The 56,275-nt window shown below is 62.2% G+C and carries 52 protein-coding genes, 1 other RNA gene and 2 pseudogenes (2 of these 55 running past the window's edge); 26 read left to right on the top strand and 29 right to left on the bottom strand.

Annotated elements, in window-relative coordinates; translation table 11 throughout:
• On the top strand, positions 1 to 1,490 hold the 3' portion of the coding sequence (locus tag GCM43_RS18515; protein WP_152247003.1) for a sensor histidine kinase. Its footprint begins 1,501 nt before the window's first position; 1,490 of the gene's 2,991 nt are visible here — the last part of the coding sequence; its start codon lies off the left edge, out of view; it ends in the stop codon at positions 1,488 to 1,490.
• A gap of 61 nt (positions 1,491 to 1,551) precedes the next feature.
• Entirely contained in the window at positions 1,552 to 1,923 is a 372-nt protein-coding gene (locus tag GCM43_RS18510; protein ID WP_152247001.1) for a lysozyme inhibitor LprI family protein, read from the top strand.
• A 13-nt stretch (positions 1,924 to 1,936) separates the two neighbouring features.
• Here the strand turns inward: GCM43_RS18510 and GCM43_RS18505 are convergent, their stop codons facing one another.
• Positions 1,937 to 3,475, bottom strand: a complete 1,539-nt coding sequence (locus GCM43_RS18505) for a CYTH and CHAD domain-containing protein (protein WP_193315676.1) — start codon at positions 3,473 to 3,475, stop codon at positions 1,937 to 1,939.
• A 108-nt stretch (positions 3,476 to 3,583) separates the two neighbouring features.
• On the opposite strand from GCM43_RS18505, the gene mgrA reads away from it, so the two are divergent.
• Positions 3,584 to 4,624, top strand: coding sequence for an L-glyceraldehyde 3-phosphate reductase (mgrA, locus tag GCM43_RS18500; RefSeq protein WP_152246997.1), 1,041 nt, complete (start codon positions 3,584 to 3,586; stop codon positions 4,622 to 4,624).
• Between the two features lie 135 nt (positions 4,625 to 4,759).
• Here mgrA and GCM43_RS18495 read toward each other — a convergent pair whose 3' ends face one another.
• Both GCM43_RS18495 and GCM43_RS18490 read right to left on the bottom strand, forming a co-directional pair.
• A complete protein-coding gene (locus tag GCM43_RS18495) occupies positions 4,760 to 5,086 on the bottom strand; it encodes a hypothetical protein (protein WP_152246995.1) in 327 nt (108 codons plus the stop codon).
• A gap of 112 nt (positions 5,087 to 5,198) precedes the next feature.
• A complete protein-coding gene (locus GCM43_RS18490) occupies positions 5,199 to 5,522 on the bottom strand; it encodes a hypothetical protein (RefSeq protein WP_152246993.1) in 324 nt (107 codons plus the stop codon).
• A gap of 294 nt (positions 5,523 to 5,816) precedes the next feature.
• Here GCM43_RS18490 and GCM43_RS18485 point away from each other — a divergent pair, with 294 nt between their 5' ends.
• The 6 genes from GCM43_RS18485 to GCM43_RS18460 all read left to right on the top strand — a co-directional run bounded on the left by GCM43_RS18485 (position 5,817) and on the right by GCM43_RS18460 (position 11,506).
• Positions 5,817 to 6,068, top strand: coding sequence for a DUF4148 domain-containing protein (locus GCM43_RS18485; protein ID WP_152246991.1), 252 nt, complete (start codon positions 5,817 to 5,819; stop codon positions 6,066 to 6,068).
• 116 nt (positions 6,069 to 6,184) lie between these two features.
• Positions 6,185 to 7,597, top strand: coding sequence for an efflux transporter outer membrane subunit (locus GCM43_RS18480; protein ID WP_152246989.1), 1,413 nt, complete (start codon positions 6,185 to 6,187; stop codon positions 7,595 to 7,597).
• Between the two features lie 64 nt (positions 7,598 to 7,661).
• Positions 7,662 to 8,168 (top strand): MarR family winged helix-turn-helix transcriptional regulator, encoded by a 507-nt coding sequence (locus GCM43_RS18475; protein WP_152246987.1) that lies wholly within the window; start codon positions 7,662 to 7,664, stop codon positions 8,166 to 8,168.
• Between the two features lie 8 nt (positions 8,169 to 8,176).
• Complete coding sequence (locus tag GCM43_RS18470) at positions 8,177 to 10,345, top strand: FUSC family protein (protein ID WP_152246985.1); 2,169 nt, start codon at positions 8,177 to 8,179, stop codon at positions 10,343 to 10,345.
• On the top strand, positions 10,335 to 10,535 hold the full coding sequence (locus GCM43_RS18465; protein WP_152246983.1) for a DUF1656 domain-containing protein: 201 nt from the start codon (positions 10,335 to 10,337) through the stop codon (positions 10,533 to 10,535). Before GCM43_RS18470 ends, GCM43_RS18465 begins: the two co-directional genes overlap by 11 nt.
• Positions 10,536 to 10,570: 35 nt before the next feature.
• Positions 10,571 to 11,506 (top strand): efflux RND transporter periplasmic adaptor subunit, encoded by a 936-nt coding sequence (locus GCM43_RS18460; RefSeq protein ID WP_152246981.1) that lies wholly within the window; start codon positions 10,571 to 10,573, stop codon positions 11,504 to 11,506.
• Here GCM43_RS18460 and GCM43_RS18455 read toward each other — a convergent pair.
• From GCM43_RS18455 to GCM43_RS18435, 5 genes are all read right to left on the bottom strand, one after another.
• On the bottom strand, positions 11,503 to 12,249 hold the full coding sequence (locus GCM43_RS18455) for an SDR family oxidoreductase (protein WP_152246979.1): 747 nt from the start codon (positions 12,247 to 12,249) through the stop codon (positions 11,503 to 11,505). The genes GCM43_RS18460 and GCM43_RS18455 overlap by 4 nt on opposite strands.
• A 206-nt stretch (positions 12,250 to 12,455) precedes the next feature.
• Positions 12,456 to 12,665, bottom strand: coding sequence for a hypothetical protein (locus GCM43_RS18450; protein WP_152246977.1), 210 nt, complete (start codon positions 12,663 to 12,665; stop codon positions 12,456 to 12,458).
• Between the two features lie 6 nt (positions 12,666 to 12,671).
• On the bottom strand, positions 12,672 to 13,343 hold the full coding sequence (locus GCM43_RS18445; protein WP_152246975.1) for a thiol:disulfide interchange protein DsbA/DsbL: 672 nt from the start codon (positions 13,341 to 13,343) through the stop codon (positions 12,672 to 12,674).
• A gap of 146 nt (positions 13,344 to 13,489) precedes the next feature.
• Positions 13,490 to 15,007: a TonB-dependent receptor gene (locus GCM43_RS18440; protein ID WP_152246973.1), complete on the bottom strand. Its 1,518-nt coding sequence runs from the start codon at positions 15,005 to 15,007 to the stop codon at positions 13,490 to 13,492.
• A 139-nt stretch (positions 15,008 to 15,146) separates the two neighbouring features.
• Positions 15,147 to 16,049, bottom strand: a complete 903-nt coding sequence (locus GCM43_RS18435; protein WP_152246971.1) for a LysR family transcriptional regulator — start codon at positions 16,047 to 16,049, stop codon at positions 15,147 to 15,149.
• A gap of 108 nt (positions 16,050 to 16,157) precedes the next feature.
• On the opposite strand from GCM43_RS18435, the gene GCM43_RS18430 reads away from it, so the two are divergent.
• Complete coding sequence (locus tag GCM43_RS18430) at positions 16,158 to 16,961, top strand: DODA-type extradiol aromatic ring-opening family dioxygenase (RefSeq protein WP_152246969.1); 804 nt, start codon at positions 16,158 to 16,160, stop codon at positions 16,959 to 16,961.
• 316 nt (positions 16,962 to 17,277) lie between these two features.
• Here GCM43_RS18430 and ylqF read toward each other — a convergent pair whose 3' ends face one another.
• The gene (gene ylqF, locus GCM43_RS18425; protein WP_152246967.1) at positions 17,278 to 18,225 is read right to left on the bottom strand and encodes a ribosome biogenesis GTPase YlqF; all 948 of its coding nucleotides are present in this window, start codon (positions 18,223 to 18,225) and stop codon (positions 17,278 to 17,280) included.
• A 219-nt stretch (positions 18,226 to 18,444) separates the two neighbouring features.
• On the opposite strand from ylqF, the gene GCM43_RS18420 reads away from it, so the two are divergent.
• On the top strand, positions 18,445 to 18,861 hold the full coding sequence (locus GCM43_RS18420; RefSeq protein WP_152246965.1) for a hypothetical protein: 417 nt from the start codon (positions 18,445 to 18,447) through the stop codon (positions 18,859 to 18,861).
• Between the two features lie 21 nt (positions 18,862 to 18,882).
• Here the strand turns inward: GCM43_RS18420 and GCM43_RS18415 are convergent, their stop codons facing one another.
• Positions 18,883 to 19,809, bottom strand: coding sequence for a histone deacetylase family protein (locus tag GCM43_RS18415; protein WP_152246963.1), 927 nt, complete (start codon positions 19,807 to 19,809; stop codon positions 18,883 to 18,885).
• Positions 19,810 to 19,981: 172 nt separating this feature from the next.
• Here GCM43_RS18415 and GCM43_RS18410 point away from each other — a divergent pair, with 172 nt between their 5' ends.
• The 5 genes from GCM43_RS18410 (at position 19,982) to GCM43_RS18390 (ending at position 25,866) form a co-directional block, all read left to right on the top strand.
• Positions 19,982 to 20,899, top strand: a complete 918-nt coding sequence (locus GCM43_RS18410; RefSeq protein WP_152246961.1) for an AAA family ATPase — start codon at positions 19,982 to 19,984, stop codon at positions 20,897 to 20,899.
• A gap of 3 nt (positions 20,900 to 20,902) precedes the next feature.
• Positions 20,903 to 21,874, top strand: coding sequence for a DUF58 domain-containing protein (locus tag GCM43_RS18405; RefSeq protein WP_152246959.1), 972 nt, complete (start codon positions 20,903 to 20,905; stop codon positions 21,872 to 21,874).
• Complete coding sequence (locus GCM43_RS18400; protein ID WP_152247179.1) at positions 21,874 to 23,901, top strand: transglutaminase TgpA family protein; 2,028 nt, start codon at positions 21,874 to 21,876, stop codon at positions 23,899 to 23,901. Before GCM43_RS18405 ends, GCM43_RS18400 begins: the two co-directional genes overlap by 1 nt.
• A gap of 17 nt (positions 23,902 to 23,918) precedes the next feature.
• Complete coding sequence (mltB, locus tag GCM43_RS18395) at positions 23,919 to 25,082, top strand: lytic murein transglycosylase B (RefSeq protein WP_413770967.1); 1,164 nt, start codon at positions 23,919 to 23,921, stop codon at positions 25,080 to 25,082.
• 451 nt (positions 25,083 to 25,533) lie between these two features.
• Positions 25,534 to 25,866 carry a hypothetical protein gene (locus GCM43_RS18390; protein ID WP_193315675.1) on the top strand — a complete coding sequence of 111 codons (333 nt, stop codon included), beginning with the start codon at positions 25,534 to 25,536 and terminating at the stop codon, positions 25,864 to 25,866.
• 95 nt (positions 25,867 to 25,961) lie between these two features.
• Here GCM43_RS18390 and cysM read toward each other — a convergent pair whose 3' ends face one another.
• A complete protein-coding gene (cysM, locus tag GCM43_RS18385) occupies positions 25,962 to 26,864 on the bottom strand; it encodes a cysteine synthase CysM (protein ID WP_152246955.1) in 903 nt (300 codons plus the stop codon).
• A gap of 248 nt (positions 26,865 to 27,112) precedes the next feature.
• Between cysM and GCM43_RS18380 the strand changes: the two genes are divergently transcribed.
• Positions 27,113 to 28,891 (top strand): FAD-dependent oxidoreductase, encoded by a 1,779-nt coding sequence (locus tag GCM43_RS18380; protein ID WP_152246953.1) that lies wholly within the window; start codon positions 27,113 to 27,115, stop codon positions 28,889 to 28,891.
• On the opposite strand, the gene GCM43_RS18375 is transcribed toward GCM43_RS18380, so the two are convergent.
• Positions 28,888 to 30,246, bottom strand: coding sequence for a M28 family peptidase (locus tag GCM43_RS18375; RefSeq protein WP_152246951.1), 1,359 nt, complete (start codon positions 30,244 to 30,246; stop codon positions 28,888 to 28,890). The genes GCM43_RS18380 and GCM43_RS18375 overlap by 4 nt on opposite strands.
• Positions 30,247 to 30,552: 306 nt before the next feature.
• On the opposite strand from GCM43_RS18375, the gene GCM43_RS18370 reads away from it, so the two are divergent.
• Positions 30,553 to 31,314: a PEP-CTERM sorting domain-containing protein gene (locus tag GCM43_RS18370; RefSeq protein WP_152246949.1), complete on the top strand. Its 762-nt coding sequence runs from the start codon at positions 30,553 to 30,555 to the stop codon at positions 31,312 to 31,314.
• A 77-nt stretch (positions 31,315 to 31,391) separates the two neighbouring features.
• Entirely contained in the window at positions 31,392 to 32,264 is an 873-nt protein-coding gene (locus GCM43_RS18365; protein WP_152246947.1) for a sterol desaturase family protein, read from the top strand.
• Between the two features lie 40 nt (positions 32,265 to 32,304).
• On the opposite strand, the gene GCM43_RS18360 is transcribed toward GCM43_RS18365, so the two are convergent.
• The 15 genes from GCM43_RS18360 to gyrA form a co-directional block, all read right to left on the bottom strand.
• Entirely contained in the window at positions 32,305 to 32,625 is a 321-nt protein-coding gene (locus tag GCM43_RS18360) for a ComEA family DNA-binding protein (protein WP_152246945.1), read from the bottom strand.
• A gap of 168 nt (positions 32,626 to 32,793) precedes the next feature.
• Positions 32,794 to 33,744, bottom strand: coding sequence for a D-glycero-beta-D-manno-heptose-7-phosphate kinase (gene rfaE1, locus GCM43_RS18355; protein ID WP_152246943.1), 951 nt, complete (start codon positions 33,742 to 33,744; stop codon positions 32,794 to 32,796).
• On the bottom strand, positions 33,741 to 35,108 hold the full coding sequence (locus GCM43_RS18350) for a UDP-glucose dehydrogenase family protein (RefSeq protein ID WP_152246941.1): 1,368 nt from the start codon (positions 35,106 to 35,108) through the stop codon (positions 33,741 to 33,743). Before GCM43_RS18350 ends, rfaE1 begins: the two co-directional genes overlap by 4 nt.
• 78 nt (positions 35,109 to 35,186) lie before the next feature.
• Positions 35,187 to 36,362: a lipopolysaccharide assembly protein LapB gene (lapB, locus tag GCM43_RS18345; protein ID WP_152246929.1), complete on the bottom strand. Its 1,176-nt coding sequence runs from the start codon at positions 36,360 to 36,362 to the stop codon at positions 35,187 to 35,189.
• Positions 36,363 to 36,409: 47 nt separating this feature from the next.
• Positions 36,410 to 36,712 (bottom strand): LapA family protein, encoded by a 303-nt coding sequence (locus tag GCM43_RS18340; protein WP_152246927.1) that lies wholly within the window; start codon positions 36,710 to 36,712, stop codon positions 36,410 to 36,412.
• 121 nt (positions 36,713 to 36,833) lie between these two features.
• Positions 36,834 to 37,139, bottom strand: coding sequence for an integration host factor subunit beta (locus GCM43_RS18335; RefSeq protein ID WP_152246925.1), 306 nt, complete (start codon positions 37,137 to 37,139; stop codon positions 36,834 to 36,836).
• A 20-nt stretch (positions 37,140 to 37,159) separates the two neighbouring features.
• Positions 37,160 to 38,872: a 30S ribosomal protein S1 gene (rpsA, locus tag GCM43_RS18330; protein ID WP_152246923.1), complete on the bottom strand. Its 1,713-nt coding sequence runs from the start codon at positions 38,870 to 38,872 to the stop codon at positions 37,160 to 37,162.
• A 114-nt stretch (positions 38,873 to 38,986) separates the two neighbouring features.
• Positions 38,987 to 39,655: a (d)CMP kinase gene (gene cmk, locus GCM43_RS18325; protein WP_152246921.1), complete on the bottom strand. Its 669-nt coding sequence runs from the start codon at positions 39,653 to 39,655 to the stop codon at positions 38,987 to 38,989.
• 83 nt (positions 39,656 to 39,738) lie between these two features.
• Positions 39,739 to 41,100 (bottom strand): 3-phosphoshikimate 1-carboxyvinyltransferase, encoded by a 1,362-nt coding sequence (gene aroA, locus GCM43_RS18320; RefSeq protein ID WP_152246919.1) that lies wholly within the window; start codon positions 41,098 to 41,100, stop codon positions 39,739 to 39,741.
• Positions 41,101 to 41,124: 24 nt separating this feature from the next.
• Positions 41,125 to 42,039 (bottom strand): prephenate dehydrogenase, encoded by a 915-nt coding sequence (locus GCM43_RS18315; RefSeq protein WP_193315674.1) that lies wholly within the window; start codon positions 42,037 to 42,039, stop codon positions 41,125 to 41,127.
• Between the two features lie 4 nt (positions 42,040 to 42,043).
• A complete protein-coding gene (gene hisC, locus GCM43_RS18310; protein ID WP_152246917.1) occupies positions 42,044 to 43,150 on the bottom strand; it encodes a histidinol-phosphate transaminase in 1,107 nt (368 codons plus the stop codon).
• A gap of 165 nt (positions 43,151 to 43,315) precedes the next feature.
• A complete protein-coding gene (gene pheA / locus GCM43_RS18305) occupies positions 43,316 to 44,386 on the bottom strand; it encodes a prephenate dehydratase (protein ID WP_152246915.1) in 1,071 nt (356 codons plus the stop codon).
• Between the two features lie 81 nt (positions 44,387 to 44,467).
• Positions 44,468 to 45,589 carry a 3-phosphoserine/phosphohydroxythreonine transaminase gene (gene serC / locus GCM43_RS18300; protein WP_152246913.1) on the bottom strand — a complete coding sequence of 374 codons (1,122 nt, stop codon included), beginning with the start codon at positions 45,587 to 45,589 and terminating at the stop codon, positions 44,468 to 44,470.
• Entirely contained in the window at positions 45,586 to 46,137 is a 552-nt protein-coding gene (locus GCM43_RS18295; RefSeq protein ID WP_193315673.1) for a DUF2059 domain-containing protein, read from the bottom strand. The genes serC and GCM43_RS18295 overlap by 4 nt, the downstream gene beginning before the upstream one ends.
• 62 nt (positions 46,138 to 46,199) lie before the next feature.
• Positions 46,200 to 48,887 (bottom strand): DNA gyrase subunit A, encoded by a 2,688-nt coding sequence (gene gyrA, locus GCM43_RS18290; protein WP_152246909.1) that lies wholly within the window; start codon positions 48,885 to 48,887, stop codon positions 46,200 to 46,202.
• Between the two features lie 638 nt (positions 48,888 to 49,525).
• Here gyrA and ompA point away from each other — a divergent pair.
• The 4 genes from ompA (at position 49,526) to ssrA (ending at position 52,279) form a co-directional block, all read left to right on the top strand.
• A complete protein-coding gene (ompA, locus tag GCM43_RS18285) occupies positions 49,526 to 50,239 on the top strand; it encodes an outer membrane protein OmpA (RefSeq protein WP_152246907.1) in 714 nt (237 codons plus the stop codon).
• Positions 50,240 to 50,362: 123 nt separating this feature from the next.
• Positions 50,363 to 51,058, top strand: coding sequence for a bifunctional 2-polyprenyl-6-hydroxyphenol methylase/3-demethylubiquinol 3-O-methyltransferase UbiG (gene ubiG, locus GCM43_RS18280; RefSeq protein WP_152246905.1), 696 nt, complete (start codon positions 50,363 to 50,365; stop codon positions 51,056 to 51,058).
• Between the two features lie 63 nt (positions 51,059 to 51,121).
• A complete protein-coding gene (locus GCM43_RS18275; protein WP_152246903.1) occupies positions 51,122 to 51,817 on the top strand; it encodes an HAD family hydrolase in 696 nt (231 codons plus the stop codon).
• A 101-nt stretch (positions 51,818 to 51,918) separates the two neighbouring features.
• Positions 51,919 to 52,279: a transfer-messenger RNA gene (gene ssrA, locus GCM43_RS18270) on the top strand.
• Positions 52,280 to 52,797: 518 nt separating this feature from the next.
• Here the strand turns inward: ssrA and GCM43_RS18265 are convergent.
• On the bottom strand, positions 52,798 to 53,616 hold the full coding sequence (locus tag GCM43_RS18265; protein WP_152246901.1) for a hypothetical protein: 819 nt from the start codon (positions 53,614 to 53,616) through the stop codon (positions 52,798 to 52,800).
• Between the two features lie 163 nt (positions 53,617 to 53,779).
• Between GCM43_RS18265 and GCM43_RS26405 the strand changes: the two genes are divergently transcribed.
• Positions 53,780 to 53,908: a hypothetical protein gene (locus GCM43_RS26405; protein ID WP_264372661.1), complete on the top strand. Its 129-nt coding sequence runs from the start codon at positions 53,780 to 53,782 to the stop codon at positions 53,906 to 53,908.
• Positions 53,909 to 54,263: 355 nt separating this feature from the next.
• Positions 54,264 to 54,473 (top strand): annotated as a pseudogene (locus tag GCM43_RS26625) (site-specific integrase); the annotation flags it as partial.
• A gap of 150 nt (positions 54,474 to 54,623) precedes the next feature.
• Here GCM43_RS26625 and GCM43_RS26580 read toward each other — a convergent pair.
• Positions 54,624 to 55,091: pseudogene (locus tag GCM43_RS26580) on the bottom strand (restriction endonuclease).
• A gap of 894 nt (positions 55,092 to 55,985) precedes the next feature.
• Between GCM43_RS26580 and GCM43_RS18245 the strand changes: the two are divergent.
• Positions 55,986 to 56,275 carry the 5' portion of an HNH endonuclease gene (locus GCM43_RS18245; RefSeq protein WP_152246897.1) on the top strand. 13 nt of this gene lie beyond the right edge of the window, so the window shows 290 of its 303 coding nt (coding positions 1-290); it begins with the start codon at positions 55,986 to 55,988; its stop codon lies beyond the right edge, outside the window.

Below are 56,275 nucleotides of genomic sequence, written 5' to 3'. Positions count from 1 at the left end.
ATGGACTGCAGATCGGTACCGTGCTGCAGCTGTACCGCGACGGTGAGCATATCTGGGCCGGCGGCGAACATGGCGTCGCGCTGTACCAGGCAGGCCGCTTTGCCGCCTTGCACGGCGTGCAGGGTGAAACCTTTCGCGGCATATCGGGCATCGTGCGCCTGCCGGCCGGTGACCTGTGGCTGCATGGTGCCGACGGGCTCTATCATATTGACGCACCGAGCATGGCCGCCTGGCTGGCCGAGCCTGCCCTGCCCGTGCCTTTTGAACGCTTCGACGCGCTCGATGGCCTGCAGGGACACGCCGCGCAGTTACGCCCGGTGCCCACGCTGATGCAAGGCGCCGATGGCCTGCTGTGGCTCTCTACCGGCAGCACCATCGCCACGCTCGATCCGCACCATATCCGGCGCAATGCGCTGGCGCCGCCGGTGCAGATCGAGTCGCTGACGTCTGACGGCGTACGCCATGTCATCGCTGGCCGCCCGCTGCTGCAACTGCCCGAAGGCAGCCGCAATCTGCAGATCGCCTTTACGGCGCTCAGCCTGTCCATGCCCGAGCGCGTGCGCCTGCGCTACCGCCTTTCCGGCGTCGACCGGCAGTGGCAGGAAACCGGCCTGCACCGCGACGCCAGCTATACCAATCTGGCGCCGGGCAACTACCGTTTCGAGGTCGTGGCGGCCAATGAGGACCAGGTCTGGAACCACCAGGGCGCCACGCTGGAGTTTCGCATCGCGCCAACCTTTATGGAAACGCCGTGGTTTGTGGTGCTGCTGGCGCTGGGCGGCGCGCTGCTGCTGTATGGCGCCTGGGCGCTGCGCATGCGCCATCTGACGCGGCGCCTGCACGAACGGCTGCAGGAGCGATTGCAGGAGCGGCTCGACGAGCGCTCGCGCATCGCCCGCTCGCTGCACGACACGCTGCTGCAAAGCGTGCAGGCGCTGATCCTGTCGTTCCATGCGCATGTCGATGTGCTGCCTAAGGGCACGCGCGAACGGGCGCGCCTGGACGGCACGCTGAACCTGGCCGATCAGTTGCTGATCGAAGGGCGCGACCGGATCATGGACCTGCGCGCCTCGGCGTCGGCCGATGAACTGAGCCTGGCGCTGCAGCAATTCGGCAAAGGCCTGGCTGAACACCGTGCGCACGCCTTCAGCACGGAGATACGCGGACGCCAGCGCCGGCTGCAGCCGCGCGTGCACGATGAAATCTATGCCATTGCGCGCGAAGCGCTGTTCAACGCTTCACGCTATGCCGAAGCGCAGCAGCTCACGCTGGAACTGTATTACGGGGAGGATGACTTTACGCTGCGCGTGCGCGACGACGGTTGCGGCCTGGACGAGACGGTCACGCAAACGGGCCACCGCGCCGGCCACTGGGGCCTGCCCGGCATGCGCGAGCGCGCCGCCGCCATCGGCGCCAGCCTGGAGATAGTCAGCCAGCCAGGCGTGGGCACGCAGATCGAAGTGGTGGTGCCAGCGCCGCTTGCGTACTGAACGCAGCCATGGTTGGCGATCTTGTAATATTGACCTACCCGCCCATTTTTGAAAGCCCACCATGAAAAAACTGCTGCTCGCCCTGCTCGTCTGCTGCGCCGGTCCCGCCATGGCCAATTCGGCCTGCGACAAGCCGCGCAACGATTTCGACGGTCTGTATTGCCTTAACAAGGTCTACCAGGAAGCGGACAAGGAACTCAACGAGAACTTCAAAAAGCTCAATGGCAAGCTCAATGCCGAAGGCAAGCAGTCGCTCAAGTCCGGCCAGCTGGCGTGGATCAAGCAGCGCAACGAATCGTGCTCGAAGCGCGAAGGTTCGGCCTTTTATGTCAATCTCGATTGCGCCACCAGCACCACCATCGAGCGCTCGCAGTTCCTGCAGAACCGCCTGCGCGAATGCACCAGCACCGGCTGCCAGAACAGCCAGCTGTAAGCAGGCAGCCCGGCTAATACGGCAGGCGCGCGCCGTTGATGCGGCGCCAGGCCTTGTCGATGCGCGCCGCACCAGCCTGTGCGCGCGCGGCCAGGTAGCCGCGCACATAGCCGGCCTGCGGCGCCAGCGCCGGCTCCCCGCCGGCCAGCGTTTGCAGCAGACCGTCAGCCACTTCCAGGTCGTTCAGGCCGCCCAGCACATCCTGCAGCCGCCCCAGGTCGCGTTCATAGGCGCGCACGCGGCGCGGGCGCAGCAGGCTGCCAAAAAAGGTGGTGGCGTAGCGCGCTTTTTTTGCCGCAATGCGCACGCGATGGCGCTGTTCCGGCGCCGCCTGATCCAGCCCTTTGCCACGACGCAGCAGCCGGCGCTGCGACTTGCCCAGCGTGCGCCGCGCGAAGCCGGGCGCCGCCTTGTCTAACCGGCGCAGCTGGCGCCGCGTGCACGCGCTGCGCCAGGCACGCGCGTGCAGCCAGCGCTGCAGGCCCAGCATCAGCGCCGTGTAGCGCGCCCCGGCCAGCGCCGCGCCCGTATCGGCATGCGCCTGCCGCGCGCGTTCCTGCGCCGCCGTGACCAGCGGCGCCAGCATGTCGGCCTCGACTTCGCCTTTGATCTGCTCCAGCGTAGCGCCAGCCAGCACATCCCAGTCGCGCGCAGCACCAAGTGCGTCAGAGAGCCAGCTCAACTCCCGCTGCAGCTCATCGGGCAGTGCCAGCAGCGGCGCAAACATGCCCAGCGCCGAGCGCAACCGGCGCACACCGACCCGCATCTGGTGCAGGCTTTCTTCTTCGGCATGGTCCACTACCCCATCGGCATTGGCGCTGATCTGCTGCAGGCAATTGCCGGCGATCTGCACGAATGCCTGTTCCAGCGACATGGCCTCGTCCAGTGTGAGTGCCGCCGCTTTCTCCGGTCTGGGCGCGCCTGCCAGCGCAGGAAACGCCAGCCGGTAGCCGCGCTCGGCCTTGTTGATCTGCCCCAGGCGCAGCGGCACCTGCTGCTGCAGGGCCAGCGCCACATCGAACAGGCTGGCGCTGCGACCAGCTTTCAATTCCAGTTCAACTTCGCAAACGGGCGTGCTGGCGCCGTTCGCCTCGATCACGCCCTGGTCCAGCACGCATTCGATGGCGTCGCCCTCGGGCGTCGTCAACTGCCATACCGCGCGTGCGATGCGGGTGGTAAAGATGGTTTGCAGAGCCCCGCTCACCTCGTTCTGACGCAGCAGCGCACGCACCGGCTCGCGCCGCTTGACCAGCACGAGCAGCGCGTCGATCTCGGGCACGGGGCCGGCCACCGGGCCTTCCCATTCATGGCGCCGGTGCAGGCCGCCGCTGGTGTCGCCACCAGCCTTGAGCGTCTGCAGCCAGTCACTACCCACCTGGCGCACGCGCAGACCGGCCCGGTGGCGCGCCAGGTGCAGGTCGGGCGTATCGACATAGATATCGTGCAGCGCCTGCAATTGCGGCGGCGCGCTGCTGCAGGCAGCGAGCAGCGGATGTTCGGCGAAAAGCGGCGCATCGTCCTGCGCCAGCAGCAGTTTGAGTTCGATTTCCATCGCATTTTTCCCTTGATTGATACAGCCATTGTAAAACGCGTAAGGGGGCATGCACGCGTTGATTGATTTTGCGCGAGAATACGCATTCACAATCATTCAGGAGATGCCATGTCTTACCACGCCGCCGAGAATCGTTATGAACAGATGCAGTACCGCACATGCGGGCGCAGCGGCCTGAAGCTGCCGCTGCTGTCGCTGGGCCTGTGGCATAACTTTGGCGACAGCACCCCGATCACCACCCAGCGCGACATGCTGCGCACGGCGTTTGACCTTGGCATCACCCATTTCGACCTGGCCAACAATTACGGCCCACCGTACGGCAGCGCCGAAAGCAATTTCGGCCGGCTGCTGCGCGAAGACTTTTCCGCCTACCGCGATGAGCTGATTATCTCCACCAAGGCCGGCTGGGACATGTGGCCCGGCCCGTACGGCCAGGGCGGCGGCTCGCGCAAATATGTGCTGGCCAGCCTGGACCAGAGCCTGCAGCGCATGGGCCTCGAGTACGTTGATATCTTCTATTCGCACCGCTTCGACCCCGATACGCCGCTGGAAGAAACCATGGGCGCGCTGGCTACCGCAGTCCAGCAAGGCAAGGCGCTGTATGTGGGCCTGTCTTCGTATTCACCGCAAAAAACGGCCGAGGCAGCGGCCCTGCTGCGCGACTGGAAAGTACCGTGCCTGATCCACCAGCCGGCCTACAACATGCTCAACCGCTGGATCGAGGACGACGGCCTGCTCGACACCCTGCAAAACGAAGGCATGGGCTGCATCAGCTTTACGGCACTGGCGCAGGGCGTGCTGAGCGACAAATACCTGAACGGCATTCCGCAGGACGCGCGCATCAACCGCCCCGGCGGCGGCTCGATGACCAAGGAGCACCTGAGCGAGGAAAACCTCACGCGCGTGCGCGCCCTGAACCAGATCGCGCTGGGACGCGGCCAGTCGCTGGCGCAAATGGCGCTGGCCTGGGTGCTGCGCGATCCACGCATGACCACCACCCTGATCGGTGCCAGCAGCAGCGCGCAGATCCGCGAAAACGTCGGCGCCCTGGCCAATCTGTCCTTTACGCCAGACGAACTGCGCGCCATCGACGAACTGGCGCGCGACGGGCATATCAATCTGTGGGAAAAACCTTCGAAAGCCAGGTAGGTCGGATTAGCGGGGCAAAGCCCCGCGTAATCCGACAACACCCGGGACGCCAAAAAACAACACCTGCAAAGCCAACAATGGTGTCGGATTACGGCCCCTTCGGGGCCTAATCCGACCTACGTGACAGGCGCAGGTTTACGCAGCCGGTGCCCCAAAATGCACCAGCGCATGCCCCACATGCTGCCACCAGTGCTCGCGTGTTTTGACCTGCTTCAGGCAGGCGGTGTCGATTTCGGTGGGGAAGACATGATCCTGGCAGGCGCGCGTCTCGAGCGCGTAGCGCTGGTTTTCGGCCGTGGCCAGTGCGACGGCCAGCCAGGCGGCCAGCGCCAGCAGGATCACCAGCAGGCTCCAGGCCAGGTGGTTGGTATTGCTTTTCTCGCCAAAAAACTCGCGCGGCCGCGTTTCGCGGTACATCGTCATCAAGTTTTCTTCGTTTTCCTGCCGCTTATGCGTCGTCATGCTGCCCGTCCTGTGCTAATCCGGCCTTAGCGCCGTGGCGGCGCGCACGCGCCGGCTGCCGTCATTTTACGCTGATGGCAGGGGCGCGGCTATCGGCAAAGCCGGCCTGGCCTCAGGCGGGCGGCAGCGCCTCGTCATCATCGGCGCCCACATCCTCGCCGTCGAGGCGTTCGCGGCTCAGGCGTTCGATATGGTCAACATCGATGTCGCCGCCGTCGGGCGCCGCATTTTCAGGCTCGACGCCGGCGCGCTCGCCGGTACCGGCTGCATCGCTGTCGCTGTCGAGGCTTTCCTGGTCCTGACCGGGAATGCCCTGTACGTCGCTGCCGCTGTCGGAATTGTCGCTGGGGCCCAGCGCACCTTTGCCGTGGCCGGTGCCGAGCACGCGGTCTGGCAGGCTAGGAAGGTTATCGGGATCGAGGCTGCTTGCACTCATGGCTGACTCCTTGTGATGTGGTTCATTAATAAAATGATCCTACGCTGTGGCGGCCAAGCCTGTCGCACGACTGCACGGCAGGCAGGCCATTGTGCGCCGCGAACATTTTTAAAATAAATACTTCACAAATGTATTATTCATTGCTATAGTTACGTCAAGTAAGCGTTTTCCTATCCGGCTTTCGCTTCTTCGCCAGTGCGGCGCTATCCATTACCCGCGCCGCGCTGACGATCCGACCGGTACGTGGCGATCCGGCCTATCCACCCAGCCATATGCACATCACGGAGTTACATCATGCAAGCCAAATCATTTATCGTCGCCCTGTTTGCCCTCGGTACTGCCGCATCGGCATTTGCCCAGCCTGCTGCCACGCCAGCCTCGACCAGCGTTGAAGCCTATCCGGTGGCCGCTGCCGAAGCGCCGAGCACGGTCACGCGCGCCCAGGTCATGGCCGAGTTCTACGCAGCCCGCAAGGCAGGCCAGATTCCGCAGACGGAAGCTGACTTCGATATCGCGCAAACCACCAAACACGTGGTCAGGAAGTAAGCACTATCAGCAACACCAGCGTTACCCCACATCTCAGTTGCGGCGCAGCATACCGGGCCACTCCCGGCGCTCACCGCGGCGAGTTGTGATCTTTCCCCATTTTCCCGGAGTCCTGCATGTTCCTGCCCCGCCGCCTGATCGCCGTCAGCCTGACCCTTGTTCTGAGCGCTTGCGCCGACATGGGTCATATCGCGCCGCAGTCGGCACTGCTCGACCCCAACAGCCTGCAGCCGGGCCAGGCCATCGACCAGGCCGCGAAGGCCGCCATTGAATGGCCGCGCGCGCAGTGGTGGCAGGCACTGCAGGACCCGCAACTGAACCAGCTGATGGACCAGGCGCTGGCCGACAGCCCGACCCTGCGCGGCGCCCAGGCGCGCGTGCGCCAGGCCGAGGCGCTGGCCGGCGCCGCCGAAGACAAGACCCGTCCGCAGGCCGACGCATCGGTATCGATCAACCGCGAGCTGTATTCGCAGCACGGCAGCACGCCGGCGCCGCTGGCCGGCAACTACGCCTGGCGCAACCAGGCCACCGTGACCGCCTCGTATGACCTCGACCTTTGGGGCCGCAACCGCGAAGCGCTGGCCGCCGCGCTGGGCGACGTGCAGATGGCGTCGGCCGAATCGCAGATGGCGCGCCTGGCGCTGGAGACGGCGCTGGTGCGCACTTACGTGCAGCTGTCGTACCAGTTCACGCTGCAGGACGTGATCGAGCGCAGCCTGGCGCAGCGCGCACGCATCCTCGACATTACCCAGCGCCGCCGCCAGGCCGGCATCGGCACCGATGTGGACGTCGAGCAGATCAAAACCACGCTGCCGGCTGGGCGCCGCCAGCTTGAGCAAGCGGCCGAATCGGTGGCGCTGCTGCGCAACCAGCTCGCCGCCCTGGCCGGCAAAGGCCCGGGTGCCGGCGCCGCCTTGACGCGCCCGGTGCTGCGCCTGGACCGCCCGCTGGCCATTCCTGCCGCGCTGCCGGCCGACCTGATCGGGCGCCGTCCCGATATCGCAGCCCAGCGCTGGCGCGTGGAGGCCGCGGCGCGCCGCATCGATGCGGCAAAGGCCGAGTTTTACCCGAACGTCAACCTGGTGGCGTTTGCCGGCTTCCAGGCGTTCGGCTTCAGCCACTTTCTGGACGCCAACTCGCAGGTACGCGGCGCCACGCCGGCGCTGAGCCTGCCGATCTTTGCCGGTGCGCGATTGCGCGCCCAACTGGGCAACCAGACCGCCATTTATGACGGCGCCGTCGAGCAGTACAACGCCACCGTGATTAACGCCATGTCGGATGTGGCCAATGCCGTCACGCGTACCCAGTCGCTGGTCAAGCAGCGCCAGCTCACCCAGCAGGCACTCGATACGGCGCAGCGCGCGCATGCGCTGGCTGAAAAATCCTACCAGGCCGGCATGACCGACGCCATCAACATGCTCAACACGCAGGTCGCGCTGCTGGCCGAAGAGCAGCAGCAGGCGCAAAACGGTGCAACCGAACTCGATTTGTATGTATCGCTGATGAATGCGCTGGGCGGTGGCCTCTGAACACTTGCCAGGCGATGGCAAGCAGCTACAATCAACGCTTTATTTATTTGCAAAGGATCATGACATGACAGCTTTTGACGCCACCGCCAAGCGGCTGCAAAATATCCGCACGCGCATTCCTGCTTTTCCGATGGAACGCATGCGTTTGCTGCGCATGACCTATCACATCCAGAAAGGCATGAAGGACCTGACCAACGCGGCGCTGAAAAAGCACGACCTGGTCGACGCCAGCTATATGGTGCTGGCCGTGTTGTACGGCACCGACGATGAAACCTCGAACGCCTGTACGCTGGGCCTGGCCTGCCATGAAAAACCGGCCAACCTGACACGCGTGTGCAACGACCTGGAAAGCCGTGGCCTGATCAATCGCGGCACCCGTCCCGGCGACCGCCGCTCGGTCATGATTTCGCTGACCGACAAGGGCCGCCAACTGATCGAAGCGGCGCTGCCCGACGTCTATCAGGAAACCTCGTCGCTGTACGAAGACTTCAGTGAAGAAGAACTGCTGGTGCTCGACAAACTGTATATGCGCCAGCTGCGCAATCTCAACAAACTCAACAATCCCGACTGATAGCAACCATGCCCACTGCCACTGCCCCTTCCATCACGCCAGCAGCGTGGCGCCGCGCCACTGACGCGCTGGCGCATGCGCTGAAAGACTGGCGCGCCAGCGAAGGGGAACGCTGGATTTATGTGGGCAAGACGCTGGTGGCGGCGTTTGCCGCCTTGTGGCTGGCCTACCGGCTGGGCCTCGATTCGCCCAGCACCGCCATGACCACTACCGTAATCCTGGCCCTGCCCAGCAGCGGCATGGTGCTGGAAAAAAGCTTTTACCGTTTCTGCGGCACCCTGCTCGGCTGCACCGCCGCGCTGTGCCTGATCGGCTTTTTCCCGCAGCAGCCGGTGCTGCTGTTTGCCGGCCTGGCGCTGTGGGTCGGCCTGTGCACCAGCGGCGCGGCGCTGCACCGCAATGCGCAGTCGTATGTGTATGTGCTATCGGGCTACACCGCCTGCATGATCGTGCTGCCGGCCATCGAGCAGCCCACGCAGGTGTTTGCGCTGGCCGTCACGCGGGTGGCTGAAGTGAGCCTCGGGATTATCTGCTCGGCAGTGGTATCGAGCGTGCTGCTGCCGCGCCACCAGGGCACGCAGGTGATGCGTGCGGTGCAGGCGCGCTACGGCAAATTCCTTGGTTTTTGCCAGGACGTGCTGCAGCAAAAGCTCACGCCAGCGCAGGTGGAAACGACCCACCTGCAGTTTGCCGCCGATGTGGCGGCACTGGAAAACGGCCGATCGGCGGCGCTCTTTGAAGTCAGCGACGCGGTCGGCCATGTGCGCGCGCAGAACCGCAAGCTGCACGCCTTCAATGCATCCTTCATGACGGCGCTGACCACCTTCTACACCTTCCACCGCCTGGTTGACCGGCTGCAGCGCCAGGGCGAAACACAGGTCATGGCGCAGTGCGCGCCGCTGCTGGCCATTATCGCCGAGGCGCTGCAGAACACGCCGTCGCAGGACTCGCTCGACACCATGCAGCTGCATCTGCAAGCGGCCCTGGCGCAGGCGCGCAGCGAACTCGAAGCGCTGCCGGTGGAGCACGCCCAGCGCATCGACTTTGAAACCCTGTGCGAACTGCTCGAACGCTTTGCGCGCGATATCAGCCGTTTCCATGAAGTCTATTTCAGCCTGGCCCACGACACTCCGCTGGAAGTAAGCGCACCGCTGGCCTATGCGCCCAAGACCCCGTCGGCGCTGGTGCTGGCCAGCGGCGCGCGTTCGGCCATCAGCCTGGCGCTGCTGGCGCTGGGCGCCTATTTCCTGGCCTGGCCGTATGCCAGCACGGCCATGCTGATGGCGGCCGTGTTCTGCGCGCTGGCGTCGTCGTCGCCGCGCCCGATCATGATGATACGCCAGGTGCTGAACGGCTTTTTCCTGGCTTTTCCACTGTCGCTGGTGTGCGTGTATTTCGTGATGGTGCATGCCGACGGCTTTCCGATGCTGGTGCTGGCCTTTGCGCCGTTCCTGGCCATCGGTCTTTACTTCATGAGCAATCCGGCCCAGCTGGGGCTGGGGCTGGGCGTATCGACCTTTATCACGCAGATGGCGCCAACGAACATCATGCACATCGATGGCGCGGCGTTTCTCAATACCGGCATGGCGCTGATTGTCGGCCTGCTGCTGGCCGCCGTGGTGTTTGCCGTGCTGCTGCCCGAACACACCATGGGCCACAAGGATCACGTGGGCCCGGCCCTGTGGCGCGAGGCGCTGCGCGCCTGCAAAGCGAAAGCCGGTGGCCGTGGCGAATCGGGCAAGCACCGCTTCGACAACCGCATGCGCGACCTGCTAAGCCAGCTCAATGCGGCGGCCGGCCCGGCGCCGGGCGAGGCCACGCGCACGGTGGTGCGCCAGGCGTTGATGCTGCTTGAAATCGGCCACTCGGCGATCGAACTGCGCGAGCTGGTCGCCAGCGCACAGGGCCCGGGTGCGGCGCGTGAAGCGCTGGCGCGCTGCCTGGACAGCATTACCGCCTGGCTGCGCACGCGCGGCGAAGCCGAACTGCAGGCGGCACGGCAGGCCTGCCTGACGGCCGGCGCCTGCGTGCGCGAAGCGCTGGCCGGCGGCGCCGCAGCGGGCCTGACGCCGGAGCGCAGCGTGCGTCTGCAAACGGCGCTGGCCGACCTGCATTCGATCTATACCTCATTACAAGACACCATGGCGCCTGGCGCCGGAGAACTTCATGCCGCGTGAATTTACCCTGTTCGGGGTGCTGCTGCCGACCCTGCTGCCCCTGTTTATCGTCAGCTTCGTGCTGCAAACCGTGCTTGACCGCGTGCTCGGCTGGGCCGGCTTTTACCGCATCGTCTGGCATCCGTCGCTGGCGCGCCTGTGCATCTTTATCGCCATCTTCGGCGCGCTGTCGCTGTCGCTCTACAAATAAAAAAACTGTCCAACCTGATCTGAAGGGGTACCGCCATGGTAACCAAACTGACCCGCTATGCAATCACGCTGCTGCTCCTGGCTGCGGCCCTCTGGACCGGCAAGACCCTGTGGGACCGCTACATGGAGTCGCCGTGGACGCGCGACGGCCGCGTCAAGGCCGACGTGATCACCATCAGCGCCGACGTGGCCGGCACCGTCACGCAGGTCATGGTGCGCGACAACCAGATGGTGAAAAAAGGCGAGGTGCTGTTTACGGTCGACAAGGAACGCTATGTGAGTGCACTGGCGCAAGCCAGCGCAACGCTGGCGGCGCAAAGGACGGAACTGGGCCGCAAAGGCAAGGAAGCCCAGCGCCGCGCCAGCCTGGACGCCAGCATTATCTCGACCGAAAACCGCGAAAGCGCCGCCTTTGCCGCCAGCGCCGCCGGCTCGCAAGTGCAGGCCGCGCTGGCCGCCAGGACGCTGGCAGAACTGAACCTGGAACGCACCACCGTGCGTGCACCGGTTGACGGCTATGTCACCAACCTCAATGTGCATGCGGGCGACTTTGCCGCCGTCGGCGCGGCCAAGCTGGCCGTGATCGACAGCGCGTCCTACTACGTGGTCGGTTACTTTGAAGAGACCAAGCTGGCCATGCTGGCGCAGAATGACAAGGCGGAAATGGACCTGATGAGTGGCGGCACGCTGCACGGCCATATCGAAAGCATCGCGCACGGCATTACCGACCGCGACGCCGCCACCGGCCGCGAACTGCTGGCCGACGTCAACCCGACCTTCAACTGGGTACGCCTGGCGCAGCGCGTGCCGGTGCGCATCCATATCGACCAGATGCCGCGGAACCAGGTGCTGGTGGCCGGCACTACCTGCACGGTGGTGATTGCGCCGCATTCGGCGCCCGGCGTTCCTGCAACACCTGCTGCCACTCCCTCGGCAACGCCTGCTGCGGCGCCACGCAAGGCATCAGCCTAGCGTCCGCCCGCCACGTCAAGGAAAGTGCCGGTGATGTACGAGGCGCCTGGCCCCAGCAGATACACGATGGCCTGCGCCACTTCTTCAGGCTCGCCGCCGCGCTGCATCGGCACACCGGCCGCCAGGCGCGCCACCCGGCCCGGCTCCCCACCCGAAGCGTGGATATCGGTATGGATCAACCCGGGCCGCACGCAGTTGACGCGGATGCCCTCGTCGGCCACCTCTTTGGCAAGCCCGATGGTGAGCGTATCGACCGCCCCTTTCGAGGCCGCATAGTCGATATATTCGTTGGGCGAACCGAGGCGCGAGGCCACTGACGACACGTTGACGATGCTGCCACCGTGCCCACCGCTGGCAGTCGACATGCGCCGCACCGCCTGCTGGCAGCACAGCAGATAGCCGATCACATTGGTGCGCAGCACGCGCTCCATGCGCGCCACCGAAATATCGGCCAGCCTGCATTTGTGTTCCAGCACACCCACGTTGTTGACCAGCGCCGTGATCGGCCCCAGCTTTGCATCGACTTCCTCGAACAGGCGCGCCACCTGCGCCTCGTCGCCCACATCGGCCTGCACCGCAATCGCCTGGCCGCCTTCAGCCGCGATACGCGCGCACAGCGCCTCGGCCGCCTCGGCACCGCGCACATAATTGATACAGACGGCATAACCGGCACGGGCCGCCAGCAGCGCAGTGGCGGCACCGATGCCGCGGCTGCTGCCGGTAATGAGCAGGACTTGTTTCATGGGTGTCTCCTTGAACTTTGGTGCCGCTGGGGGGGGCGGCGATGTTGGCGTCAGCGGTGTTGTCGGATTACGCGCTGCGCGCCTGCGCGGCCCGGCTAATCCGACCTACATACCCACGTAAGCATGTTAAAACACGTAGGTCGGATTAGGCCCTTCGGGCCGTAATCCGACAACATTGTTGGCTTCAGTGGTGTTGTCGCACGCCATCAAGGCCGCAGATGCGTCATCGCATAGCCCAGGTGCTGCCACCAGTGCTCGCGCGACTGCACGCTCTGCAGGCAGCGTGCGTCGCTCTGGCTGGGGCAGGCCTTCGCTGACAGCGCATTGCGCTGGTTTTCCGTGGCGACCACGGCCAGCGCCAGCCAGGCGGCCAGCGCCAGCACCAGTGCGCACAGTATCCAGGGCAGCTGTTTCATGCTCGCTTACTTCTTCGCTGGCGCCGGCGCGCGCTCTTTCAATACGCGCGCGACCAGTTCGTCCATCACGCGCAGCGTGGCTTCCTGGGTCTGGCGCTCGGACTGGCCCGGACGCGACAGCTGCGCCGGCGAGGTCACGAAACGGCCGTCGATGACGATGGTCGGTGCGCTATCGATCTTGGCGGCGGCAATCAGCGCCTCGTTGCGTTTGAGCTTGGTCTGCACGCCGAAGGAATTGAACATCTCCAGGTATTTGGCCTTGTCGATGCCATTCTTGACCAGCAGGTCGAGCACGGCGTCATCGCGATTCAGGCGGTTGCGCTCGACGTGGATGGCGCGGAAGATACTGTCATGGACCTTGTCGAGCTGGCCCATGCTTTCCAGCGTGACGTAGGCGTGCGCCAGCGGATCTTTCGGGCCCGAGAAGGCCAGATGCACGCGGCGGAAAGCAATCTTGTCGCCCTGCTTCTTGACCCAGTCATGCATCAGCGGATCGAGTGCGTAGCAATGCGGGCAGGTGTACATGAAGTACTCGACCACTTCCACTTTCTTGCCCGTGTCGCTGCGCACTGGCGTAGCCAGCGTGGAAAAACCGGTATCGGCCGCCATGGCGCCGCCGGTCGCGGCCATCAGGGTCAGGGAAACAAACAGGGGGCGCAGAAAACGCAGCAAACGCATGGTCTATCCTTCAAGAGAGTGATCGAAACCTGGCGAGGTTACCATTTTTTTGCCCCGGCCATGAAGGCCAAGGCTCAAATCAGCTGTAAAAAACTGTGTCCGGGCTGCCAGGGGCGCGCCACTTAAGCCGCTCTTAAGCAGCTGCGTCAGAAGCGGTAGCGCAGCGACAGGCGCAGCTGGCGCGCATCGTTCTGGTAAATGCTCGACCGGCACGCCGGCGCATCACCGTAATGGCGGCGGTTGGTCAGGTTGCTGCCACTTAAGGACAGCTCCCAGGCACCATGCTTGTAGCCATAACGGCCATCGAGCATGGCAAAGCGCGGCACCTGCGCCAGGCAGCTGTTGTCAAAGTCGTTGCCGTAGCGCAGGGCGCGCAGCCACTGCACGCCAAGATCGGCAGAGCTGGCGCCCGGCGGCGACCAGTACAGGCGGGTAGTGGCCAGCGTGCGCGCCACCAGCGCAATATCGGGGCCGTCATACGGATAATCGTCGAAATGCGCGCTGACCTGCTGCAGCTGGCCGCTCAGGCGCCAGTCGCGCCCCAGGTTCATGCTGGCGTCGAGCACCAGGCCTGTACGCCGGCCCGGGTCGAGGTTGCCCATATAGCCTTGCTGATTCAGACTGCGGTCGAACACGATCTGGTTCGACAGGCGCTCGCCGAACAGGCGCGCCGAGACGCTGCGCGCACTGTCGCCCCAGCTCAAGCCCACTTCGCGTTCGCGCTTGAGCTGTCCGGCCAGCGGACGATAACCGGCGCTGGTATAGCCGTCGTCATCGATGCGGTAGCTGCGCGCCGCCTTGGCGTGTACCGTCAGCTGCGGCGCAAGCAGATAGCTGGCCTGCATGTCCCAGCTGTTCTGGCGCGCCCAGTCGCCACCGGCAAGCGCATCGAGCGGATCGAGGCGTACGCGCTCATGGCGCAGGCCGAACAGCAGGCGCGCCGCGTGCGGCCCGGTAAAAGCAAGTTCTTCGCGCAGCAGCAGCGCGGTCGCATCCTGCCTGCGCGCGATATGCGAAAACGCCCCCGGCGCCTGGCTGACCGTGCGGCGGCGCCACTGCGTGAAGTCGATGCCCACTTCGGTATCGGTGGTGGCGCCGCCCAGCTTGCCATAGTGGCGCAGGCGCGGCGCCAACTGGGTCTGCGCGCTGCGATAGCTCGAGGCGTAGTTGCCGCTGTCACCCACATAGGTGGCAGTGGCGTTTTTTTCCCGCTGCTGCACTTCCAGCCCCAGGTCGAGATTGCCGATATAGCGCTGGGCAAACGCACTGACGCGCCTGGCGTGGTAGACAAAGCTGTCTTCGGGGCGCTGCTGCAATGGCATGAAAGCGGAAAACAGGCCTTGCGGCGCGGGGTAGGACGTATCTTGCTGGGCAATGTCGGCGCTCATGCCGACGCGGCCCTGACGCTGCTTCCATTCGACGCCGCCGGTGAAATTGCGCTGCGAAAAATCGCTGCCATCGCGGTAATTGCTGCTGCGCTCCCCTTCCAGCGCCGCATCGAACGACAGGCCGCTGCCCTTTTGCGCCACCGATGCGCGCGTATTGCGCTGGCCGTACTGGCCGCCCTCCAGATACAGCTCGCCTTCGCCGCCTGCCGCCGGCGCCGGCACCGCGTCGCTGGCCTGCTGCGCCACTGCCGGCACGGCCAGGCAAGCGACCAGCAAGGCCGTCGCCAGGCGCGCCAACGGGTATGCGGTGCAGGCAGGGGCAGCGAGGCAAATTGTGGCGGCGGGCTTCAAGTTGGCGGGAGAAAGGCGGAGCGGGTCGGCAAAGCCGTCTATTATACCAATGGCAAGGGCCGCTTCAGGCGCCCAGGCCGCCTTCTTCGGCAAGGAAATCGATAAAGGTGCGCACCTTCGACGACAGGTAGCGGCGGCTGGTATAGACCGCGTGCACGGCGCCGCCGGCCATGCGCTGGCCGGGAAACAGGCGTTCGAGCCGGCCGGCTGCCAGATCGGCGTCGGTCTGCCACGATGGCAGCAGCGCAATGCCCATGCCATCGAGCGCGGCCGCATGCAGCAGGCTTTCATTATTGCTTTGCAATACGGGCTGGTATTTGACGCTCTCACGGCCGGCCGGCCCCTCGAAACTGAGTTCATTGCCCGACGCCAGCAGCGAATAGCTGATCATGGCGTGCTGCGCCAGCTCCTGCGGCAAGGCTGGCCGGCCGGCGCGCGCCAGGTAGGCGGGCGCGGCCACCAGGCCAAATTCGATGCGCCCGACCGGGCGCGCAATCAGGCTGGGCGAGGCGCTTTGCGCCAGGTTGTGCGACACGCGCAGCGCCAGATCAAAACCTTCCTCGACCAGGTTGACCACGCGGCCACTCAGGTCGATATCGAAGCTGACCTCGGGAAAACGCTCGCGGTAGGCCGCCAGCGCGCGTGTAAAGATGGTGTTGGCAAACCACACGGGCGCGCTCAGGCGTATCGTGCCGCGCGGCACCACGGTGGTGCGGCTGACAGTCGCTTCGACCTCGTCGAGATTGTCGAGCATCTCGCGGCATTGCTCGAAATACACCTTGCCGATCTCGGTCAGGCTCAGGTGGCGGCTGCTGCGGTTGAGCAAGCGCGCATCGAGATGGCGCTCCAGGTGCATCACATGCTTGCTGACCATCGCCGGCGACAGATGCAGCCGTTCGCTGGCGCGCACAAAGCTGTCCAGTTCCACCACACTGCGAAACACGCGCATGCTGAGCAAGGTATCCATCACGCCACCATCAACAAAATGGAAATGATATATCAATATTTCCCATCTTGATCAACTGATGTGCCATGACTATCATCGATCCATCTGCTATTCGCTTAAGGAATCGTCATGCAAGACCATGCTTTCCCCACTTATTTCCTGTCGCACGGCGGCGGCCCGTGGCCCTTTATGAAAGACCAGTTCGGCGGGCGCTATGATGTGCTCGAAGCGTCGCTGAAAGATATTCCGCGCCAGGTTGGCGCCCGGCCGAAGGCCGTGCTGGTGGTGACCGCCCACTGGGAAGGGCCGCAGTTCCTGGTCTCGGCCAGCGCGCGTCCCGGCATGATCTATGACTATTCGGGCTTTCCGCCGCACACCTATCAGATCCAGTATCCGGCGCCCGGCGCGCCCGAACTGGCCGCCCAGGTGCAATCGCTGCTCGCTGCAGCGGGCCACCCGGCCCGCCTCGACCATGAGCGAGGCTTCGACCACGGCACGTTCAGCGCGCTGGCGCCGATCTACCCGCAAGCCGACATGCCGCTGGTGCAACTGTCGCTCAAGCATGGCTACGATCCGCTCACGCACGTGGAAGTGGGCCGCGCGCTGGCCGTCTTGCGCTCCCAGGGCGTGCTGATACTCGGTAGCGGCCTCAGCTACCATAACCTGCGCCAGTTCGGCCCGGCCGGCGCTGCCGCCTCGCAGCAGTTCGACGCATGGCTGCGCCACGCCATGGCATTGCCGCCGGCCGAGCGGCTGGAGCAACTGCTGCACTGGGACCGCGCCCCCGGCGCGCGCCAGGCCCACCCGCAGGAAGACCATTTGCTGCCGCTGATGGTGGCGCTGGGCGCGGCCGAACAGGAGGCGGCGCAGGTGGTGTATCACGAGGATGATTTCTTCGGGGCGCTGGCGGTGAGCAGTTTCAGGTTTGGGTAAACGGCGTAGGTCGGATTAGGCGTAGGTCGGATTAACGTGAAACAACCGTAGTGATGGCGAAGGCTGTCCCCTCGCCAGCAATATATTGCAGCGATGCAAGAAAATAGTAGTGTAATTCTCGACATCTTGCCAAGCGTCACCCCTGACGCCTCTAACTAGACCAGCAGGAATTACATGTTTCATTATATGGGGTGGCGGAAAATCCGCCATGACCGTTAGGCCGCAGGCCGTAATCCGACAACACCTGTGGCGCCAACAATGTTGTCGGATTACGGCCCGGAGGGCCTAATCCGACCTACCGCCCGGGATTAAAAGCTCACGTGCCGCGCTTGCCCCGTGCCGCGTTCTTGGCTTTTTCAGCAGCAATCGCTGCCGCTTTCTCGGCTTTTTCCGCCATCTCGGCCGCATGCACCGCCAGGGCGGCGGCGCGAGTGTCGGGGGTTTCCAGCGAGATGCGGCCCAGCACGCCGCTGCGGTAGTCGAGCAGCAGCGTATGCGAGGCTTTCTCGAAATCGTAGTCGCCGCCCTTGATGCGGAAGCCGCGCCGCGCGGCGATGCCTTCGACCACGCCGATGGCGTCGACTTCAGCGACCTTGGTGCCATAGCGCGCCGCCAGCAGGTCGGGATAGCGCTTGAGCAGTTCTTCGGCCAGGAACACCGCCACTTCCTCTTCGATCAGCGCATTCGAGCCGATCGCGTGGCTGGCCGCCAGCATCAGGCCGTCGCTGGGCAGGGCGATTTTCGGCCACAGCATGCCGGGCGTATCGACCAGGATGGTGTTCTTGTCGAGATAGAGCTTTTGCTGGATCTTGGTCACGGCCGGCTCGTCGCCCACCTTGGCCACGCGCTTTTTCAGCAGCGCATTCATCAGCGTCGACTTGCCCACGTTGGGAATGCCCATGATCATGATGCGCAGCGGCTTGGTCGGCACGCCGCGATGCGGCGCCAGCGATCTGGCCAGTTCCGGAATGCGCGCCACGTCGCCCGGCTTCTTGGTGGTCATGGCGTAGGCGGTCACGCCTTCGATGGCGTCGAAGTGCGCAACCCAGGCAGCCGTGGCGGCCGGGTCGGCCAGGTCGATCTTGTTAAGAATTTTCAGGCAAGGACGCTGGCGAAACAGGCGCAGTTCTTCCACCATCGGATTGCAGCTGGCCGCCGGCAGGCGCGCGTCGACCACTTCGATCACGAGATCGGTGTTTTCCATGGTCTCGGCCGCTTTCTTGCGGGCCGCGTTCATGTGTCCGGGGTACCATTGTATCGCCATGCTCTTGCTTTCAGAATCGTTCAGTCAATCCGCTATTTTACGTGCTTGCCGGCCAGGCCGCGCCGAAAAGGCGGCAGCGGCTGTCACATATTGCGTAAAATATTCCTACAAGGATACGTAGATTTACTACAAGAAACAAAAATGTGGTCTAATATTGCCTCTTAAATGAAAAGCAATGTTTTTCCATTGACCATAACACTTGCTGGCGATTTAACACTGATGAGCGATTTGAAGACCGGACAAGCTGACCACACCGCCTTGCCTGCACAGCAGGACAAGCTCACCGGCTTTCGCTTGCGCGCCCGCCGTGACGCCAGTCAGGCGCGTCGGCCAGGGCCATCGGGGCGGTTGAAAAAACAGTGCCGCCAGTTGCAGCAGCAGCTGGCCAGCCTGCAACGCAGCCTGCAGCAGAACCTCAAGCGCCAGAGTGCCGAGACCTGCGGCCTGCAGACGCTGTATGACCAGTTAGTCAATGAAATCAAGCACCATCGCGACATGCTCAATCTAGACAGCTTCGATATCGACAAATCGGCGACGCTGTACGAGCAGGCCTGGCGCCGCTTCATGGCCGGCGAAGCGCTGACCTTCCAGACGCACCGCCATACCAGCAGCCGCAGCCGCCCATCGATCTTCTAGCCGGTAGGCTGTCTTACAGCTTTACAGCTCGGCCAGCGCCTTGACATGGGCCGCTACGCTGCGCGCCAGCGCCGACAGGTTGTAGCCGCCTTCGAGGCAGCTGACGATGCGGCCCTGTCCATACTGATTGGCGACGGCCATCAACTGCTGCGTCATCCAGCTGTAATCGGCTTCCACCAGTCCCATGCCGCCCACATCGTCTTCGCGGTGGGCGTCGAAACCGGCTGAAATAAAGATCATCTGCGGACGCTGGCGGTGCAGCGCCGGCAGCCAGTGGTCGAGCACCAACTGGCGCACCACCTCGCCGTTCGAGCGCGCCGGCACCGGCACGTTGACCCGCGTGTCGGTATAGGACTCAACATCGCTGTACGGATAGAACGGATGCTGGAAAAAGCTCACCATCAGGATGCGCGAATCATGCGCCACCGACTCGGCGGTGCCATTGCCGTGATGCACATCGAAGTCGACAATGGCGACCCGCTCCAGGCCGCGCACGTCAAGCGCATGCTTGGCCGCCACCGCCACGTTATTGAACAGGCAAAAACCCATCGGCTCGCTGGGCCGCGCATGGTGGCCGGGCGGGCGGATGGCGCAAAAGGCGTTGGCAATCTCGCCGTCGATCACGGCGTCGGTGGCGGCAACGGCCGAACCGGCGGCCGCCAGCGCCGCATCGTAGCTGTACATATTGAGCAAGGTGTCGCCGTCGAGCGGATAGTATTCGCCGGCCGGCGGCACATTGTCGCGCACCAGGCCGATGGCCGTGGCGCTGTGATTGCGCTCGATATCGGACAATTGCGCATGCACGCCTTCGCGGTGCTCGAGCAGGTCGCTGATATGGGCCAGTATCAACTGGTCGCTGATGGCTTGCAGGCGCGCCGGCGATTCGGGATGCCAGTCGCCCATCTCATGGCGCAGGCAGTCGGGGTGGGTGTAAATGGCTGTACTCATTACCTCTGATACCCTTAATTTCTTTACAAACTTCGTCTCGGTCCAAACCGGGAACGCTTTGCAAGGGCAACCGGCCCTGCGCGTTCTCGCATAAAATCACTGGCTGCACGACGGCAGGCGCAGATGCAGTCCATTGTAAGTTAAATAAACCACTCGATCACCATCACAAGCAATGTTTTCAACAATACACCTGGCCGCCAGCCGGATTGGCGAAGTCCTGGTCGGCAAGCAGTTGCAAATCCGCCAGACGCTGGCCTGCCTGCTGGCCGGCGGCCATCTGCTGATCGAAGACGTACCCGGCGTGGGCAAAACCACGCTGGCGCACGCGCTGGCCATCACGCTGGGGCTGCAATGGAAGCGCCAGCAATTTACCAGCGACCTGCTGCCGGCCGATGTGGCCGGCATGTCGGTCTATGACCGCAGCACCGGTGGCTTCGTGTTTCATCCCGGTCCGCTGTTTACCCAGGTGCTGCTGGCCGACGAAATCAACCGCGCCACGCCGAAAACCCAGTCCGGCCTGCTCGAAGCGATGGAAGAGCGCCAGCTGACGCAGGACGGCGTCACGCGCGCGCTGCCGCAGCCGTTTTTCGTGATCGCCACCCAGAACGGCGGCCAGCAGCTGGGCACTTTTGCCCTGCCCGAGTCGCAACTCGACCGCTTCCTGATGTGCGTCACGCTCGGCTATCCCGATGCGCAGTCCGAACGCGCGCTGCTGCTGGGCGAAGACCGCCAGGCCATGCTGCGCCATCTGCAGCCGGTCATGCAGGCCGGGCAACTGCTGGCCATGCAGGCGGCGCTGCGCCAGATTCACGCTGCGCCGGCGCTGGTCGACTACCTGCTGGCGCTGGTGCACGCCACCCGCGCGCCGGGCGCGTTTGCCGACGGCCTCAGTCCGCGCGCCGCGCTGGCGCTATTGCAGGCGGCGCGCGCCTGGGCCGCACTGGCGGGACGCGACCATGTGATCCCCGAAGATGTGCAGGCAGTGCTGTTGCCGGTCTGCGCGCACCGGCTGCGCCCGGCAGCTGGCAGCGGGCCGGGCACCGACAGCCGCGCCCTGTTGCAGCAGTTGCTGCTGTCGGTGCCGGTCTAGGCCATGAGCGAGGTTCTGCCGAGGCGGCCGTGGCTGGGCGCGCATCGCGTGCATATCCGCCCGTCACGCGCCGGACTGGCGTTTGGCGCGCTGCTGCTGGCGCTGTGGATCGCCGCGGTCAACTATCAGCTGGGCCTCGGTTATGCGCTGACCTGCCTGGCTGGCGCCTGCGCCGTGGCCGATATGCTGTTTGCCAGCCGCAACCTGGCCGGGCTGGCACTGTCGGCCACGCCCGGTGCGCCGGTGGCGGCCGGTACGCCGGCCACGTTCGAGCTGTGCCTGCTTGAGCGCAGCGCACGTGCGCGCCACGCCATCACTGTACGCGCTGCCGGCAGCCATACGGAGCTGCAGGCCGATATCGACGCCGATGGCCGCTGGTGCGCCAGCATCGCCGTGCCCGCAGTGCGGCGCGGCTGGCTGGCGGCACCGCCGGTGCAACTGTCGGCCAGTTTCCCGCTCGGTCTGTTTTATGCATGGTGTCACTGGCTGCCCGAGGTGCGCGTGCTGGTCTACCCGACGCCGGAACAACCGGCGCCGGTCTTGCCAGACTCGGCGCATGGCAAGCCAAGCGAAGATGCCTGGGACAGCCAGAACAGTCAGGACAGCCAGGATAGCGGCCAGCGCGAACTGGCCGGCGTGCGCGCCTACCAGCCCGGCGATGCGCTGCAACGGCTGGCCTGGCGCCAGATCGCCCGCCACGACGGCGAGGCCGGCGACCATTTGTATACCAAACAATTTGAAGCATCGCCCCGCGCCGCCGCTGCGGCCACTCCCTTGCTGTTCGATTTCCACGCCCTGCCGGACGCACTCGATACCGAAGCGCGCCTGTCGCGCCTGAGCGCCTGGGTGCTGCAGGCCGAAAGCGCAGGCCGGCCGTATGGCCTGCGCCTGGCCGGCGTAACGCTCATGCCGGCCACAGGCGCCGCCCATCAGGCAGCCTGCCTGCGCGCACTGGCACTGTACGGGCAGCCGTGATGGGCCGGCTGGGGGCGTTGTCACGCGAACAGGGCGACATGCTGCTGCCATTGCTGGCGGCAGCCATGGCGCTGGCGCCGCATGTGCTGCATCTGCCGCCGCCCCTGTCGCTGGCGATGGCGTGCCTGCTGCTGTGGCGCGCGACAATCATCGTGCGCGGCCAGCGCCAGCCGTCGCTGTGGCTGCTGGCGCCGCTGGCGCTGGCCGGCATCGCTGCCGTCGCCGCCAGCTACGGCAGCGTGCTGGGCCGCGATCCAGGGGTGGCGATGCTGGCGCTGCTGCTGGCCCTGAAATCGCTGGAGATGCGCAGCCGGCGCGACGTCCAGGTGGTGGTGTTCCTGAGTTTTTTCCTGCTGCTGGCCAGCTTTTTCCATCATCAGGGCCTGCTTGGCGCCGTGTGGATGCTGGCCACCGTGCTGGCGCTGCTGGCCACTTTGCTGTCGTCGCGTTATGGCAAGGCGCTGCCGCCGCTGCGTCAGCGCTTCTGGCTGCTGGCGCGCATGCTGGCGCTGGCCCTGCCGCTGGCGGCCCTGCTGTTTTTTGCCATGCCGCGCGTGCAGGGTCCGCTATGGGGCAAACCCGATGCCGCTGGCGCCAGCGGCGTGAGTGGCCTGGGCGCGTCAATGCGCCCGGGCGCGATCGCCTCGCTGGCGCTGTCGGACGCAACGGTCTTCACCGCCCGCTTTGCCACGCCGCTGCCGACGCAGCAGACGCTGTACTGGCGCGGCGTGGTGCTGGACGACTTTGACGGCGCCGCCTGGCGCCGCAGCGCCGCCAGCGACACCGCCGGTGCAATCGATATCGTCCAGTCCGGCGCAGTGAGCAACTATGAAGTACAGCTGGCGGCCAGCGGCCAGCCGCGCATCTTTGCGCTCGACTTGCCACGTTCGGTCGAACGCCTCACCGGCAATCCCTATCTGGTGTCGCCGGCGCTTGAAATCACCACCTTGCATCCGATTACGACCCTTGTACGCTACCGCGCCAGTTCACTGAGCACCTATCGGCTGCAACCGACCCTGTCACCGCAACAGCTGCAACCCTGGCTGCAGCTGCCGGCCGGCTTCAACCCGCGCAGCCTGGCCTGGGCGCGCCGGTTGCGCGGCAGCGGTACACATCAGCTAACGCCACCACAGGCTATCGATGCCGTGCTCGCACATTTTCACCAGGCGACGTTTCGCTACACGTTGCAGCCGCCGCTGCTGGGCCGGCACAGCGTCGACAACTTCCTGTTTGGCACGCGCGCCGGCTTTTGCGAACACTACGCGAGCAGCTTCACGGTGCTGATGCGCGCCATGGGCATTCCGGCGCGCATCGTCACCGGCTACCAGGGCGGCAGCCGCGAGGCCGACGGCGCCACCGTGACCGTGCGCCAGCGTGACGCCCACGCCTGGAGCGAAGTGTGGCTGGCCGGCCAGGGTTGGGTGCGGGTCGATCCGACCGGCGCGGTAGCGCCGCTGCGCATCGAACGCGGCCTGACGACAGCCTTGCCCGAGGCGGCGCCTGCACAGGCAAACTGGCGCACGCTGATCGGCCTTGGCGCCGACGGCGGCGCCTTCAGCACTTTCGGTGCCTGGCAACAGCGCTGGCAGCAGGCCGAACGAGGCTGGCGCCACTGGATCGTCGACGCCACGCCGCAGCGCCAGCGCGACCTGTGGGCCCGCCTGGCCAGCCTGCCCGTTCGCACTGTGGCGCTGCTGTGCGCCATGCTGACCAGCGTGGCTGCGCTGGGCGTCCTGTTATGGCTCCGGCAACCGGCGTTGACACCGCCCGATCAGCTTGACGCCTTGTATGCGCGCTTTTGCGCGCTGCAGGCGCGGCGCGGACACAGCCGTGCGCCGCATGAAGGCCCGCACGGTTATGCTGCCAGGCTGGCGGCCAGCCCGGCGACGCCGGAAATGTCAGATACGCATGCCGCCATCGCGCGCTTTCTGGCAATCTATGCCGCAATCAAGTATGGTAACGCCAGCCCAGACGAACACCGCCGCGCGCGGCGCAGCTTGCGCCGCCTGCTCAACCAATGCCGATGAGACGCTCCTTGCCTACAATCTTGCTTACCAAAAAATCGTCCTTTGCCTCGTCCATCCTGCTGTCCCTGCTGATCGCCGGCGCGCCCGCTGCACACGGCGCTGAAAACCCCGGTATTTCGGCCGCTGACCGCGCCAAGGCCGTGCGCGCTGCCAAAGCCCAGGCTGCCAGGAAGGCGGCGCCGGCAGCCAAAAAGGCGCCGGCCAAATTCGATTTCGAAGGCGACGACGTCAATTACACCAACTGGAAAGAGGTGCGCGCCTTTCTCGACGACCTGTCGGCACGCCAGGGTTTTGACCGCGCCGAACTCGACACCCTGATCGGCAAGGTGCGCTATGTCGACACCGCAGTGCAGCTGATGAAGCCGGCGCCACCGGGCAAGCCCAAGAACTGGCAAGCCTACAGCGCACGCTTTATCGAACCGGTGCGCATCAACGCCGGCGTGAAATTCTGGAATGAGAACGCCGAAGCGCTGGCGCGCGCCGAGCGCGAATATGGCGTGCCGGCGGACATTATCGTCGGCATTATTGGCGTCGAAACCGTGTATGGCCGCAATACCGGGCGCTTCCGCGTGCTCGACGCGCTGACCACGCTGGCTTTCTCCTATCCTGAAAGTCCGAACCGCGCGGCGCGCATGGCGTTTTTCAAGGGCGAGCTGGAAAATGCGCTGCTGTTTGCGCGCAAGGACGGCATCGACCCGCTGACCTTGCTCGGCTCGTATGCCGGCGCCATCGGCCTGCCGCAATTCATGCCCAGCAGTATCATGAAATTTGCGGTGGACTTCGATGGTGATAGTCACATCGACCTGCGCAACTCGACCGCCGACGCCATCGGCAGCGTCGCGCATTTTCTGGTCGAACATGGCTGGCGACGCAACGATCCGGCTACCAGCGTGTACCCGGTCAGCGTCTCGCCCAGCCGCGCCTGGGAAAAATTCATCGGCCAGGGACTACAGGCAAAGTTCAGCTGGGAGGAGCTGCAATCTGCCGGCGTGAGCAGTAACGCGCCAGTGCCAGCCAATATGCTGTTTGGCCTGATCGACCTGCAGAACGGTTCGGAAGCAACTGAGTACAGCTTGGCAAGCAATAACTTCTTTGCTATAACTCAATACAACAGAAGTTACTTTTACGCCATGTCGGTAATCGATCTGGGCCAAGCAGTGCGCAACGCGCGCGCACGCTAACCAAAAGTCGGTGTAAAGTTATAATATTACTTGTAAGAAAGCGTAAGCGATGTTGTTTCCTCCGGGCTACACGTTTATGGTGGGAGTATTAATATCGCGCTTGCTGTGTACGCCGCCCTACGGTGCGACGCGGGATGCAGAATGGTTTTATACTTAACTTTTGTCAAAACACAATATTTGGTCTATCATTCAGGCTGTCAGTCAGGATGGTAAAGAAGAAAGAGGTGTTGCAACAAGACAACGCCCTTTGACCAAGAAGCAGGATGCAGTAGCTTTCTGTAACGAAATTAAATCCTGCTGTACAATTGTGTATATATTATGAAAAACTGTACCCCGGATCGTACCATGTGTGAATTCGTTCCTTTTAGTAAAGAATGAACATGAACGCAGCAAGAGCGAGCTCCGAGTGTTTTTACTTTGCAGTGCAACTACAGAAGGAACAAATAACATCATGACAAATCAAGTCGGCATTGATATGAACAGCGATTCGGACTCCGACGAACTGTTGCAGTACAACCCAAACAGATTGCTCGATACCCTGATCGAAAACCTGCGCCTGAAAAATGACGCAGCCTTGTCCCGCGCGCTCGAAGTAGCGCCGCCAGTCATCAGCAAAATCCGCCATCACCGCCTGCCGGTCGGCGCTTCGCTGCTGATCCGCATGCACGAAGTAAGCGATCTGAGCATCCGTGACCTGCGCTATCTGATGGGCGACCGTCGCAACAAATTCCGCATCAGCGACAAGCAATTCAAGCCAAAAGAAGGCGAAACTTCCCAAGGCTGATCCTGCTCCCCAAGCAGGTTTTCCCTCCCCAGATGCTGGGGAGGGGACATTTTATTGCTTTTCCCGGCCGTCCTGGCCAAGTCCTACTTCCCTGATCAAGCCGGAAACACGCCAGTCGAAAGATAACGGTCGCCGCGGTCGCATACGACAAACACAATGGTGGCGTTTTCCACGGTCTGCGAAATGCGCAGCGCGATTTCGCACGCGCCGGCTGCAGAGATGCCGCAGAACAAGCCCTCCTCGGCCGCCAGGCTGCGCGCCATGCGCTCGGCCGCGCCCTGGCTCACGTATTCGATCTGGTCGACGCGGCTCTTGTCGTAGATCTTCGGCAAATACGCTTCGGGCCACTTGCGGATGCCGGGAATCTGCGAGCCTTCTTCGGGCTGCGCGCCGATCACCTGGATCGCCGGGTTCTGCTCCTTCAGATAGCGCGACACGCCCATGATGGTGCCGGTGGTGCCCATGGCACTGACAAAGTGCGTGACGCGGCCATCGGTATCGCGCCAGATTTCCGGGCCCGTGCTTTCATAGTGGGCGCGTGAATTGTCTTCGTTGCCGAACTGGTCCAGGATCACGCCGCGGCCGTCTTTTTGCATCTGCTCGGCCAGGTCGCGCGCATATTCCATACCGCCGGTCTTGGGCGTGAGCAGGATATCGGCGCCATAGGCAGCCATGCTCTGGCGGCGCTCCACGCTCAGGTTGTCGGGCATCAGCAGCAGCATCTTGTAGCCGCGCAGGGCGGCCGCCATGGCCAGCGCAATGCCGGTGTTGCCGCTGGTCGCCTCGATCAGTGTATCGCCCGGCTTGATCTGGCCGCGTTCCTCGGCTCGCCTGAGCATGGACATGGCCGCGCGATCCTTGACCGAACCGGCCGGGTTGTTGCCTTCGAGCTTGCCAAGAATGACGTTGTTGCGCGCGCGCGCATCGGCGCCAGGCAAACGCGTCAGTTGCACCAGCGGGGTATTGCCTATCGTATCTTCCAGTGTCTTGTAAGCCATCGTGTCGGTTTGAGTATTTTCAACAAAAACCCATTCTAATATGAGACGCGTGCCCGTGTGCAGCAACCGGCGGCCCCACCGGCATGCGGCACCGGCGCTGGCGTGCACTGTAAAAGCCGCATGGCGCCTGGCTTTGCGCCCCCTGCAGAGTGGCGCCGGCAACTTTTAGGCAGCGCCGGCAGGCATGCGCTAGACTGTCCGCAGATTAGTTATTTTTCTTATTTGCTTATTCAACCTGCGGATTTGCCATGGCCAGCCTTCCTACCGAATTTATTCCGGAAACGTCGACCGAAGACGTGATGCAGTTCAAGTCGCTCGACCTGCCTGGGCGCAGCCACCAGATTTCGCCCGTTTTTACCGATGCCGAACTGCAGCGGCTGCAGCGCTACGGCCACCGGCAGCAGTACGCCGACGGCGCCACCCTGTTCGAGGCCGGCGACTGCAGCTTCGGCATGCTGGTGATCCTGTCGGGCCGCGTCAGCATCTCGCGCCACGAAGGGCTGGAACAGTCGACCATCCTGCGCGAAGTCGGGCGCGGTCACTTTATCGCTGAAGTCGGGCAATTGTCAGGCCGCCCTACCCTGGTCAACGGGCTGGCGGTAGGCGAAGTCGAGTTGCTGGTCATCAGCTCCGAATCGCTGCGCGCGCTGATCGTGGCCGAAGCGGAAATGGGCGAGCGCATCGTGCGCGCGCTGATCCTGCGCCGCGTGGGGCTGATCGAAGGCAATGCCGGCGGCCCGGTACTGGTCAGCCCTGCCGGTAACGGCAACCTGTTCCAACTGCAAAGCTTCCTGGCAGCCAATGGCCACCCGCACACGGTGCTCAAACCCGACGATGGCGCTGCTGCCCAGGCGCTGGTCAACCGCTACGCGCCAACGCCGCAGGAGTGGCCGCTGGTGGTGTGCCCGAATGGCACGGTGATGAAAAACCCCAGCCTGATCGAGCTGGGGCGCTGCCTGGGCATGCTGCCTGACCTGTCCGAAGAAACCATTTTTGATGTGCTGGTGGTGGGCGCCGGACCGGCCGGCCTGGCGACGGCTGTATATGCCGCCTCGGAAGGGCTGTCGGTCCTGGCGCTGGAGCAGCGCGCCTATGGCGGCCAGGCTGGCGCCAGTGCGCGCATAGAAAACTATCTGGGTTTCCCGACCGGCATATCCGGCCGCGCACTGGCCGGGCGCGCTTATGTGCAGGCACAAAAATTCGGCGTCGAGATCGCCACTCCTGCCACCGCCTTGAAGCTGCACTGCGAAGACTGGCCGCTGCGCGTCACCCTGTCGGATAACACCACGGTGCGTGCACGCACGGTGGTGTTGTCATGCGGCGCGCGCTACCGCCGCCCTTCGCTGGCCAACCTGAAAACCTATGAAGGGCGCGGCGTGTACTACTGGGCTTCGCCGATCGAAGCGCGCCTGTGCCGCCAGGAAGAGGTGATCCTGGTAGGCGGCGGCAACTCGGCCGGCCAGGCCGCCGTGTTCCTGTCAGCCCATGCGGCCACCGTGCATATGGTCATCCGCGGCTCCGGCCTGGCTGCCAGCATGTCGACCTATCTGATCGAACGCATCGCCGCCACCCCCAATATCATCCTGCATACGCATACCGAGGTGATTGCACTCGAAGGCAATGAAGACGGCTTGAGCGGCGTGGGCCTGCGCAACAACCAGAGCGGCGAAGAGAAAGAAAGCCCGGTACGCCATGTATTCCTGTTTGTCGGCGCCGACCCCAATACCGACTGGCTCGGCGACTGCGCCGTCGCGGTCGACGAGAAAGGCTTTATCCGCACCGGCTTCGACCTGACGCGCGCCGAATGCCGCGCACGCGGCAACACGCCGATTTCACCGGGCGACCTGCCTGACCGCCAGCCGCTGGCCACCAGCGTGCCGGGCGTGTTTGCCATCGGTGATATCCGCGCCGGCTCGACCAAGCGCGTCGCCGCCGCCGTCGGCGAAGGCGCTGCCGTGGTGTCGCAAATCCACGGCTTTCTGGCCAATTTGCCGGTGCAGGCCGACAAACCGGTTGAAAAAACCTAGCGCAGCGGCGTCGGATAGCTCGCTACGCTGACGTTGCCGTCGCGGTCGAGCGCCTGGACGCCAAAGAAATAGTTATCCTTCGATAGCTTGATTCTGGCCTGCGTTACATTGCCGACGTCCAGCGCGCCCTGCCACTGATCGGCGGTGGTGGCGCGCCAGACCACGCGGTAGCCGGCCAGGTCCGGCTCGGTATTGGGCTGCCACACCAGCGAGGTGTCGTTTTCCAGCTGCGCAGTGCGCACCTGCACTCCGGCTGGCGCAGCCGGTGCCAGCGCCAGCGTGGCCAGCGCAGCGGCGTTCACACGCGCCACCCTGGCCACGTAGTCGACATCGACAAACTGCAGCAGGTCGCCATACTGCTTGCCGTTTTCCACCCGCAAATCCTGGTGCTGATGGGCAAAGTCCTCATTGGGCTCGGTAAAGCGCAGCGCCGCGTAGCCCTGCGCCAGGAAAGGCATATGGTCGCCGCCGCGCAGATAGCGGTCGGCACGCTGGATCACATTGACCTTGAAGCCGGGCACGTAGCGCTCACCCATCTGCTTGACATGGCGTGCCAGCTGGCGCGAGATCGAATCGTTTTCGCCGCCGGTGGCCACCAGCGCGCGCACGCCATCGCTCATTTCCTTCACCGCCGGTATGCCCTCGGCAAACAGGCGCACCTGGCCGCCGTCGATGCTGCCATCGTCGGCGCGCGAACTGCCGATAATATCGTTGTTGAGCATGCCGGCAATATTGCGCTGCTGCTGCTTTGCCTGCGCCGCCCAATGCCCGGAACCGAGCAGCCCCTGCTCTTCCGCAGCCACCGCCATGAACACCAGCGTAGCGTCAAATTTGTACTGCGCCATCACGCACGCCATTTCGATCACTGCTGCCGTGCCAGAGGCGTCGTCGTTGGCACCCGGTGCCGCGCTGTGCGCATCCATTACATCGGTGGCGCGTGAGTCATAATGGCCGCTGACAACATAGATGCGCTCGGCCGACTGCGGCTGGACGCCCGGCAGGGTGGCCACCACGTTGACGATCTCGGTCGGACGCGAAATGCGCTTCGATACGGGCGCTACATGGCTGTCGAACGCCACTTGCAAACGGCCGCCGGCGCGCGCACCGCAGCGCTCGAGTTCGTCCTTGATCCAGCGGCGCGCCGCACCGATGCCGCGCGTATCCGAGACCGTATCGGACATGGTATGGCGCGTCTCGAAACTGACCAGCCTGGCGATATGCGATTCGATGCGCTGCGGCGAAATACCGGCCACGATCTGCTGCACCTGCGACTGCGGCGCTTCGGTGGTTGGCGCACCGGCCAGCGCATTGGTGCCCAGCATGGCCAGGGCCATACCCGTCAACATGTTTGTCATGGTTTCCTTGTCTCGTTATGGTGATAAGCTGGCCAATATTCTCGCATTGTTTACGAGATGCCCGCGTAATAATATGCTGCTGCCTGTCGCGCGACGAAATTGCAATTTAAGAATTTTTGTTGTTTTCGAGACATTGCACGAGCATAAGTCACAAACGCTGATATAATTCTTTTTACTGAGTTTCACCGGGACATGATTATTGTCTCCAATAGTATTTTCTGCATTGCCGAAACCGTTCCGCGATGCCACCGTTGGCCAAAAAGCTTGCCGACAGTTTGTTATCCACCTGTCCACTCTGGAGCTTTTATGCGCAACCTGACTGCAATGCTGACGCTGGCCGCCGCCACCTTGATCACCACCACGGCCGCCCAGGCTGCCTCCACCAACCTGGTCAAGAATGGCGACTTCGAGCTGACCAGCAATGGCACCTCGAAACAGCTCAACGAAGGCACTACCGCCCGCCCAGACCGTACCTATCTGACCGACTGGACCAGCAAGGGCTATAACTTTGTCCTGAACGGCAACACGATCGACAAAACCGGTGACTCCAGCATCGCGCTGGCGCTGTGGGGCCCCAATTCGTATAGCGGCAATGGTCCGAAAAACGGCCTGGGCGTCAGCCCGACCGGCGGCAATGTGCTGGCAGCCGACTGGGATTACTTTGCCGGCCCGGTCTCGCAACAGATCAGCGGCCTGGTGGTCGGTGAAGCCTACACCCTGAGCTTTTCCTATGGCGCCGCGCAGCAAGTCGGTTTCCGTGGCGATAACCCGATCAATTACTGGGAAGTCTCGCTGGGCGGCGACAAGCAGCAGACCGCCTCGCTGGCCAATGTCAGCCAGGGCTTTACCGGCTGGCAGCAAACGAGCATGACCTTTACCGCCACCAGCAGCAACGAATTGCTGTCGTTTATGGCCAAGGGCGGCCCAAGCGGCGCGCCGCCATTCATGCTGCTCGACGGCGTATCGCTGGTATCGGCCGTGCCGGAGCCATCGACCTGGGGCATGCTGCTGGGCGGCCTGGGCATTCTGGCGTTCCTGGCGCGCCGCCGCAAGGCCGGCGCCGTCTGATCGACTGGCAAGCCTGACAATCTCCGGACCGGCGCGCCAGTGCCCGTCCGGATTTTTTTATCGCGGAATCATTGATCATGAGCGTGCTTCAAACCCTGCAGACCCTGCCCGCAATCGTGGTCGATGTGCTGCGCCTGTCGTTATGGCTGGTGGCGCTGACCATGCTGTTTCTGCCGCTCGAACGTTTTTTTGGCGAGCGCCGGACGCGCCGCTCCTGGAGTGAGCTGGGCAGCGACCTGGGCTTTTACTTTCTCAGCAGCCTACTGCCCACCATCATCCTTGCCGCACCGCTGGCGCTGCTGGCCGTACTGGGGCAGCGCCTGCTGCCCGATGCCGTCCCCGCCACACTGGCGGCGCTGCCGTTGTGGGCAAAGCTCCTGCTGGGCTTGGTGATTGGCGAAGTTGGCACTTACTGGGGCCACCGGCTCAGCCATGAACTGCCTTGGCTGTGGCGCTTTCACGCCGTGCACCACGGCACCGAACACATGTATTTCCTGGCCAATACGCGCAGTCATCCGGTCGACATGGTGGTCACGCGCCTGTTCGGCCTGACGCCCTTGTACCTGCTGGGCCTGGCCGGACCGGGCGCGGCCGGCAGCGCGGCGCCCGTGTTGCTGCTGCTGGTCGGCACCATCTGGGGCTTCTTTATCCACGCCAACCTGCGCTGGCGCTTCGGCCCGCTGGAATGGCTGGTGGCCACGCCGGCCTTCCATCACTGGCATCACAGCAAGTTCCAGCCGATTAACCGCAACTACGCGTCCACCCTGCCGCTGCTGGATCGCCTGTTCGGCACCCACTACCTGCCGTCCCACTGGCCGGCAGCCTGCGGCATCGATACGCCGATGCCGGTCAGCCTGGCTGGTCAACTGATGGCGCCGCTGCGGCAGGCATCGGCGGGGACGCCGGCAGCGCAGAAGCTGCCGGATCGAGCCGGCCAGAGCGCTGACTAACTTATAACCCTGGTTTTTCTGCTCTTGCGGCGCAAGCGCGCTATTTCTTGACCGCTGCCGGCTTGGCAGCGGCACTGGCTCCGGCCCCTGCCTTGCCCTGCCCATTGACCTGCAAGCCGGCTTCGGACAGCTTCACGGCGCTCTTGGCGCCGATGCCCTTCACGCGGCTTTCAAAGTCGGCCCAGTCCTTGAACGGCCCGCCCTTGGTACGCTCGTCGAGAATGGCCTTGGAGGTGGCGGGGCCGATGCCCTTGACGCCGTCCAGCGCAGCCTGGTCGGCCTTGTTGACGTCGACTTGCGCAAAGGCAAAGCTCATCGTCGCCATCATGGTGGCAACGGCCAGCAACAGTTTCTTCAACATGGAAGTCTCCTGATTTCGTTTAACAGCGGGGAAACGGCAACTCGGACGCGGCATGACTGCGCCTTCCCGCCATAACGGCCGGCACCGGCTGCGGTTGACGCAATCAGGGAGCAACGAAAGGGAAAGCCTGCGCCAGATCAAACGCGGCGCAGGCGGGAACAGAAGATTTTACTGCGGGAACAACTCGTCGCGCGTGACAGTGGCCGTACCGAGCTTGCCGACCACGATGCCGCCGGCGCGGTTGGCCGTGCGCACGGCGTCACCCAGGCTCATGCCGGCGCCCAGCATGGCGGCCATGGTGGCAATCACGGTGTCGCCGGCGCCGGAGACGTCAAACACTTCGCGCGCATCGGTGGGCATATGCACTACTTCAGCGGCGGTGTACAAGCTCATGCCTTCTTCCGAACGCGTCAGCAGCAAGGCATCCAGGCCAAGATCGGCGCGCACCTGCTGGGCGCGCTCGGTCAGCTGCTCTTCGCTGCTCCAGTTGCCGATAATGCGGCGCAGCTCGGACTTGTTGGGCGTCAATACCGAGGCGCCGGCATAACGTGAAAAATCGTCGCCTTTCGGGTCGACCATCACGATCTTGCCCGCTGCGCGCGCCACTTTCACCATCTCGGCCACGTTGACCAGGCTGCCCTTGGCGTAGTCCGACAGGATCACCACATCGTAGTCTGGCAGCAGCGCGTTGAACTGCTTGAGCTTGTCGCGCAGCACGGTGTCGCTGGGCGCTTCCTCGAAGTCAATGCGCAACATCTGCTGCTGGCGGCCGATCACGCGCAGCTTGATAATGGTGGAAATGGCGGCATCGCGCTGCAGATAGCTGTGGATGCCGTCGTCCGTCAGCAGGCGCTCGACCTGGCTGCCGGCCTCGTCGTCGCCCACTACGCCCAAGAGGCTGGTGCGCGCACCGAGCGCGGCGGCATTGCGCGCCACGTTAGCGGCGCCGCCCAGGCGCTCTTCGCGCTTTTCAATGCGCACGATCGGCACCGGCGCTTCCGGCGAAATGCGGCTGACGTCGCCAAACCAGTAGCGATCCAGCATCACATCGCCCACCACCAGCAGGCGCACTGCGTTCAAGCCGGCTGGCGCTGCCGGGATCACCTCGACGGCGCTCATGCGTGCGTCAGGACCGAGCGACCGATCCCGTGGTATTCAACACCGAGTTCGGCCATCGTCGATGGCTCGAACAGATTGCGCCCGTCAAAGATCACCGGTTGCTTGAGCTGCGCCTTGATGCGTTCGAAGTTCGGGCTGCGGAAAGCTTTCCACTCGGTCACGATCACCAGCGCATCGGCCTCGCTCAAGGCATCGTGCGGGCTGGTGGCAAAGCGCACGCGCGCCAGCTGTTCGGCCGTCAGATCGAGCTGCAGCACACGCTCGGCTTCGGTCATGGCGACCGGATCATAGACCGCCACGGTGGCGCCGCGCTCGAGCAGGTCGCGCAGCAGCACGCGCGCCGACGCTTCGCGCATATCGTCGGTATTGGGTTTGAAGGCCAGGCCCCAGACGGCAAAATGGCGGCCCGCCAGGTCGGCGCCGAAACGCTGGGCGACCTTGTTGCCCAGCACCGATTTCTGGCGGTCATTGACCGCTTCGACGGCGCGCAGGATCAGCAGTTCCTGGCCGTAGCCGCGCGCGGTGCGCTCGAGCGCCTGCACGTCTTTCGGGAAGCACGAACCGCCATAGCCGCAGCCCGCATACAGGAAGCTGTAGCCGATGCGCGGATCGGAGCCGACGCCGCGGCGCACTGCCTCGATATCGACACCGACCTTGTCGGCCAGGTTGGCCAGCTCGTTCATGAACGAGATGCGGGTGGCCAGCATGGCGTTGGCCGCATATTTGGTGAACTCGGCCGAGCGCACATCCATCCAGTAGGTGCGTTCGCGGTTGCGGTTGAATGGCGCGTACAGGCTGCGCAGCAGATCGCGCGCGCGCTCGCCTTCAGGCGTGCTATCGACGCCGATCACGATGCGGTCCGGGCGCATGAAGTCTTCCACCGCCGCACCTTCTTTCAGGAACTCGGGGTTCGACGCCACGGCAAAGGTGGCATAGGTCGAGCGCAGGTCCAGCTCGGCCTGGATGGCGGCGCGCACTTTTTCAGCCGTGCCGACCGGCACCGTCGACTTGTCGACGATGACCTTGAATTCGTTCATGTGCTTGCCGATACCGCGCGCGGCCGCCAGCACATATTGCAGGTCGGCCGAACCGTCTTCGTCGGGCGGCGTGCCAACGGCGATAAACTGCAGCACGCCATGGTGGGCGGCCGCTTCGACATCGGTGGAAAAGGTCAGGCGGCCCGCTTCGCGGTTGCGCGCCACGACCTCTTCGAGACCGGGTTCATGGATGGGAATGCCGCCGGCATTGAGCAGCGCGACTTTTTTCTCGTCGAGATCGAGGCAAAAGACATCATTGCCCAGTTCGGCAAGACAGGCGCCCGTCACGAGGCCCACATAGCCTGTGCCGATAATGGTGATTTTCATGGTTGTACCGTATGGATATAAGCAGGTGCTACAGATAAAGTACACGCCACATTGCTCAGGACAAGGTGGCGTGTACGGTTAATTCATGACATTCAATTCTTCTGTGCGACGTGGTGGGTAGGTTTCCCACTTGTTGCAGCCGGGGCAGTGCCAGTAGAACTGGCGCGCCTTGAAGCCGCAGTGGCTGCACTGGTAGCGCGCCAGCTTCTGCGTATAGCCGTGCACCAGGTTCTTGACCATCGACAGCTCGGACCAGATGGCGGCTGGCGCGTCCATCATGCGCGCTTCGAGCAGTTTGTCCAGGCCCAGCAAGGTTGGCGTACGGCGCAGTTCGGCGCTCACCAGCTGCTTGGCCGCGTCGACGCCATCGAGTTCGATCACGGCCTTGAACACCACCTCGATCAGGTCGATCGACGATGCGTCTTCGAGGTAGGACTTGAGCAGGTTGACGCCTTCCTGCGGGCGGCCGACCTTGGTGTAGCCGTCCATCAGCCGCTGCGCCACCAGCGCCACGTGCGGCACGCTTTGCTGTTCGACGCGGCGCCATGTCAGCAGTGCGCCTTCAACGTCGCCGCGCGCCAGCAGCACGTCGCCCGTCAGGATAGTGGCGCGCACGCTCTTGCGGTCGGTCTGCAGCGCTTTTTCCAGCAGGGGCATGGCCTCGTCAGGCTTCATGTGCACCAGCGCATCGTGCGCCAGTTCGCAATAGAACTGCGCGATCTCCTTCTGGCGCGCACCGGCGCCAGACTCCTGCAGACCCAGCGCCGCTTCGATGGCGCGCGGCCACTCCTTTTCACGCTGGAAGATTTCCAGCAGCGCGCGACGCGCCTGCACGCCGTATTGCGTATCGAGCAGGCCGTTGAAGGTTTCTTCGGCGCGGTCGAGCAGGCCGGCCTTCAGGTAATCCATGCCCAGCTCATAGGCGGCATGCGATTGCTGCTCCTGCGGCAGGTCGGGACGCGCCAGCAGGTTCTGGTGCACGCGGATGGCGCGCTCGGTCTCGCCACGGCGGCGAAACAGGCTGCCCAGTGCAAAGTGCATGTCGGCCGACTCGGGATCGAGCTTGACGATCTCGATAAAGGAGTCGATGGCCTTGTCGTGCTGCTCGGTCAGCAGGAAATTGAGGCCCTTGAAGTAATTGCGCGGCAGGCTGCGCGATTCCGACACCAGTTGATTGATGTCGACGCGTGCGGCAAGCCAGCCCAGCGCAAAAAACACGGGGATACCCAGGAGCCACCAGAATTCATATTCCATGCGATTGTTTTTATTCGTGTAAGAGAGAAATGACAGGACGGTCGCGCTTACTGCGCGTTCACGCCGTCCGGTTGAGGCGCCACATTGACGCTGCTGCCGACCGTTTGCAATGCCGCGATCGTGGTTTTCTGCTTGCTCGCTTCACGCCGGTGACGAAACACGGTCGGCGTCAGGGCCAGCACGCCCAGGCTGGCGCCGGCTACAAAAAAGCCGAGCAACATCAGTACCAGGGGGCCGCGAATTTCATAATTGAGGAAAACATGCAGGTCGACCACCTGCGCATTCTTCAAGGCAAAGTTGAAGAACAGGACGAAAAGTACAATGCCAACAATGGTGGAAATGATTTTCATCGATACGTCCAGAGATAACGGTACAAGTGTTGGTGCCCGTATGGCACAAACTAACGTAATAGTAACAAAAAAAAGCGGCATCCAAGGACGCCGCTCTTTGTTTCCGCCTTCCAGCAGATGATTAATCCTCGATGATAGGTTGCCCCACCATCGCGTCCACCCGCTCGCGCAACTGTTTGCCAGGCTTGAAGTGCGGCACCCGTTTTTCAGGCACCATCACCTTGTCGCCCGATTTCGGGTTGCGACCGATGCGTGGCGGACGGCTGTTCAGCGAAAAACTGCCAAAACCGCGGATCTCGATGCGTTGACCGGTCGCCAGGGCGTTGGTCATCGCATCGAGAATGGTCTTGACGGCATACTCCGCATCTTTCGCCACCAGCTGAGAATAACGCTCAGCAAGGCGGTTGATCAGCTCGGACTTTGTCATCTGCCAGGTTCCGAAAAGTCTTAGTTCTTGTTATCGAACTTAGCTTTCAACAAGGCGCCCAGGCTGGTGGTGCCCGAAGCTGCGTTGTTGTCGGTAGCTGCCATTTTCTGCATTGCTTCCTGGGTTTCAGCGCTGTCTTTTGCTTTGATCGACAGTTGGATCGAACGTGCCTTGCGGTCGATGTTCAGAACCAGGGCTTCAACGCTGTCGCCAACTTTCAGGTGCGTGCCAGCATCTTCAACGCGGTCGCGCGAGATTTCCGATGCGCGCAGGTAGCCTTCAACTTCTTCGGACAGTTGGATCACGGCGCCTTTAGGCTCAACCGATTTAACGGTACCGGTTACCAGCGAGCCTTTGTCGTTCATGGCTGCGAAGTTGTTGAATGGGTCACCTTCCAGTTGCTTGACGCCCAGGGAAACGCGCTCGCGCTCAACGTCGATGGCCAGAACGATGGCTTCCAGTTCGTCACCTTTCTTGAAGCGACGTACGGCTTCTTCGCCGGTTTCGGTCCACGACAGGTCCGACAGATGCACCAGGCCGTCGATGTTGCCAGCCAGGCCGATAAATACGCCGAAGTCGGTGATCGATTTGATCGCGCCTTTGACTTTATCGCCCTTCTTGTGGGTTACGCCGAAGTCGTCCCATGGGTTGGCTTTGCACTGTTTCATGCCCAGCGAAATACGACGACGCTCTTCGTCGATTTCCAGAACCATGACTTCCACTTCGTCGCCCAGTTGGACAACTTTGTTAGGCGCCACGTTTTTGTTGGTCCAATCCATTTCGGAAACGTGCACCAGACCTTCGATGCCTTGTTCCACTTCAACGAACGCGCCGTAGTCGGTCAGGTTCGTTACTTTACCGAACAGACGGGTGCTTTGTGGGTAACGACGGGACAGACCGGTCCAAGGATCGTCGCCCAGTTGTTTCACACCCAGCGAAACACGGTTTTTCTCTTGATCGTATTTCAGGACTTTGGCGGTGATTTCCTGGCCAACCGTCAGAACTTCCGACGGGTGACGTACACGGCGCCATGCCAGGTCGGTGATGTGCAGCAGGCCATCGATACCGCCCAGATCCACGAACGCGCCGTAGTCGGTGATATTTTTGACGACGCCAGTCACAACCGTGCCTTCTTTCAGCGTTTCCATCAGTTTCTGACGCTCTTCGCCCATCGAAGCTTCGATGACGGCGCGACGCGACAGAACCACGTTGTTACGCTTGCGGTCCAGTTTGATAACTTTGAATTCGAGGGTTTTGCCTTCGAATGGGGTGGTGTCTTTGACAGGACGGGTGTCAACCAGCGAGCCCGGCAGGAATGCGCGGATGCCGTTGGTCAGCACGGTCAGACCGCCTTTGACTTTACCATTGACGGTACCGACGACGATTTCGCCCGATTCCATCGCTTTTTCCAGAGCCAGCCACGAAGCCAGACGCTTGGCTTTATCGCGCGACAGGATGGTATCGCCGAAACCGTTTTCCAGCGATTCGATCGCCACGGAAACGAAGTCACCAACTTTGACTTCCAGTTCGCCGTGGTCGTTCTTGAATTCTTCGACAGGGATGAATGCTTCGGATTTGAGGCCGGCGTTAACGATCACGAAATTGTGGTCGAGGCGCACGACTTCAGCGGAAATAACTTCGCCGGAGCGCATATCTTGACGCGACAACGATTCCTCGAAGAGCGCAGCAAAACTTTCCATACCGGTAGATTCGTTAGTTGTAACAGTAGACATAGGGTTCACACTTGTTATCCAGCAGGGGTCGCACGATGCGACTTAAACTGGGTTAGGTTTTCGACACACCCGAAAAGGCGATGCCGTTTCCGGGCACCACATAGCGACGAATCGCTATTTTGCAACAGCGCCGTACCATTTCAGCACGGCCGCGACGGCTTCATCAGCCGTCATGGCCGACGTATCGAGCACATGCGCACCCTCTGCCGGAGCCAGCGGCGCGATCGCACGGTGAGTATCACGTTCGTCTCGCGCCTGCAAATCCATCAGAAGGTCTTCCATAGTAGCAGAAAATCCTTTGTCTATCAATTGCTTGTAGCGCCGTTGCGCACGCGCCTCGGCACTGGCGGTCAGAAATACCTTCAATTGCGCATGCGGAAAGATCACCGTGCCCATATCGCGCCCGTCGGCTACCAGGCCCGGCGTCTTGCGAAAACCGAGCTGCAGGCTGACCAGCGCCTGGCGCACAGTGGGCAGCACGGCAATCCTGGAGGCGGTATTGCCGACCAGTTCGGCGCGAATCTGCTCGGTCACGTTTTCCTGGGCCAGCAGGATTTCGCCATTGGCAAAATGCACCGGCAGGTGCTCGGCCAGCTTGGCCAGCGCGTGCTCGTCGCGCAGGTCGGTATCGCGGCGCAGCGCCGACAGCGCCGTCAGGCGGTACAGCGCGCCCGAGTCGAGATAATGAAAGCCGAGCGCGTCGGCCACGCGGTGCGCCACCGTGCCCTTGCCGGAAGCAGTGGGGCCGTCGATGGTAATTACGGGGATATGGGATGTGGGCATGGTTTTTTGTCACTTATAAAACGAGACCCAAAACAACGACTGGGGTCGGACCCTCAGGGTCCGACCCCGGCAGTTGTCTTGGGTTAAATCAAACTATCCTTGGCAATCCCCGCAAACGTCTCGAAATACTCGGGGAAGGTCTTGGCGACGCATTTCGGGTCGTTGATGCGGATCGCGTTGCCGCGGCGCGCGGCGCCGTCGAGCGAGGCGAGCGAGAAGCACATCGCCATGCGGTGGTCATCATAGGTATCGATGGTGGCCGGCAGGATTTCCTCGGGCGGCGTCACGCGCAGGTAGTCGGCGCCCTCTTCCACTTCGGCGCCCAGCTTGCGCAGTTCGGTCGCCATCGCGGCCAGGCGGTCGGTTTCCTTGACGCGCCAGCTGGCGATATTGCGCAGCGTCGAGGTGCCGTCGGCATACAGCGCCGCCACCGCAATCGTCATGGCCGCATCGGGGATATGGTTGAAGTCGAGGTCGACCGCCTTTAACGGGCCGTTCGAACGCGCTTCGATCCAGTTCTCGCCCATGGTGATGGTGGCGCCCATCTGCTGCAGCGCGTCGACAAAGCGCACGTCGCCCTGGATGCTGTCGCGGCCCACGCCTTCGACCCGCACCGGGCCGCCGCCAATCGCGCCGGCCGCCAGGAAATACGAGGCCGAAGACGCGTCGCCTTCAACATGGATGGTGCCCGGGCTCTGGTACTGCTGGCCCGGCTGCACGGTAAACGACTGCCAGCCGTCCTGTTCGACCGTCACGCCAAAGCGGCGCATCAGGTTGAGCGTGATCTCGATATACGGCTTGGAGATCAGTTCGCCGATCACCTCAATGGTCACCGCATGGTCGCGCGCCATCAAGGGCGCCACCATCAGCAGCGCCGTCAGGAACTGGCTCGATACATTGCCGCGCACGGCGATCTTCTGCGCATGGATATGGCCGCGGCGGATGCGCAGCGGCGGAAAGCCGTGCTCGCCCGTGTATTCGATCTGCGTGCCGACGGCATTGAGCGCGTCGACCAGGTCGCCGATCGGCCGCTCGTGCATGCGCGATACGCCATGGAGCGTATAGTCGCCGCCGATCACGGCCAGCGCCGCCGTCAGCGGACGAATCGCAGTGCCGGCATTGCCCATGAACAGGTCTGCTTCGTGGTTGGGCAGCACGCCGCCGCAGCCTTCCACATGATGTATCTGGTGCAGGCTGGCCGCATCCAAACTCTGGTCTTGCTCCTGCTGCGTCCATTTGACACCCAGCGAGGTCAAGGCCGTCAGCATCACGAAGGTGTCGTCCGAAGCCAGCAGGTCGATAATCGTGGTCTTGCCCTTGGCCAGTGCGGCCAGCAGCAGCACGCGGTTGGAAATGCTTTTCGAGCCGGGCAGGCGCACCGTGCCTTCGGTGTGCATCACCGGCGTCAGATCGAGATGGTGGGGGTAGTGCTTGGTATGGGGCATGCTGGAATCCTTGATTGGTATGCTTTATTCTGTGGGTGATGCCGACGCAGGCAGCTCGGCCGCCTCGATCGCCTCGATCCACTGCTGGCGGGCGTGCTGCGCGCTGGCGTACACCGTTTCAATGGCCGCGCCGTCCAGCGTGGCCAGGTGCGCGCGCAGGCTGGTCAACTGCGCCAGGTAGGCGTCCAGTTCATGCAACAGCGCCGGCTGGTTGGCCAGGCTGATGTCGCGCCACATTTCCGGCGATGAGCCGGCAATGCGCGTAAAGTCGCGAAAGCCGCTGGCCGCGTACTGGAACAGCAGCGGCGCATGGGGCTTGTTGGCGATGTCGTCGACCAGCGCAAAGGCCAGCAGGTGCGGCAAATGGCTGACGGCGGCAAACACCTTGTCATGTTCTTCGGCGGTGAGCGTGTGCAAAATGGCGCCGCAGGCGCGCCAGGCGCCCGCCACCTTCGCCACATCGGCGGCAGCGTTTTCCACCAGCGGCGTCAGCACCACCTTCTTGCCACGGTACAGGTCGACGATGGCCGCATCGGGACCATTGGTTTCGCGTCCGGCAATCGGGTGACCGGGCACGAACTGGGCAACCTTGTCGCCCAGCGCGGCGCGCGCCGCTGCCACCACGTCGCTCTTGGTACTGCCGGCGTCGGTGACGATGGTGCCCGGTTGCAGGTGCGGCGCAATCGAGGCCAGGATGGCGCCCGTCTGCGCCACCGGCGCGGCAAGCAGCACCAGATCGGCGCCGTCCAGCGCCTGCGCCGGATCACTGCCGATTTCATCGATAATGCCCAGCTCCAGCGCGCGCGCCATCGACTGCGGCGAGCGGCCCATGCCGACCACCGTGCCGACCGCGCCCACCTGCTTGAGGGCGCGCGCAAACGAGCCGCCGATCAGGCCGACGCCAAAAATGACGATCTTGTTCAAGGCAGGCGTGGCCATGGGGTCAAGCCAGCGCTTTCGTCAGCGCGGCGATAAAGATCGCGTTTTCCTGCGGCAGGCCGATCGAGATGCGCAGCCACTGCGGCAGGCCGTAGCTGCCGACCGGACGCACGATCACGCCCTGTTTCAGCAGCGCCAGGTTGATGCGCGCGCCGGCCTCGTCGTCGTTGCCGACCTTGACCAGCACGAAGTTGCCATACGATGGCACATATTCCAGACCCAGCGCCTCGAACGCTTCGGTAAATTGCTGGTAGCCGGCAGCGTTGTTGCGCGCGCTTTTTTCCAGGAATTCACGGTCCGACAGTGCTGCAATCGCCGCCGCCTGCGCCATGCTGTTCACGTTGAACGGCTGGCGGATGCGGTTCATCAGGTCGGTCAGGGCTGGCTGGGCAATCGCAAAGCCGATGCGCAGGCCGGCCAGGCCGTAGGCTTTGGACAGCGTGCGCGAAACGATCAGGTTCGGATACTGGCGCACCCAGGCGGTCGATTCGTACTGGTCGTCAGCCGACAGGAATTCGTTATAGGCTTCATCGAGCACCACCACCACGTGCTGCGGCACTTTCTGCAAAAACGCTTCGATCTGCGCAGCCGTCAAAAAGGTGCCGGTCGGGTTGTTCGGGTTGGCGATAAACAGCAAGCGCGTATCGTCGGTAATGGCCGCTGCCATGGCGTCGAGATCGTGGCCATAGGCCTGCGCCGGCACCACCAAGTGACGCGCGCCGATGCCCTGGGTGGCCAATGCGTAGACGGCAAACGAGTACTGCGAATACACCACCGCTTCGCCTTTTTGCACGAAAGCGTGGGCGGCAATTTCCAGGATATCGTTGCTGCCGTTGCCCAGCGTGATCCAGTCGGCCGGCACATCATAGCGCTGCGACAGCACGGTTTTAAGGTCGAAACCGTTGGCGTCCGGGTAGCGACCCAGATCGTCGATGGCGGCAATCATGGCCTGCTTGGCCGAGTCGGGCATGCCGTACGGGTTTTCATTCGAAGCCAGCTTGACGATGGACGCCTCGTCCAGCCCGAACTCGCGCGCCACTTCGGCAATCGGTTTGCCGCTCTGGTAAGGAGCGATGGCGCGGACGTATTCTGGACCGATATTTTTTGACATGGTGTGCTTTAAAAAAGTTGGTAATTAATTAGGTTGGTGGTGGTGGTGTTAGTGGCTGTTGTCGGGTTACGCTGCGCTAACCCGACCTACCCGACCTCCCCAACCCACGTGATGTGCGTAGGTCGGATTAGCGCGCAAGCGCGTAATCCGACACCACCACAGACATTACAGGCTCACCGGATACGACCCCAGCACCTTGAAAAACGCCGCATTCGATTGCAGTTCGGCCAGCGCCAGAGCGACCGCGGCGTCATGGCCGTGGCCTTCGACATCGACATAGAAATAATACTCCCAGCTTCCCATGCGCGCCGGGCGCGATTCAAAACGGGTCATCGACACGCCATGCTTGGCCAGCGGCGCCAGCAATTGATACACGGCGCCGGCCTTGTTCGGCACGGCCAGCACCAGGGAGGTCTGGTCCTTGCCCGACGGTGCCGTCTGCAGCGTGCCGATCACGGCAAAGCGCGTGCGGTTGTGCGGGTCGTCCTGGATATGGCCCTTGACCACGCCCAGCTTGTACTGCGCACCGGCCAGTTCGCTGGCAATTGCCGCGACCGTGCCGTCTTCGCCGGCCAGGCGGGCCGCCTCGGCGTTCGAGGCCACGGCGCGCCGTTCGATCTGCGGATAATTCTGGTTCAGCCAGACCTGGCACTGCGCCAGCGCCTGCGAATGGGCGCAGATGACGCTCACGCCCTCCATGCTGCCGCTCTTTGTCATCAGGCTGTGGTGCACGGCAATCGACACTTCACCGCTGATCACCAGGCTCGTTTGCAGCATCATGTCGAGCGTGCGGTTGACCGCGCCTTCGGACGAATTTTCAATTGGCACCACACCGAAGTCGGCGGTGCCCGCTTCGGCCGAGCGGAACACCTCATCGATGGACGCGCACGGCAGGCCCTCGACGGCGCTGCCGAACTGCTGGTAGACGGCCTGTTCGCTGAAGGTGCCGGCCGGCCCCAGGTAAGCCACCGTCACGCGCTTTTCCAGCGCGCGGCAGGACGACATGATTTCGCGGAAAATGGTCTGCACTTCGCGGCTGCCCATCGGCCCCGGGTTGCGCTCGGCCACGCCGCGCAGCACCTGCGCTTCGCGCTCGGGACGGAACACCGGCGCCTGCGTCTCGGCCTTCACATGGCCCACTTCCTGCGCAATCAGGGCGCGGCGGTTCAGCAGTTCGAGGATTTGCGCGTCGATCGCATCGATCTGTTCGCGCAAGGGTTTCAATTTGTCGATCATGGTGGTTTGTTTGGTAGCTGTGTTTCAATCAGTGCCGCGCGGACCAGCCGGCGGCGGGCCGGCGCAGCCGCAATGGCGACTTCAGCGTCCGGCAAACTCGTTCAGGTAATTCACGAGGGCCTGTACCCCCTCGATCGGCATCGCGTTATAGATCGATGCGCGCATGCCGCCGACGGACTTGTGGCCCTTCAATTGCAGCAGGCCGCGCTGTTTGGCGCCGGCCAGGAATGCTTCGTTCAGGCTTTCGTCGCGCAGATAGAACGGGATGGTCATGCGCGAGCGGAAGGCGGGATCGACCCGGTTCTGGTAGAAGTCGTCCGCATCGAGCGCCGCGTATAGCAGCGCTGCTTTCTCTATATTACGCTGTTCCATGGCCGCGACGCCACCCTGGCGCTTGAGCCATTGGAAAACCAGGCCGGCAATATAGATGCCGTAGGTGGGCGGCGTGTTGTACATCGACTCATGCGCGGCCACGTTGGCCAGGTCGAACGCCGACGGGCAGATCGGCAGCGCATGGCCCAATAGATCCTCGCGTACGATCACCAGCGTCAGGCCGGCCGGGCCGATGTTTTTCTGCGCGCCACCAAAGATCACGCCGTACTGCGACACATCGATCACGCGCGACAGAATATGCGACGACATGTCGGCCACGATGGTGGTGCCAGCTGGCACCTGCGGCGCCTGCTGGAATTCCACACCATCGATGGTCTCGTTGGTGCAGATATGCAGATAGGCCGCGCCCGGCGTCAGGCGCCATTCGCTGGCCGGCGCCACGCGCGTAAAGCCGTTTTCCTTCGACGAGGCGGCCACGTTGACCGTGGCGTACTTGCCGGCCTCCTGGATCGACTTGCCCGACCAGGAACCCGTATGCACGAAGTCGATGGTGGCCGGCTGCGCGGCCGCCAGGCCCACCAGATTCATCGGGATAATAGCGTTCTGGCCCAGGCCGCCGCCCTGCAGGAACAGGATTTTGTAGTTGCCTGGGACCGCCAGCAGCTCGCGCAAATCGGCTTCGGCCTGCTTGTAGATGGAAATGAACTCGGGGCCGCGATGGCTCATTTCCATCACCGACATGCCACTGCCATGCCAGTCCAGCATTTCGGCAGCGGCCTGGGCCAGCACTTCCTTGGGGAGAACGGCCGGGCCGGCGGAGAAATTGTAGATGGGGCTCACGATGCTGTCCTTGGCTGATGGTTGGTTCATTGCGACGAAAGCATTTTTTTCACTATCTGCTGCATCACTGCATTAGCCCGCGGCATCATGACGCGCTGGCTGATTGCAACCGAATCTGCGCTCAGCTGAGGGGTGATGCTGATCATCTTCCTGCCCAGTGGCGTAGCATAGAAGGCCGTCAGACCGCGTACTTCATCAAGCGTGTAATAACGCGCATACAAGGGCACCATTTCCACGCGCATTTCCGCGAGCACGGCCGGATCTGTCACCACCTTCCCGAGCTCCGTGACCGCCTCCGGTATGTACTTTTCCAGCACCGCGTTCAATTTTGCTTCATCGCTGGCGCTCAGCTGGCGGCCTGCCTTGGCAGCCTGCGCGGCTGACTGACGCATGATCGTGGGCATCACCTGCAACATCTGATCCATGGTTTTGAGCGCCATGTCATTAAATTGCATGGTATCGAGTAACTGCTCAACGACCACCCGCATTTCGGGCGTGACGTCATCACTGGCACAGGCAGGCACAGTCGTAAAAAGCAAAGCGAACGAGGCAAGCGAAACAGCGAGAAATTTTTTCATTTTATAGACCATCGATAAGGCAATCCATAGCAATTGGGGCTCCCGAAAGAGCCCCAATCATCTTATTCCGGCTGCGCCGGATTCGTCTCGTCGCTCGCCGGGTCGGCCGGAGCGGCGCTTGCTACTGGCGCCGCACCTGCCTCCGTGGTCAGCTCGACTTCGTCGATATCGGTTTCCACCACGCGCTGCAGGCCCGACAGCTTGGTGCCGTCTTCGACTGCAATCAGGGTCACCCCTTGCGTGGCGCGGCCCATTTCGCGGATCTCCGACACGCGGGTACGAATCAGCACGCCGCCAGTGGTGATCAGCATGATTTCATCGGTGGTATTGACCAGCGTGGCGGCCACGACTTTACCGTTACGCTCGCTGGTCTGGATCGCGATCATGCCCTTGGTGCCACGGCCATGGCGCGTGTACTCGAGGATCGGAGTACGCTTGCCATAACCGTTCTCGGTGGCCGTCAGCACCGACTGCTGCTCGTTCTCGGCCACCAGCAGCGCGATCACGTGCTGGCCTTCTTCCAGGTTCATGCCGCGCACGCCGCGCGCCGTGCGGCCCATCGGACGCACGTCGTTCTCGTCGAAGCGCACTGCCTTGCCCGAGTCCGAGAACAGCATCACGTCGTGCTGGCCGTCGGTCAGCGCTGCGCCGATCAGGAAGTCGCCGTCGTCCAGGTCGACTGCGATAATGCCGGCCTTGCGTGGATTGCTGAAATCTTTCAGCGGCGTTTTCTTGACCGTGCCCAGGCTGGTCGACATGAACACATAATGGTCTTCCGGGAAGGTCCGGTTCTCGCCCGACAGCGGCAGGATCACGGTGATCTTCTCGTTGTCCTGCAGCGGGAACATGTTGACGATCGGCTTGCCGCGCGAATTGCGCGAGCCTTGCGGCACTTCCCATACCTTCAGCCAGTACATGCGGCCACGATCCGAGAAGCACAGGATGTAATCGTGGGTGTTGGCAATGAACAGCTGGTCGATCCAGTCTTCCTCTTTGGTGGCCATCGCCTGCTTGCCGCGGCCACCGCGTTTTTGCGCGCGGTACTCGGTAATCGGCTGCGCCTTCATGTAGCCGGTGTGCGACAGCGTTACCACCATGTCCTGCGGCGTAATCAGGTCTTCCGTTTCGAGATCGGTGGCGTTGTGCTCGATCTGCGAGCGGCGCACGTCCTTGTTGCCGGCGCCGTATTCGTTTTTCGCGGCCGTCATTTCATCGGTAATGATGACGGTCACGCGCTCAGGCTTGGCCAGGATATCGAGCAGGTCGGCGATATGTTCCATCACTTCCTTGTACTCGTTGACGATCTTGTCCTGCTCCAGGCCAGTCAGGCGCTGCAGGCGCATCTGCAAAATTTCCTGCGCCTGGTCGTCGGACAGCTTGTACAGGCCGTCGGCCTGCATGCCGTAATGCTTGGGCAGGCTTTCCGGACGGTAGGCGTCGATGCCGCCCGGGGTGTTGCCGTCGCCGGTACGGGCCAGCATCTCGCGCACCACGGACGAATCCCAGGCGCGCGCCATCAGTTCGCCCTTGGCGATCGGCGGCGTCGGTGCTGCCTTGATGATGGCGATAAAGTCATCGATATTGGCCAGTGCGACGGCCAGGCCTTCAAGCACGTGGCCGCGCTCGCGCGCCTTGCGCAGTTCAAACACGGTACGGCGCGTGACCACTTCGCGGCGGTGCGACAGGAAGCACTGCAGCATCTGCTTGAGGTTGAGCAGCTTGGGCTGGCCATCGACCAGCGCGACCATGTTCATGCCGAAGGTGTCCTGCAACTGGGTCTGCTTGTACAGATTATTGAGCACCACTTCCGGCACTTCGCCGCGTTTCAGTTCGATCACCACGCGCATGCCCGATTTGTCGGACTCGTCGCGGATATCGGAAATGCCGTCGAGCTTCTTGTCACGCACGTTGTCGGCGATGCGTTCGAGCAGGGATTTCTTGTTGACCTGGAATGGCAGCTCGTCAATGATGATGGCGATACGGCCACCGTCCTTGCCATACTCTTCGAAGTGGGTCTTGGCGCGCATCACCACGCGGCCACGGCCGGTGCGGTAACCATCGCGCACGCCGGAGACGCCGTAGATAATGCCGCCGGTCGGGAAGTCCGGTGCCGGGATCAGGCTGATCAGCTCGTCGATGCTGCAGTCCGGATTGGCCAGCACGTGCAGCGCGCCGTCGATCACTTCGGTGATGTTATGCGGTGGAATATTGGTGGCCATGCCGACCGCAATCCCCGACGAGCCGTTGATCAGCAGGTTGGGGATGCGCGTTGGCAGCACCGACGGCTCTTTTTCCTTGCCGTCGTAGTTCGGTACGAAGTCGACGGTTTCCTTGTCGATATCGGCCAGCAGCTCGCCGGCGATCTTGTCCAGGCGGCACTCGGTGTAACGCATGGCCGCAGCGGCGTCGCCGTCGACGGAGCCGAAGTTGCCCTGGCCATCGACCAATGTATAGCGCAGCGAAAAATCCTGTGCCATGCGCACCAGGGTGTCGTAGATCGATGCATCGCCATGGGGATGGTACTTACCCATGGTTTCACCGACCACGCGGGCGCATTTGACGTATGGACGATTCCATACGTTGTTCATTTCATGCATCGCGAACAGCACGCGGCGGTGTACTGGCTTCAAGCCATCGCGCGCGTCCGGCAAGGCGCGACCGACAATCACGCTCATGGCGTAATCGAGGTAGCTCTTGCGCATCTCTTCTTCGAGGGAAATGGGGATTGTTTCTTTTGCGAATTGATCCATTGGCGGTTCGACTGATCTCAGGCTGTGGTTAACTTATCTGCTACGCAATGTATGACGCAATACTGCATATCCTAGGCGGCTGTCGTCGTGGAGCGCCTGACAAAATGTGCAAAACGGTGACAAAGTCAAGGGCGAAATGGCTGCTACCCGGCCTGCGGCCCCATCGTGCACTTTTTGCGAGGAACTCCTGACAGTCAAGCGCACGATTTTAGCATGCGCGCCATGTTGTCAGTACAATTTGGCCTGTCAGCGAGAATTGTCATTCCTGCTGGCCATGGCAAGACTTTGCACTGGTGTAGTGCGTCAAAACTATTTGAACGCATGAGAATAGTGCATATTGACAACATTGATTCAAGGCATCTGCCCACAAAACAGGCACAAAACGTAACAAGATGTCACAGGCGCGTCATAATCGGGCATTTCCGTTGCGTATAAACAACGTAGCGTCTAAAATCGCCAAAGCTTTGATTTGCCCACGATCGTGCGCCCCTGAGCCGTGTGGCAAAATGAACGAGAAGTCAATTGCTAGTTTCGCAATCGTAAACAAGCGCAAATGGTCGACATGATAAAATCTCGGCACGCAGCACTTAGTCGCGCCGCGTCGTATTTGCAGATATCACCCCCGAAAGGAAAAAAGAATGAATAAATTTGTAACGCTGTTTTTCGCTGCTTCGGCAGTGATCGCTGGCTCGGCTTCGGCTCAAACCCTAACCTCGCCACCGTTCGCGCCAGTTACCACCGACATCAAAGCACCGACGCCAAAAAGCGCCTACGTGCAAGATGCCCGCGGCGTCATCGTGCGTGACCCATTCGGTCTGTGCTGGCGTACCGGCTACTGGACACCTGCTGACGCAGTGCCAGGTTGCGACGTGCCACTGTGCGTAGAGCCAGAAACCCTGCAAGACGGCAAGTGCGTAGCACCTCCGCCGCCACCAGTGGCTCCAGCTCCAGCACCAGCACCGGCCCCAGTGCCAGTACCAGTGCCAGCACCAACGTCGGAAAAAGTCAGCTTCGCTGCTGATGCCTTCTTCGACTTCGACAAATCGACCCTGAAACCAGAAGGCAAAGCCAAACTGGATCAACTGACCTCGCAACTGGGCAACATCAACCTGGAAGTCATCATCGCCGTTGGTCACACCGACTCGGTCGGCACCGATGCTTACAACCAGAAGCTGTCGGTACGTCGTGCTGACGCTGTCAAAGCCTACCTGGTTGGCAAAGGCGTTGAAAGCAACCGCGTGTACACCGAAGGCAAAGGCAAGAAACAGCCAGTTGCTGACAACAAAACTGCCGAAGGCCGTGCGAAAAACCGTCGCGTGGAAATCGAAGTTGTTGGTACCCGCAACAAGTAATCCCGATGCTGCGACCTTGACTGCCTTGCGCAGATCAAGGCCGGCATGAAAAAACCCCGCTACGGCGGGGTTTTTTTTCGTCCGTGGCTGCCCGCTTTCCCATTTGCCGCTATTATTCGACCTATGAACGCCGACCCTCTAGAAATCCAAAAATTCAGTGAGCTGGCCCACCGCTGGTGGGACCCCACTTCCGAGTTTCGTCCACTGCACGAAATCAATCCCCTGCGCCTCGAATGGATCAACGCCAAGGTGCCGCTGGCCGGCAAGCGCGTGATCGACATCGGCTGCGGCGGCGGCATCCTGGCCGAATCGATGGCCCGCAAGGGTGCCGACGTGACCGGTATCGACCTATCCGAAAAAGCCCTGAAAGTAGCCGACCTGCACAGCCTGGAGTCGGGCGTGTCGATGCGCTACAAGCTGATCGCCGCCGAAGCCATGGCTGCAGAAGAACCGGGCCAGTACGATGTGGTGACCTGCATGGAAATGCTCGAACACGTGCCTGATCCGGGCGCCATCGTGCAGGCATGCGCCACGCTGGTGAAACCAGGCGGCCATGTCTTCATGTCGACCCTGAACCGCAACCCGAAATCGTATCTGTTCGCGGTGCTGGGCGCAGAATACATCCTGCGCCTGCTGCCCAAGGGCACGCATGACTACGACAAATTCCTGACCCCGGCCGAACTGTCGCAATTTGCGCGCAGCGCCGGCCTGGACGTCAACAGCATGCGCGGCATGGGCTACAATCCCTTGACCAAAATCTATTCGCTCAACAACGATACCAGCGTCAATTACCTGATGGCCTGCACCCGGCCACTGTAAGCAACGCCAACTCGACAAGGCGGCTGCGGCCGCTTTTTTTCATTCCAACTTCTGAAGCCCGCCATGACCATCGCCCCCCTGCCAGCCCCGCGTGCCATCCTGTTCGACCTCGACGGCACCCTGGCCGACACCGCGCCCGACCTGGCAGCGGCCATCAACCTGCTGCGCACCCGCGCCGGCCTGCCCGCCACCGCCTACGACATCCTGCGCCCCACCGCCTCAGCCGGCGCACGTGGCCTGATCGGCGCATCCTATGGCATAGGCCCCGGCGAATCGGGCTACGAAGCGCTGAAAGACGGCTTTCTGAACAACTACGAAGCCGCGATGGCAGTGGAAAGCACGCTGTTCGACGGCGTGCCCGCCATGCTGCAAGGCTTGAGCGACCTGGGCCTGGCCTGGGGCATCGTCACCAACAAGGCCGCCCGCTTTACCGACAAGCTGGTCGGCCAGATCGGCCTGGGCGCCGCCGGCTGCGTGATCTCCGGCGACACCATGGCGCACCCGAAACCCCACCCTGCTCCGCTACTGGAGGCCGCGCGCCGCCTGAACCTCGCCCCCGAAGACTGCTGGTACGTCGGCGACGACCTGCGCGACATCCAGGCCGGCCGCGCCGCCCACATGCGCACGGTCGCCTGCGCCTGGGGCTATTGCGGCCCGGTCGAGCCGCTATCCTGGAACGCCGACTACCTGCTCGAAACGCCGCAGGCCTTGCTGGCGCTGGTTACAGAAGTCGTCAAGGGCCGCCAGCTGGCCGCGTGATGGTTGTTGCTGCAGTCACCGGGATTAATTCCAAGCTTTAACGACGCCGTAGCGAACACCCAAGCAAGACCGCCAATATTGCGCTACAATGAAGGTTCTGTGGGGACGACCTGGTTTCGACGTGGGTTGCAAAGCAGCGCAGGGCATACCGAGGGCTGGTTACCTCGTAAATACACCCAGAAAAAACTTAACTGCAAACGATAACTCGTACGCACTGGCAGCTTAATCGCTGCTAGCTCTAGAACACCTCGTCCCTGGGGTGGGCCGTCAAAAGCTCTAGAGTCATTTACAGGGACTCGCGTTCTAATGGGTCACTTAGCGGAACGTTAAATCTAAGGTGAATCGCCTGTCCATAACGTGCACATCCGTGCTGGCCGGGTTAAATTAAATGATAGTGCTAAGTATGTAGAACTGTCTGTAGAGTGCTTGCGGACGCGGGTTCGATTCCCGCCGTCTCCACCACCGGATAAAAAATAAAGGCCCCCGAGCGCAAGCGACGGGGCCTTTATTTTTTATCCCATGCGAAACCGCCGGCATCGAATCCGCGTCCGGCACGGACGCGGGGCGTAGCGGGGAATTCGCCCCGCATGCGGGGCGCCCGCGCAGCGACGTTGCGCTGCAGCGCAACGGCTCCCCGATTCTTCTGACTAAGGAAGCGCCAACGGCGCTTCTGCCTAGTCTCCACCACTGGATAAAAAAGTAAGGCCCCCCAAGCGCAAGCGACGGGGCCCTTACTTTTTTATCCAACGACGAAACAGCCGGGAACCAAATCCGCGTCCGGTACGGACGCGGGGCCTAGCGGGGAATTCGCCCCGCATGCGGGGCACCCGCGCAGCGACGTTGCGCTGCAGCGCAACGGCTACCCGATTCTTCTGACTAGGTTTCTGGTCACACGGTCGTTCCAAACCAGCAATCAGTCTTGCTCAGGCCGTGTCCAAATGGCGGAACTGACACCATGCCCACCCTGTCATCGCAGCGTCTTATTTTGCGCTTGAAAGCGCGATGACTTTTTCCAGCACCGCTTGCAAGGTGTTCTCCACAGATTGCCCCGTCTTGTCAGCGCTGTCCAGGCGCTTCTCGAAGTAGGGCTCGACGGATTGCCTGATCAGCGCCAGCGGTCCCCATTGTTCTATCTGCTCCTGGTAAAGGCCGCCGATACTGTCCCTGAAGCCATCGGGGTAGGCCGATTTTTCCACCACAGGCAGGTCATCGAAATAGTCGAGGATGCCCTTAAATATTTGACGATTGTCGCCGCCATTCGTGATTTTGGCGTACAGGCTGGAAAAATAGGTTTCGTCCTGCCGTTGCAATTCCCCGTACGCGGCATAGCGCTCAGCTTCGGTATAGTCGCCTGAGTCATCGTAGACCACGGCGCTCAGGCTGTTGCGCGCCATGCCCTCAAATGGATTTGGACCATGCTTAGGTGGCTGCCGCGACAGGCCAATCGCATAATCGAGCGACTGCTGGCCCAGCGCCAGGCGATCTGGATTATCGGTCTTTGGCAGCAGGTCTTGCTTGCTGTAGTTCCCTTCCCCAATCAGCAGCCCGAAATCATAAATATCGCGCTGTCCTTTTGCGTACGCCGCCTTCGCCTGGTTGTCGGATGCCGATGCGGGCTGCTCGCCAGCATGGCCGAGGCTGTAAAGTGCCCGTGCCGAGTTCGATATCGAGACGGTTTCAGCAGCGCTTGAGCCGGTATTGCCTGGAGAAGAAGCAAGCGAATTTCCTAGGCGTAATTTTTCCTGCGCGGGAATATTTGCCGGGCTGCTCAGTGTCAATGATTTGATTGAGATAGTCATGGCAATACTCCAGAGTGGAAGATAGCATCTTAACATCGCTTTCAAACGCCGCCGCAGCGGTGGGCCGACGCACGGTAGCGACTCGCCATCGACGTACTTTGGCCTTCTTTGGTTTATCATTTTCCACGCGTATTGTTATCATGAACATTGAAAAGGAGCCAAAATGAAGGACGTTAAAGTGGATGTCCGCGTCAATGTGGACGTCGATGCAGCGAGCGTCGTCCTGCTGCTTGCTTCTGCAGCGATGGCGCTATTTCTGATCAAACAATACCGGCAAGACAAGCTCAAATAATGAGCTTCGCGTCTGGCGCGATCTTCAACGTCAATGGATGGCGATGATTTGGCTGTCGGTGTACCCCACTATTGGATAAAAAACTAAGGGCCCCGAGCGCAAGCGATGGGCCCTTAATTTTTTTATCCAACGACGAACAGCCAGCATCGAATCCGCGTCCGGTATGGACGCGGGGCTTAGCGGGGAATTCGCCCCGCATGCGGCACGCCCGCGCAGCGACGTTGCGCTGCAGGGCAACGGCTACCCGATTCTTCTGATCAGGTTTCAGGTCGCAAGGTCGTTCCAAACCAGCAATCAGTCATGCTCAGGCCGTGTCTGAATGGCGGAACTGACACCATGCCTGTGGACCGGCATCTTGCAAAACGCTGGCGTGCGGTATCGCAACCCTTATCAGACGCGGCACACCTACGCCAGCATGATGCTATCGGCAGGTGAACACCCTATGTGGGTCACAAAACAGATGGGGCACGCTGACTGGACGATGATTGCCAGGGTATATGGGCGTTGGATGCCAGACGCAGATCAAGCGGCCGGATCAAAAGCGGAAACTGTGTTCGGTCTTTAAAAATTAAATCTATAGGTTGGCTCTCATCCAACACTACCTTTCTGACTGAGGGGCAGGAAATGTCCCTTAACTAACCTCCAACGTCTGAATTCACTGGACCTTGCGAGTTGTGCGTAGGTCTAGCGGAATGACAGAGCGGGCGCCTGGCGATCACAGTGCAACTTCCGCCCATAAGAGTTGAACGCTTGGTTTCGCAACGTTCATAACTTCGGTTAGCGTGGGTGGAGACCGCCGGTAGGTTAGATTAAGGGAGGCAAGAAGACGACTGCCGTCCACAAGCTCTACTACGAAGCCCTGTCGCGCTGCCATCGCTTGCTCTTTCTCTACTCCCCGTGTAAATCTAGAAGACGTGACAAGCAATGAGTCCCTAACGCCGTTTATCGCCATCGTTCCAACAAGCTCCCGAAGCACTCGCACCCCAACTTTGTTCTTTGTGTGCTTTATTTACGCATAAACGTCCCCGAGGTACGTGTGATCAAGAATTACGTCGATGCCGCCGTCTTTCGATCTGGCTGTCACGCGAGCATCGTAACCAAACTCTCGGAATACCCCCTTGGTTACATCCTCAAGTACAGCCCATCCCACAGAGGTTCCATTCCCGAACAAGTGGGACTGCATCTCGCTCTCCAGCACGTCTAGTTGTGCATCGTCTGGGCCAGGAGAAAATGTTCGCAGTGCGGCCCCTGTCGCGGTAAGGCTACGAAGCGCGAAGTCTTGCTTAAGGCCGCATGAACTATCCCAGATGTCTTGGGACACAAACCACCAACCGTACAGTTCACAGCACATTACTTTGAGGTACTCAGAATAGTGTCGACCATCTGATTCATCCTTACGGTCCGATACAGCCATGCGCGGACCGTTCGTGCAACACGGACAAATGCTGCTACGAAATACGGACGTAAGTAGCGGTAAGGATTGCGTGTGACTGTTGTACTGCCAAATCGGTGTAGTCATGCTAAAACCGCCAAATACTCAAGCGTAGGGGCGCGAAGCCAGCGTATCAACTTGCAAACAGGTAGGAAATACAGTTCACGATTCATATTTTCACGTATTGTGTGTTGTTCATCCTAATATGAAGTATTTCTGCTATTGGCCGACAGTTACCGTTGCAGGTTGATTGTCCGCATTTTGCCAGCAAAACCTTCAAGATACGTAAAAAATCAAAGTTTACGGTAGGTTCGATTCCCGCCATCTCCAAAACTGAATAAAAAATACGGCCGCTCCAGCGCAAGCGACTGGACCATTTATTTTTATCCAAAGACGAACAATCGGCATCGAATCCGCGTCGGGCACGGACGCGGGGTATAGCGCGGAATTCGCCGCATGCGGGGCGCCCGCACATTGACGTTGCGCTACAACGCAACGGCTCCCCGATTCTTCTGACCATGTTTTAGCTCGCTAAGTAGCTCCAAACATAAATACTCGGACCGTAACTAATGCCCCACTTGACGACCATACAACATCAGCACCCAATGATATAGTGGCGAGATGTCTATACCAAAAGCAACCGCCATGAAAACCACCCCAACCCCTCGCCCACAATCCCCCCAAACCCCTGCCAGACTGACCAAAAGCGACTTCGTCACCGCACTGCGCAAACTGCTGCAGGAAGCCGAAAAAGCCGGCAAGACCAGCGTAGATGTGCGCGCTGCTGCCCTGCACACCGACGTGGGCATTTATCCCGCACGCGGCCACTCGATGCCGACCTGCTGCACGGTAATGTATGAGGAGATGAAGCCTGGTGACGAGATACTGGTGACGCCACCTGGCGGCAAAGGACCTTCGCTGCTGGTACAGTACAA

It is taken from the genome of Janthinobacterium aquaticum (assembly GCF_009208565.1).
Lineage (GTDB): Bacteria > Pseudomonadota > Gammaproteobacteria > Burkholderiales > Burkholderiaceae_D > Janthinobacterium.
This window is presented reverse-complemented; position numbering and strand designations above follow the sequence as displayed.

What these genes read in the sequence shown, in the direction of transcription:
- GCM43_RS18510 (WP_152247001.1), top strand. Translation starts at nt 1,552, where the DNA reads ATGAAAAAACTGCTGCTCGCCCTGCTCGTCTGCTGCGCCGGTCCCGCC.
- GCM43_RS18505 (WP_193315676.1), bottom strand. Translation starts at nt 3,475, where the DNA reads ATGGAAATCGAACTCAAACTGCTGCTGGCGCAGGACGATGCGCCGCTT.
- mgrA (WP_152246997.1), top strand. Translation starts at nt 3,584, where the DNA reads ATGTCTTACCACGCCGCCGAGAATCGTTATGAACAGATGCAGTACCGC.
- GCM43_RS18495 (WP_152246995.1), bottom strand. Translation starts at nt 5,086, where the DNA reads ATGACGACGCATAAGCGGCAGGAAAACGAAGAAAACTTGATGACGATG.
- GCM43_RS18490 (WP_152246993.1), bottom strand. Translation starts at nt 5,522, where the DNA reads ATGAGTGCAAGCAGCCTCGATCCCGATAACCTTCCTAGCCTGCCAGAC.
- GCM43_RS18485 (WP_152246991.1), top strand. Translation starts at nt 5,817, where the DNA reads ATGCAAGCCAAATCATTTATCGTCGCCCTGTTTGCCCTCGGTACTGCC.
- GCM43_RS18480 (WP_152246989.1), top strand. Translation starts at nt 6,185, where the DNA reads ATGTTCCTGCCCCGCCGCCTGATCGCCGTCAGCCTGACCCTTGTTCTG.
- GCM43_RS18475 (WP_152246987.1), top strand. Translation starts at nt 7,662, where the DNA reads ATGACAGCTTTTGACGCCACCGCCAAGCGGCTGCAAAATATCCGCACG.
- GCM43_RS18470 (WP_152246985.1), top strand. Translation starts at nt 8,177, where the DNA reads ATGCCCACTGCCACTGCCCCTTCCATCACGCCAGCAGCGTGGCGCCGC.
- GCM43_RS18465 (WP_152246983.1), top strand. Translation starts at nt 10,335, where the DNA reads ATGCCGCGTGAATTTACCCTGTTCGGGGTGCTGCTGCCGACCCTGCTG.
- GCM43_RS18460 (WP_152246981.1), top strand. Translation starts at nt 10,571, where the DNA reads ATGGTAACCAAACTGACCCGCTATGCAATCACGCTGCTGCTCCTGGCT.
- GCM43_RS18455 (WP_152246979.1), bottom strand. Translation starts at nt 12,249, where the DNA reads ATGAAACAAGTCCTGCTCATTACCGGCAGCAGCCGCGGCATCGGTGCC.
- GCM43_RS18450 (WP_152246977.1), bottom strand. Translation starts at nt 12,665, where the DNA reads ATGAAACAGCTGCCCTGGATACTGTGCGCACTGGTGCTGGCGCTGGCC.
- GCM43_RS18445 (WP_152246975.1), bottom strand. Translation starts at nt 13,343, where the DNA reads ATGCGTTTGCTGCGTTTTCTGCGCCCCCTGTTTGTTTCCCTGACCCTG.
- GCM43_RS18435 (WP_152246971.1), bottom strand. Translation starts at nt 16,049, where the DNA reads ATGGATACCTTGCTCAGCATGCGCGTGTTTCGCAGTGTGGTGGAACTG.
- GCM43_RS18430 (WP_152246969.1), top strand. Translation starts at nt 16,158, where the DNA reads ATGCAAGACCATGCTTTCCCCACTTATTTCCTGTCGCACGGCGGCGGC.
- ylqF (WP_152246967.1), bottom strand. Translation starts at nt 18,225, where the DNA reads ATGGCGATACAATGGTACCCCGGACACATGAACGCGGCCCGCAAGAAA.
- GCM43_RS18420 (WP_152246965.1), top strand. Translation starts at nt 18,445, where the DNA reads ATGAGCGATTTGAAGACCGGACAAGCTGACCACACCGCCTTGCCTGCA.
- GCM43_RS18415 (WP_152246963.1), bottom strand. Translation starts at nt 19,809, where the DNA reads ATGAGTACAGCCATTTACACCCACCCCGACTGCCTGCGCCATGAGATG.
- GCM43_RS18410 (WP_152246961.1), top strand. Translation starts at nt 19,982, where the DNA reads ATGTTTTCAACAATACACCTGGCCGCCAGCCGGATTGGCGAAGTCCTG.
- GCM43_RS18405 (WP_152246959.1), top strand. Translation starts at nt 20,903, where the DNA reads ATGAGCGAGGTTCTGCCGAGGCGGCCGTGGCTGGGCGCGCATCGCGTG.
- GCM43_RS18400 (WP_152247179.1), top strand. Translation starts at nt 21,874, where the DNA reads ATGGGCCGGCTGGGGGCGTTGTCACGCGAACAGGGCGACATGCTGCTG.
- GCM43_RS18390 (WP_193315675.1), top strand. Translation starts at nt 25,534, where the DNA reads ATGACAAATCAAGTCGGCATTGATATGAACAGCGATTCGGACTCCGAC.
- cysM (WP_152246955.1), bottom strand. Translation starts at nt 26,864, where the DNA reads ATGGCTTACAAGACACTGGAAGATACGATAGGCAATACCCCGCTGGTG.
- GCM43_RS18380 (WP_152246953.1), top strand. Translation starts at nt 27,113, where the DNA reads ATGGCCAGCCTTCCTACCGAATTTATTCCGGAAACGTCGACCGAAGAC.
- GCM43_RS18375 (WP_152246951.1), bottom strand. Translation starts at nt 30,246, where the DNA reads ATGACAAACATGTTGACGGGTATGGCCCTGGCCATGCTGGGCACCAAT.
- GCM43_RS18370 (WP_152246949.1), top strand. Translation starts at nt 30,553, where the DNA reads ATGCGCAACCTGACTGCAATGCTGACGCTGGCCGCCGCCACCTTGATC.
- GCM43_RS18365 (WP_152246947.1), top strand. Translation starts at nt 31,392, where the DNA reads ATGAGCGTGCTTCAAACCCTGCAGACCCTGCCCGCAATCGTGGTCGAT.
- GCM43_RS18360 (WP_152246945.1), bottom strand. Translation starts at nt 32,625, where the DNA reads ATGTTGAAGAAACTGTTGCTGGCCGTTGCCACCATGATGGCGACGATG.
- rfaE1 (WP_152246943.1), bottom strand. Translation starts at nt 33,744, where the DNA reads ATGAGCGCCGTCGAGGTGATCCCGGCAGCGCCAGCCGGCTTGAACGCA.
- GCM43_RS18350 (WP_152246941.1), bottom strand. Translation starts at nt 35,108, where the DNA reads ATGAAAATCACCATTATCGGCACAGGCTATGTGGGCCTCGTGACGGGC.
- lapB (WP_152246929.1), bottom strand. Translation starts at nt 36,362, where the DNA reads ATGGAATATGAATTCTGGTGGCTCCTGGGTATCCCCGTGTTTTTTGCG.
- GCM43_RS18340 (WP_152246927.1), bottom strand. Translation starts at nt 36,712, where the DNA reads ATGAAAATCATTTCCACCATTGTTGGCATTGTACTTTTCGTCCTGTTC.
- GCM43_RS18335 (WP_152246925.1), bottom strand. Translation starts at nt 37,139, where the DNA reads ATGACAAAGTCCGAGCTGATCAACCGCCTTGCTGAGCGTTATTCTCAG.
- rpsA (WP_152246923.1), bottom strand. Translation starts at nt 38,872, where the DNA reads ATGTCTACTGTTACAACTAACGAATCTACCGGTATGGAAAGTTTTGCT.
- cmk (WP_152246921.1), bottom strand. Translation starts at nt 39,655, where the DNA reads ATGCCCACATCCCATATCCCCGTAATTACCATCGACGGCCCCACTGCT.
- aroA (WP_152246919.1), bottom strand. Translation starts at nt 41,100, where the DNA reads ATGCCCCATACCAAGCACTACCCCCACCATCTCGATCTGACGCCGGTG.
- GCM43_RS18315 (WP_193315674.1), bottom strand. Translation starts at nt 42,039, where the DNA reads ATGGCCACGCCTGCCTTGAACAAGATCGTCATTTTTGGCGTCGGCCTG.
- hisC (WP_152246917.1), bottom strand. Translation starts at nt 43,150, where the DNA reads ATGTCAAAAAATATCGGTCCAGAATACGTCCGCGCCATCGCTCCTTAC.
- pheA (WP_152246915.1), bottom strand. Translation starts at nt 44,386, where the DNA reads ATGATCGACAAATTGAAACCCTTGCGCGAACAGATCGATGCGATCGAC.
- serC (WP_152246913.1), bottom strand. Translation starts at nt 45,589, where the DNA reads ATGAACCAACCATCAGCCAAGGACAGCATCGTGAGCCCCATCTACAAT.
- GCM43_RS18295 (WP_193315673.1), bottom strand. Translation starts at nt 46,137, where the DNA reads ATGAAAAAATTTCTCGCTGTTTCGCTTGCCTCGTTCGCTTTGCTTTTT.
- gyrA (WP_152246909.1), bottom strand. Translation starts at nt 48,887, where the DNA reads ATGGATCAATTCGCAAAAGAAACAATCCCCATTTCCCTCGAAGAAGAG.
- ompA (WP_152246907.1), top strand. Translation starts at nt 49,526, where the DNA reads ATGAATAAATTTGTAACGCTGTTTTTCGCTGCTTCGGCAGTGATCGCT.
- ubiG (WP_152246905.1), top strand. Translation starts at nt 50,363, where the DNA reads ATGAACGCCGACCCTCTAGAAATCCAAAAATTCAGTGAGCTGGCCCAC.
- GCM43_RS18275 (WP_152246903.1), top strand. Translation starts at nt 51,122, where the DNA reads ATGACCATCGCCCCCCTGCCAGCCCCGCGTGCCATCCTGTTCGACCTC.
- GCM43_RS18265 (WP_152246901.1), bottom strand. Translation starts at nt 53,616, where the DNA reads ATGACTATCTCAATCAAATCATTGACACTGAGCAGCCCGGCAAATATT.
- GCM43_RS26405 (WP_264372661.1), top strand. Translation starts at nt 53,780, where the DNA reads ATGAAGGACGTTAAAGTGGATGTCCGCGTCAATGTGGACGTCGATGCA.